The 57671-nt window shown below is 41.6% G+C and carries 46 protein-coding genes, 1 tRNA gene, 1 other RNA gene and 1 pseudogene (1 of these 49 running past the window's edge); 22 read left to right on the top strand and 27 right to left on the bottom strand.

Annotated elements, in window-relative coordinates; all coding sequences use genetic code 11:
* The 3 genes from R7190_RS04215 to R7190_RS04205 form a co-directional block, all read right to left on the bottom strand.
* Positions 1-1923 carry the 5' portion of a zinc/cadmium/mercury/lead-transporting ATPase gene (locus R7190_RS04215; protein ID WP_186584403.1) on the bottom strand. It extends 384 nt beyond the left edge of the window, so 1923 of the gene's 2307 nt are visible here — the first part of the coding sequence; it begins with the start codon at positions 1921-1923; its stop codon lies off the left edge, out of view.
* A 172-nt stretch (positions 1924-2095) separates the two neighbouring features.
* Positions 2096-2515, bottom strand: coding sequence for a CBS domain-containing protein (locus R7190_RS04210; RefSeq protein WP_005378483.1), 420 nt, complete (start codon positions 2513-2515; stop codon positions 2096-2098).
* 247 nt (positions 2516-2762) lie between these two features.
* Complete coding sequence (locus tag R7190_RS04205) at positions 2763-3497, bottom strand: RNA methyltransferase (RefSeq protein ID WP_005378485.1); 735 nt, start codon at positions 3495-3497, stop codon at positions 2763-2765.
* A gap of 385 nt (positions 3498-3882) precedes the next feature.
* On the opposite strand from R7190_RS04205, the pseudogene R7190_RS04200 reads away from it, so the two are divergent.
* Positions 3883-4117: pseudogene (locus R7190_RS04200) on the top strand (IS3 family transposase); the annotation flags it as partial.
* A gap of 41 nt (positions 4118-4158) precedes the next feature.
* On the top strand, positions 4159-4620 hold the full coding sequence (locus tag R7190_RS04195) for a hypothetical protein (protein ID WP_005378489.1): 462 nt from the start codon (positions 4159-4161) through the stop codon (positions 4618-4620).
* 334 nt (positions 4621-4954) lie between these two features.
* On the opposite strand, the gene R7190_RS04190 is transcribed toward R7190_RS04195, so the two are convergent.
* Positions 4955-8740: a hypothetical protein gene (locus tag R7190_RS04190; protein ID WP_206969667.1), complete on the bottom strand. Its 3786-nt coding sequence runs from the start codon at positions 8738-8740 to the stop codon at positions 4955-4957.
* Between the two features lie 354 nt (positions 8741-9094).
* Here R7190_RS04190 and R7190_RS04185 point away from each other — a divergent pair, with 354 nt between their 5' ends.
* Positions 9095-10006 (top strand): alpha/beta hydrolase, encoded by a 912-nt coding sequence (locus R7190_RS04185; protein WP_005380666.1) that lies wholly within the window; start codon positions 9095-9097, stop codon positions 10004-10006.
* Positions 10007-10254: 248 nt separating this feature from the next.
* Here the strand turns inward: R7190_RS04185 and R7190_RS04180 are convergent, their stop codons facing one another.
* The 6 genes from R7190_RS04180 to R7190_RS04155 all read right to left on the bottom strand — a co-directional run bounded on the left by R7190_RS04180 (position 10255) and on the right by R7190_RS04155 (position 16951).
* Positions 10255-10956: a hypothetical protein gene (locus tag R7190_RS04180; RefSeq protein ID WP_318137515.1), complete on the bottom strand. Its 702-nt coding sequence runs from the start codon at positions 10954-10956 to the stop codon at positions 10255-10257.
* A gap of 81 nt (positions 10957-11037) precedes the next feature.
* Positions 11038-11445, bottom strand: coding sequence for a hypothetical protein (locus R7190_RS04175; RefSeq protein ID WP_318137514.1), 408 nt, complete (start codon positions 11443-11445; stop codon positions 11038-11040).
* A 552-nt stretch (positions 11446-11997) separates the two neighbouring features.
* Positions 11998-12603, bottom strand: coding sequence for a type I-F CRISPR-associated endoribonuclease Cas6/Csy4 (gene cas6f / locus R7190_RS04170; protein ID WP_065646505.1), 606 nt, complete (start codon positions 12601-12603; stop codon positions 11998-12000).
* Positions 12604-12611: 8 nt separating this feature from the next.
* Entirely contained in the window at positions 12612-13643 is a 1032-nt protein-coding gene (csy3, locus tag R7190_RS04165) for a type I-F CRISPR-associated protein Csy3 (RefSeq protein WP_065646504.1), read from the bottom strand.
* A gap of 6 nt (positions 13644-13649) precedes the next feature.
* The gene (locus R7190_RS04160; protein ID WP_065646503.1) at positions 13650-15737 is read right to left on the bottom strand and encodes a type I-F CRISPR-associated protein Csy2; all 2088 of its coding nucleotides are present in this window, start codon (positions 15735-15737) and stop codon (positions 13650-13652) included.
* Positions 15738-15739: 2 nt separating this feature from the next.
* Positions 15740-16951 carry a TniQ family protein gene (locus R7190_RS04155; RefSeq protein ID WP_065646502.1) on the bottom strand — a complete coding sequence of 404 codons (1212 nt, stop codon included), beginning with the start codon at positions 16949-16951 and terminating at the stop codon, positions 15740-15742.
* A gap of 473 nt (positions 16952-17424) precedes the next feature.
* On the opposite strand from R7190_RS04155, the gene R7190_RS04150 reads away from it, so the two are divergent.
* From R7190_RS04150 to R7190_RS04125, 6 genes are all read left to right on the top strand, one after another.
* A complete protein-coding gene (locus tag R7190_RS04150; protein ID WP_158159605.1) occupies positions 17425-19134 on the top strand; it encodes an ATP-dependent nuclease in 1710 nt (569 codons plus the stop codon).
* Positions 19134-20552: a UvrD-helicase domain-containing protein gene (locus R7190_RS04145; RefSeq protein WP_158159604.1), complete on the top strand. Its 1419-nt coding sequence runs from the start codon at positions 19134-19136 to the stop codon at positions 20550-20552. The genes R7190_RS04150 and R7190_RS04145 overlap by 1 nt, the downstream gene beginning before the upstream one ends.
* Before the next feature lie 265 nt (positions 20553-20817).
* Positions 20818-22215 (top strand): ATP-binding protein, encoded by a 1398-nt coding sequence (locus R7190_RS04140; RefSeq protein ID WP_158159603.1) that lies wholly within the window; start codon positions 20818-20820, stop codon positions 22213-22215.
* On the top strand, positions 22208-22858 hold the full coding sequence (locus R7190_RS04135) for an HNH endonuclease (RefSeq protein ID WP_029844912.1): 651 nt from the start codon (positions 22208-22210) through the stop codon (positions 22856-22858). Before R7190_RS04140 ends, R7190_RS04135 begins: the two co-directional genes overlap by 8 nt.
* A 330-nt stretch (positions 22859-23188) precedes the next feature.
* Positions 23189-23326, top strand: a complete 138-nt coding sequence (locus R7190_RS04130; RefSeq protein ID WP_157664337.1) for a hypothetical protein — start codon at positions 23189-23191, stop codon at positions 23324-23326.
* Between the two features lie 16 nt (positions 23327-23342).
* Positions 23343-25097, top strand: a complete 1755-nt coding sequence (locus tag R7190_RS04125) for an ATP-binding protein (protein WP_206969664.1) — start codon at positions 23343-23345, stop codon at positions 25095-25097.
* Between the two features lie 205 nt (positions 25098-25302).
* Here R7190_RS04125 and R7190_RS04120 read toward each other — a convergent pair whose 3' ends face one another.
* From R7190_RS04120 to R7190_RS04110, 3 genes are all read right to left on the bottom strand, one after another.
* Positions 25303-25752 (bottom strand): GNAT family N-acetyltransferase, encoded by a 450-nt coding sequence (locus tag R7190_RS04120; RefSeq protein WP_047101822.1) that lies wholly within the window; start codon positions 25750-25752, stop codon positions 25303-25305.
* A gap of 169 nt (positions 25753-25921) precedes the next feature.
* A complete protein-coding gene (locus tag R7190_RS04115) occupies positions 25922-26464 on the bottom strand; it encodes a GNAT family N-acetyltransferase (RefSeq protein ID WP_065767030.1) in 543 nt (180 codons plus the stop codon).
* 10 nt (positions 26465-26474) lie between these two features.
* Positions 26475-27653: a methyltransferase domain-containing protein gene (locus R7190_RS04110; protein ID WP_158159601.1), complete on the bottom strand. Its 1179-nt coding sequence runs from the start codon at positions 27651-27653 to the stop codon at positions 26475-26477.
* A gap of 494 nt (positions 27654-28147) precedes the next feature.
* On the opposite strand from R7190_RS04110, the gene R7190_RS04105 reads away from it, so the two are divergent.
* The 7 genes from R7190_RS04105 to R7190_RS04075 all read left to right on the top strand — a co-directional run bounded on the left by R7190_RS04105 (position 28148) and on the right by R7190_RS04075 (position 34677).
* Positions 28148-29683 (top strand): EAL domain-containing protein, encoded by a 1536-nt coding sequence (locus R7190_RS04105; protein WP_065646511.1) that lies wholly within the window; start codon positions 28148-28150, stop codon positions 29681-29683.
* A 221-nt stretch (positions 29684-29904) separates the two neighbouring features.
* Positions 29905-30354: a GNAT family N-acetyltransferase gene (locus R7190_RS04100; protein WP_158159600.1), complete on the top strand. Its 450-nt coding sequence runs from the start codon at positions 29905-29907 to the stop codon at positions 30352-30354.
* A gap of 591 nt (positions 30355-30945) precedes the next feature.
* Positions 30946-31971: a hypothetical protein gene (locus R7190_RS04095; RefSeq protein ID WP_158159598.1), complete on the top strand. Its 1026-nt coding sequence runs from the start codon at positions 30946-30948 to the stop codon at positions 31969-31971.
* A gap of 313 nt (positions 31972-32284) precedes the next feature.
* Positions 32285-32641: a hypothetical protein gene (locus R7190_RS04090; RefSeq protein WP_158159597.1), complete on the top strand. Its 357-nt coding sequence runs from the start codon at positions 32285-32287 to the stop codon at positions 32639-32641.
* 157 nt (positions 32642-32798) lie between these two features.
* The gene (locus tag R7190_RS04085) at positions 32799-33368 is read left to right on the top strand and encodes a GNAT family N-acetyltransferase (protein WP_158159596.1); all 570 of its coding nucleotides are present in this window, start codon (positions 32799-32801) and stop codon (positions 33366-33368) included.
* Between the two features lie 42 nt (positions 33369-33410).
* A complete protein-coding gene (locus tag R7190_RS04080; RefSeq protein WP_158159595.1) occupies positions 33411-33962 on the top strand; it encodes a BrnT family toxin in 552 nt (183 codons plus the stop codon).
* A gap of 214 nt (positions 33963-34176) precedes the next feature.
* Entirely contained in the window at positions 34177-34677 is a 501-nt protein-coding gene (locus R7190_RS04075; RefSeq protein WP_158159594.1) for a hypothetical protein, read from the top strand.
* A 643-nt stretch (positions 34678-35320) separates the two neighbouring features.
* On the opposite strand, the gene R7190_RS04065 is transcribed toward R7190_RS04075, so the two are convergent.
* A complete protein-coding gene (locus tag R7190_RS04065) occupies positions 35321-36703 on the bottom strand; it encodes a DEAD/DEAH box helicase (protein WP_005378561.1) in 1383 nt (460 codons plus the stop codon).
* Positions 36697-37242 carry a hypothetical protein gene (locus R7190_RS04060; RefSeq protein ID WP_065646501.1) on the bottom strand — a complete coding sequence of 182 codons (546 nt, stop codon included), beginning with the start codon at positions 37240-37242 and terminating at the stop codon, positions 36697-36699. Before R7190_RS04060 ends, R7190_RS04065 begins: the two co-directional genes overlap by 7 nt.
* 101 nt (positions 37243-37343) lie before the next feature.
* On the opposite strand from R7190_RS04060, the gene R7190_RS04055 reads away from it, so the two are divergent.
* Complete coding sequence (locus tag R7190_RS04055) at positions 37344-37652, top strand: helix-turn-helix domain-containing protein (protein ID WP_065646500.1); 309 nt, start codon at positions 37344-37346, stop codon at positions 37650-37652.
* A gap of 2 nt (positions 37653-37654) precedes the next feature.
* On the opposite strand, the gene R7190_RS04050 is transcribed toward R7190_RS04055, so the two are convergent.
* The 6 genes from R7190_RS04050 to R7190_RS04025 form a co-directional block, all read right to left on the bottom strand.
* The gene (locus tag R7190_RS04050; protein WP_025577765.1) at positions 37655-38749 is read right to left on the bottom strand and encodes a TniB family NTP-binding protein; all 1095 of its coding nucleotides are present in this window, start codon (positions 38747-38749) and stop codon (positions 37655-37657) included.
* A complete protein-coding gene (locus tag R7190_RS04045; RefSeq protein WP_158159593.1) occupies positions 38718-40583 on the bottom strand; it encodes a Mu transposase C-terminal domain-containing protein in 1866 nt (621 codons plus the stop codon). The genes R7190_RS04050 and R7190_RS04045 overlap by 32 nt, the downstream gene beginning before the upstream one ends.
* Positions 40584-40585: 2 nt before the next feature.
* Positions 40586-41209 carry a TnsA endonuclease N-terminal domain-containing protein gene (locus tag R7190_RS04040; RefSeq protein ID WP_025577761.1) on the bottom strand — a complete coding sequence of 208 codons (624 nt, stop codon included), beginning with the start codon at positions 41207-41209 and terminating at the stop codon, positions 40586-40588.
* Positions 41210-41328: 119 nt separating this feature from the next.
* Positions 41329-41425, bottom strand: an RNA gene (ffs, locus tag R7190_RS04035) — signal recognition particle sRNA small type.
* Positions 41426-41562: 137 nt separating this feature from the next.
* Positions 41563-43566: a GGDEF domain-containing protein gene (locus R7190_RS04030; RefSeq protein WP_017634751.1), complete on the bottom strand. Its 2004-nt coding sequence runs from the start codon at positions 43564-43566 to the stop codon at positions 41563-41565.
* Positions 43567-43718: 152 nt separating this feature from the next.
* The gene (locus tag R7190_RS04025; RefSeq protein ID WP_005389942.1) at positions 43719-44462 is read right to left on the bottom strand and encodes a hypothetical protein; all 744 of its coding nucleotides are present in this window, start codon (positions 44460-44462) and stop codon (positions 43719-43721) included.
* 257 nt (positions 44463-44719) lie between these two features.
* On the opposite strand from R7190_RS04025, the gene R7190_RS04020 reads away from it, so the two are divergent.
* Positions 44720-45022 carry a DNA base-flipping protein gene (locus R7190_RS04020; protein WP_005378570.1) on the top strand — a complete coding sequence of 101 codons (303 nt, stop codon included), beginning with the start codon at positions 44720-44722 and terminating at the stop codon, positions 45020-45022.
* Positions 45023-45052: 30 nt separating this feature from the next.
* Here R7190_RS04020 and R7190_RS04015 read toward each other — a convergent pair whose 3' ends face one another.
* A complete protein-coding gene (locus R7190_RS04015; RefSeq protein ID WP_005378572.1) occupies positions 45053-45487 on the bottom strand; it encodes a YbaY family lipoprotein in 435 nt (144 codons plus the stop codon).
* 240 nt (positions 45488-45727) lie between these two features.
* On the opposite strand from R7190_RS04015, the gene tesB reads away from it, so the two are divergent.
* A complete protein-coding gene (gene tesB, locus R7190_RS04010) occupies positions 45728-46588 on the top strand; it encodes an acyl-CoA thioesterase II (protein WP_005378575.1) in 861 nt (286 codons plus the stop codon).
* A gap of 68 nt (positions 46589-46656) precedes the next feature.
* Here tesB and R7190_RS04005 read toward each other — a convergent pair whose 3' ends face one another.
* Positions 46657-49698, bottom strand: coding sequence for a cadherin repeat domain-containing protein (locus R7190_RS04005; RefSeq protein ID WP_186584404.1), 3042 nt, complete (start codon positions 49696-49698; stop codon positions 46657-46659).
* Between the two features lie 456 nt (positions 49699-50154).
* Positions 50155-50619 carry an Lrp/AsnC family transcriptional regulator gene (locus R7190_RS04000; RefSeq protein ID WP_186584405.1) on the bottom strand — a complete coding sequence of 155 codons (465 nt, stop codon included), beginning with the start codon at positions 50617-50619 and terminating at the stop codon, positions 50155-50157.
* Positions 50620-50760: 141 nt separating this feature from the next.
* Here R7190_RS04000 and R7190_RS03995 point away from each other — a divergent pair, with 141 nt between their 5' ends.
* Positions 50761-51855: a PLP-dependent cysteine synthase family protein gene (locus tag R7190_RS03995; RefSeq protein ID WP_005389952.1), complete on the top strand. Its 1095-nt coding sequence runs from the start codon at positions 50761-50763 to the stop codon at positions 51853-51855.
* 61 nt (positions 51856-51916) lie between these two features.
* Here the strand turns inward: R7190_RS03995 and R7190_RS03990 are convergent, their stop codons facing one another.
* Positions 51917-52234 carry a DUF1244 domain-containing protein gene (locus R7190_RS03990; protein WP_005378586.1) on the bottom strand — a complete coding sequence of 106 codons (318 nt, stop codon included), beginning with the start codon at positions 52232-52234 and terminating at the stop codon, positions 51917-51919.
* A 214-nt stretch (positions 52235-52448) separates the two neighbouring features.
* Between R7190_RS03990 and R7190_RS03985 the strand changes: the two genes are divergently transcribed.
* The gene (locus R7190_RS03985; protein WP_005378589.1) at positions 52449-53024 is read left to right on the top strand and encodes a porin family protein; all 576 of its coding nucleotides are present in this window, start codon (positions 52449-52451) and stop codon (positions 53022-53024) included.
* An 80-nt stretch (positions 53025-53104) separates the two neighbouring features.
* Here R7190_RS03985 and vmeF read toward each other — a convergent pair whose 3' ends face one another.
* Complete coding sequence (gene vmeF / locus R7190_RS03980; protein WP_042522140.1) at positions 53105-56218, bottom strand: multidrug efflux RND transporter permease subunit VmeF; 3114 nt, start codon at positions 56216-56218, stop codon at positions 53105-53107.
* Entirely contained in the window at positions 56218-57312 is a 1095-nt protein-coding gene (locus tag R7190_RS03975) for an efflux RND transporter periplasmic adaptor subunit (protein ID WP_042522142.1), read from the bottom strand. Before R7190_RS03975 ends, vmeF begins: the two co-directional genes overlap by 1 nt.
* A 292-nt stretch (positions 57313-57604) precedes the next feature.
* Here R7190_RS03975 and R7190_RS03970 point away from each other — a divergent pair.
* Positions 57605-57671, top strand: a tRNA-Tyr gene (locus R7190_RS03970).

The following is a 57671-nucleotide window of genomic DNA, read 5'->3' as shown; positions in this document are numbered from 1 at the left end:
CTTGTCTGCAGGTAACAAACTCGCTTTATAATCCAAGCCTATTCTATTTGCCATTGCTTCTGCACTTCTCGGGTTGTCACCCGTTAGCATCACCGACGTGACCCCAAGTTCCTTCAACATTGCGATGGCTTGCTGGGCATCTGAGCGCAATGTATCTTGCCATGCGATCACGCCAATGACCTCGTCATCGAAACGCACAATGACAACCGTTTTACCTTGTTGTTCCAACGTAACCACTTGCTCTTTGGCTTCTTGAGAAAGTGGAAAGTCTGCCTTTGAAGGCGTGACCACTTGGACCATTTTTCCATCGACGTAACCTGTGACACCAGAGCCTACTTGCGCGGTTTTATCCAACGCTTCAGGAATAGTAAGCCCCTGCTCTTGCACTTTGGTAACTAAAGAAACCGCTAGAGGATGACTTGAACCAACCTCGATTGACGCAGTTAGGCTAAGTAACTTGTCTTCATCCATATCAAAAGCAAAGACATCAGTCACTTCTGGTTTACCTTGCGTCAGTGTCCCAGTTTTATCAAATGCGACAGACTCAACCTTGCCAAGCAACTCAAGCGCCGCACCACCTTTGATCAATGCGCCCCGCTTAGCAGCTGCCGCCAAGCCAGAAGTGATCGCCGCAGGCGTTGAAATGACTAATGCACATGGACAAGCAATCAACAGCAGGGCGAGTCCTCGATAGATCCACGTTTCCCACGGTTGGGCAAATAGTAATGGCGGCGTAACGATAACCATCAGAGACACCAGCATCATTAGCGGCGTATACCAACGGCTAAATTTATCAAGAAAGCGTTCTAATGGTGCCTTACGAGATTCGGCTTCTTCAATCAAATGAAGAATTCGGTCTATCGCATTCTCGCCCTGACGGGAAGTCACCTGTAAGCGAACCACTTTATCGACAACCACAGCCCCGGCCATCACTTTGCCACCGGTTTGATGTTCAACGGGAACAGATTCTCCCGTTAACGCACTTTCGTCAAAACTCGCAAGCGCATCTTGCAAAACACCGTCGGCAGGCAAACGACCTCCAGGTGCGACTTCTATGATATCCCCTGGTTTAAGCTGAGCAGCTGGTACTTCTTTACGCTCTCCATCAATAATTAAAATTGAATTTTCTGGGACTAAGTCCATTAACGCCTGGACACCGCTTCGCGCGCGAGATGATGCATATGCTTCTAACTTTTCACCAATAAGGAAAAGCAATAACACCATTGCGGCTTCGGCGGTTTCACCTAAATATAAAGCGCCGAGCGCCGCTACACTCATTAACGTTTCAATCGCAAAAGGCGTACCGCTACGCGCCAACTTAAATGCTTTGAGCGCGATTGGGTATAAACCAAGTAAACACGTCAAAGTGAATAACCAAGCGCTTATTTGAGGGTCGATCTTAGAAATTACTGCCGCAGTAGCCATTGCACCAGCAATCGAGAGAATTTGGATGTTGTCTCTTATGACGCCAAGCCAGCCTTTCTTTGTAGTGCTTGGTTTTGGAGCATCAAGTGAAGAGAGCGGGAAACCCGTTTTTTGGGCTGTCTGCTCTATCGTAGCTATCAGCTCTAGACCATCAAAATCGACGACCAGTTTTTCTGTTGCAAACAAAACCTTGGCTTGGCTGACGCCTTGTAAAGACGTAATGGCTTTCTCAAGCTTTTGCGCACAAGATGGGCAATCCATACCTGACACAAGCCAAGCGTTCCGAACGGAGGAATTACTCTCCCTTGTGGGATCGTCTTCCTCGCCTGTGTCAACGCTGCAGCCTCCTCCACTACAGCAAGAGCTTTCAGAAACATCAACACTGGCCTGAGAGATATTGAGCGAAGATTTTACTGGCGCACAGCATGACTCGCTTGCACCAAGCGGCACCGCAGTTTTGATTTTGCTAGATTGGCAACCTTGATGTTTTGTACACATAATTTTTTCCTTATTGGTATCGGTGATTTACCTATTGCTAAGGATAAACCTTAGAGTAAGCTCCAAGGTCAAGATAAATTTGTACAGTTCGGCGATAGAAAATAAAAAAGACGCCGAAGCGTCTTTCCAAACCAGTTTAAAAGCAATATTCCGTAAAGTTTAAACAGAGAGGTTAAACGGGATGCTTAAAGCACTCATTTAATGTCATTCCTATGGCACGCAGCACGTCTCTTCTTGTGATAACACCAACCAACTTACCTTTGCCATCCACCACTGGATACATTTTCGGCTTTCCAACTTTCATCATGTCAGCCAGTTCAATTACTGACATTTCTGGAGAAACAGATAAGACATCATCATGCATACACTCTTGTACCGTATGTGTATCTTGGCAGTGATAACTTGCTTTCACCAACTTATCTAATAAGTCTTGCTCCGATAAAAACCCAACCACTTTTTCATTTTCATCAATGACAGGGCCACCTAGTGTGACACTTTGCATTACTTTGTTTAAAGCTGCCGAAAGTGACATATCTTTCGTGAAAGTCACCGCTTGCAACGTCATGTAATCTTTTACTTTTAATGAATGCATTCTTATCTCCTTAAGGGCATTTTATTGCGGCCTTTAGATAAGTGTCGCCTAATTTCCTGATTTTACTAAATGGAAAGGAGTAATTTTATTTATAGGCACAGCCTATTGAACTAAAACAAAATTAACTCACCGAACAACATTCACTGTATTTCGTTAAACGCAAGATTCAGCCAGGCTGATTTTTCTAGGCAATAAATACAACAAAGCCAGTCAAATTGACTGGCTTTGTTATTAAGTAATTGTTGCGTTAGCTATGTTGGCGGCGCATGTTGTCTAAAATAATGCCAGTCGCCATCGCGACATTCAGTGATTCGGCACCGCCAAACGCCGGAATCGTGATTTTATCTGTCACGAATTTTGCTGCGGCTTCGCGCACACCATGAGATTCGCTGCCCATCAACAAAATACCTTCAGCAGCGAAATCCGTTTTATGAACGCTCTCTCCTTCCAAAAACGCGCCATATACTGGCAATTTGGCGTGTTCCAAGTAACTTGGCAAATCCACCAAACTCACTTGTACGCGGCCAAAGCTGCCCATGGTCGCACTGATCGTTTTAGGATTATAAGGATCAGCACAATCTGTACTCGCAATAATGTGCTTGATGCCATACCAGTCTGCAACACGAATAATCGTACCTAGATTACCAGGGTCGGATACACCATCTAGCGCAATCATCAAGCCTTTCGCTTGAGGCTCTTTTACACTCGGAATTTCAACCACAGCAATGGCCGCATTATTGCTCACAAGCGTGCTCGCTTTGGTCAATTCATCAAGCGATGCTTCAACACAATCAAAACGATTTAGCGTACCAGCATTTTGTTCGAGAAATGCCGCTGTTGCAAAAACCTGCTTCACCTTCAATGAACTACTTGCTAGCTCTAGTACGTTCTTTTCACCCTGAACTAGGAATAAGCCATGCGCTTTACGCTGTTTCTTTTGACCTAAAGCACGAAGCAGTTTTAATTGGTTTTTTGAAATCATTAAAGTATCCCAGGTGAAAATGGTTATTCGGCGAGCGTACCCTAAACAATCTTCACGACAGTTCGGTATCAAGCGGATGAGATTATAAATTATACCTAAATAACCTCAAGAAGCTTGATCATCAGAAGACGTTGAACACCAAGCGTAGCCAAAATAAAAGGAGGCTCAAAAACGAAAAAAGCCCTGCGATAACGCAGGGCTTTCAAAGTGATGCCTGCAATATATGATCGCATATCACGAACATGATTTCAAATAGTTACAAAACAACTTGCAGCAAAAGTTCGCATAAAATTGCATCAAAAGTCTGCATATTTGACCAACGACTTAAAGGTAACGTTGTAAAATTACCACATTCCTATCAGTCCCTCGAGAAACATATGATCCTTGGGTCGACAATGTTTTTATTGAGCGATTATGGCGAAGTCTGAAACTTAAAAGCTTACAGCACGCCCCATAAAGTGGAACTTGAAATCGGGCACTACATCGTGTTTTATAATGAGGAGCTTAATCATCAGGAACTCAATAACCTCATCCCTGATAAAGTCTACTTTGGCAGACAGAGATTTGCTGCTGAGCAGGATCAATCGCCTAAGGTATTGGCTTATGTGTCCAACCATTAGGCTCCACTTTTCTAATCTGTTCATAAAAATAAATTTTGTGTATGCGTAAAGATAATTTATACACCTTTGATAGCTGGCCTGTAGGTACACCAGAACGCTTAATACATGGCTATTGGGAGTTGGGCATGATGAGGTTTCACACATTTGCTAGTGAATGCGGTAAAGAGCTTCAAGATACGTACAACCGCACTAACCATGGACTAGGTGCTAATGTTGTGTACATAGACCTAACGTCAATGGGAGATGGGTATCGATACAAGTCAGAAATCTTAGATATTATTCGAAGTCATCAGCAAACATGGGTGTGGTTCGTAGGCTGTAGGGCGCTATTGGAGGACTCATTGGCGGGTTGGTTACGCTCTGTTTTAACGACATACGACCTAGACCACGTTCGAGTTGCTTTTGTGCTTGATAGCCGTGAGCAGTTCAACCATATCTTTCAGGATTATTCAGCTCCGTTCTATCAATCGACCACAGCTCTAGATTTCTCAAAGAACAGCTAGGCTTACCCTTAGTAACTATTAAATGTTTACTCCACTCTTTAGCTAGTTCGTATAAACCCAGCCCTAAATTATCCAATCTAAGTGACTGCAACGTAGCTTTTGCGCTGATACCATCGCTAAATCTAACTTTTGTTGTTTGTTTTTCGGTCGGGTGACAGTTCAAACAAATAAGTAGTTGATAGACTTGGGGCAAAGACAAGTTAGCGCTAGCCGTCCTCGTCCTAGCACGTTTCTGGACAAAACCGAGCTAGAAACCCTGTTCTGGCGCGGTGGTTCAAATTAGGAAAAGTAGGAGAAAAACTTCAATCTATTTTACTTTTAGCTAGTTGTAATATTATGATTTCATCAACTCTACTCTCATATCGTAATCTTTAGCATCAAGCTCGTAATTTTCAGCTATTGAAAAGAGAATTTTTGCCGTTCTAGGGTAAATGAGCTGTATCCTTTCAGCATCAGTTTTGTACTGTTCAGCCAATCCTCGCTCTTGCACACCTCCAGCATAAGGATGCCTTGACGTCACGCCCCTTGCATTTCTTCTGCCAATTGCTAAAGCATTATCAATATCTGTACTCTTATATCGTTCTAGAACAAACCTAACTGATTCATGCGGCCATATACCATCTTCTCCTATAGGACAGCGAGACAAAATTTTTCCAATGATGCAATCACCAATTTCTTTACGACCACAATCACTCAAGTACCTTCTAGCTTCATAAACCCATTCGCTTAGTATATTCTCATCAATTTCATTGCCTTTTTGGCTAGGAAGTATTGATATTGAGTCTAACAATTTCCGCGCAATATCAGCACGTTGTAAAAGTAGTTCGTCTGAAATATCTTCAACTGAATCTTTTTTATTGTCATTTCTTTTATAAGCCCAAGTAACAAGCTGAGAGAAAAAAGTAGGTTCTTCAGAGACGCTTTTTATCAAAAACCTTGGAGAGAATTCATTAGACCTAAAGGCATTTAAATATGCCCACTCGATGTTACAAATCTCTTTCTCCATAACCCCCTCTGCGTCTTGTAGAATTTCAATACACTCTAAAATGGTGTGACTAACACTTTGGAATGGAACTCTATCTATATCTTTCGGTTTGGTAGCAATTCTTATCAAAATGTCTGACAAGAGTTTCACATCCAACTCACTTGAATCATTTTTTTCACGGAGTAGTTGTGAGACTACATATATTGCAGAAAGCGGGCGTTCATTTTCTAATAGTTTTCTTATTACGCGGTATATAGTATTAGTGTCTCTGTCTGATACAATCAGTTTATTAATATTAGACCAAAATAAATACTGGCCTTCTAGCGGCATTTCATCTACTAAATCTAGCACTTTTCCTATTAGCGGAAGGAACAATAAATAGTATGCCTTTTTAACAGAAGACCAACCTACACTTTTTACAATAATATCCTTTGCAGCCTCAAAGTCATCATAAGATAAAGCAGAAAAGAAACCATTAGAAAAATCACGCCTTGAGCCTTCTTCATCTATCCAGTCAATAGCTATTGATTTTAGCTTTTCACATATTGATGATTTAAATGCGCATTCACCTACCAAATAAGGAAGAGAACAATTATCAACAAGATCTTCCAAACTATCTTCACTAATTTTCTCTATGGCATAAATACGCTCTTTTAAAATTAATCTTTCTCTCTCACTGTAATCTAAATCTTTATTTTTACTCAGATTAATTGAATTTGGCGAATGCTCGTTAAAAAGAAACATGCTGGCATTTAGTACGTCAGTGAAGTTGATTTTGTGATAGACTTCCTCAAGTTTTTCCAGTAAGGGTTCTGACCAAGACCAATCAGAATCTGGAAACTCTCTATGATGACAAATGGTGTTTCTTAACTTACTGAGGATGTTAATTCTAGCTTTATCACTAACCTCATCAGGATTAATACTAAGAAATTCATTGATAATGGTTACCTGCTGTTCTTCAGTATAAGAATCAAAGCTCTCAACAAGATCTGGCATCCTGTTGTCTACATCTTTTTTGAATTCTTTTATCAACAAATCGACTATTGACTTCACGTATCCCAAATATTCTTCATCGTTAATAGAGCGTTCAGTATCTTTTGTCCAATCTCTATATTCCGGCTTACATACACCAGTTGAAGTATTAGTTTTATTTAATAGTAATGAAATCATTAAACGCCAAGCAATTTGAGGATATTGACGCACCAATACTTGCTCAAGAACTTGCAACCGTTCTTTATGTGTAGCAGATGTGTTGTTTACCCAGCCTAGATAAATATCAACAAGCGAATTAAAAGGACGGTTACTCCATTTTCCTCCGCTATCTATTTCCGATAATCGTGCTAAGCACATAGATACTCTAGCAAAGTTTTGCTTGTTCCATGCTAAAAGTTCTAAAGACCATAAAAGGTGAGAATGATAACAACCTCCGGAGAAAGCATCTCCTTCAGCTTCAAACAGGCCTAAAATAATTGGTGATTCACCTATTGAAGCTGTTTCAACTGCCCCGATGAATTCATCTGGCGCGGCCTCTGCTAGCAAGTTTGTACTGCGACCAAGTGAAAACCAAAATCTGGCATTATTGTTTTCTTCAAAAACTTTACGAATCCAGCAACAAATCAATGAGGAATATGAAGCAGCACTTAGTTGTTCTGAAAATTCATCTACATATGTCGATAACAATGCGAGAGAGTCACAGACGCCTTGCTTTAGAAGAGCAGAGTACTTCGGGATGGCTCCCCTGACAGACGCCATAAAACGTTCACTGGGAGGTAAATCGTAAGATGGATCAGTATCGGATAATACTAAAGGAATTATCTCTCCGAATTTATTTAGATACGGCTTAGCTATTTTCGAAGCTATGGTTAGCCAAAAATCCATCTTTGAAATAACCTGCCAAACATCACCAACTTGTCTCAGTGGAGCATCATCAACTTTTGATAAACGTATTATATCTTTTTGAAACTCATCGTACGGCATCCCAGAGAGAGCTTCAATTATTTCTCTGTCATATTTATTACTTTCATTCCACTCAGAGATAAATAATACTGTAAACAAAATTTCAGGTGAAAAAATATCAGGCCATTTAGGCGGGTTGTAATCAATTGGCTTCAATAATGAATGCCTGAGTAATGGTTCAATATAACCTTTGGTATCTTGGTATATTTTACTTACTATACGATCGTCAAACCCCAACTCTTTAAGAGCGCTTTCTCTAGTAATTCGTGATTGACGATTCAGGTTTATTGAAGCACCTTGTGTATCTTTATTATCAGTAGCAATAACTACTGTATGATTGTTAGCTAGAGCAACACCAATACCACTAGGCGTAAATTCATGAGGTATTAAAACTAAATTTTGTTCACTGGCAGTCATTAAGTCCCAAGACTCTTGGGACTTAATGACTAAACACCTAGAGTTTGCCTCATCATTATTAACCAAAGTAGCTAAGATAAATCCGTAGGCTTCAATTTTAGATACCGCTTTGATACGGTGGACTTCCGCATTACCTGCTGTCACTATATTAGTAAGCGATATGGCTTCATTCTCTCTTTTATGTAAGAGAAATTTTGAATTTAATTTAACTTCTGTTTTATTTGTGTACTCCCCCCATTCTTGCTCTAAATCACGAATTGTAGGAAATCGTTTACCAAGCATTTCTGAAAACCAACGATGGACAGCCGGGCACGCTTCAAGCCAGTTAGCCAATGACTCGGCGTTGATCCCCTTTACATCTTTCCATTTGTTTGTTGTTTCCTTTGTTCTTGCCCAGCTATCTCGTTTTGTCCATAACCGGGAAGTAGCAAATACAAAGGTTGTTTCATCTCGTTTAAGTGGTGCAGGTGCAGACGTCCGTTTTGTGTAGTCACCATCAGCCTTCTTTTTTACATCACTGTTAGTCCCAAACTCCCAACCAGACTTACCTGATGGGATGAATTCATTTCCTTCGTCAACGTCTAAGATTCCATCCCAGCCACCTACAGCGACACTATCTCCAGAGGGAAAATCAATTGAATTAGGTCTACATGAGGCAAGTATGAGCTTTTTAACTAACAGTGGGAGAACTTCTTCTGCTCGACGCTTATGTGTACCTGTCCAGTTTTTTATATCATTTGCCGTAACATACCAACCTGCCATCTCTTGTTCCCTTCTTTGATATTTTTCATTGCAAGTAAACAGTCTTTCGAGAGAACTGTTTCATCTTCTGGTGCTATTTTTCGAGAAGAACCATAAACAATGACATGCATATTGATACATTGGATTAATTGGGTCAAAAGTAATTATTGGAAATGTTACAAAAAACAAATCTAACTTGTTTTGGGGCAGAGTCGTGTTTGCCGAGATTGGCTTCAGAACGTCCTTGGACAACAACGCTGGTTGAGCTTTAGGTCACCACTCCATTCAGAATCTTAAAGGCAAAATGAACTTTACCGATTCGCGGTGCTCAAAAGGTGAATATTTTAACTTTTATATTAATTTTAAGGGATTGAAATGGGCCTGATTCGGATAATTCTAGTAATACCGCTACTTATTGTTGGCGTCGCCAAAGCGTCTTCTACTATCCATAGTATCGAGCGGCAAGATGGCTCATCGTTAATTTATTACCTCACCAAAACGGCGGAAAATCCGAGTAATACCTTGTTGGTTATCATGCAAGGCTCTGATTGCAATAGCGTCTCCCACAGCACGACGATTAATGACCTATTTTCTCAAACGGCGCCAGAGGCTGATTTACTCACGGTAGAGAAATACGGGCTAAACCAAGCGATCAGGTGGAATCCCGATGGCGATAGCCCTGATTGCCCGACAGCGTACATTCAAAAGGATTCACCGACACAGCGCACGGCAGACTACCGACAAGTGATCGAAAGACTCGAGAGTAATTATGAGCACATTATTGTACTTGGCGGGAGTGAAGGGGCCGTAGTTGCCGCCATGGTCGCGTCACAAGTTCCATCGGTTGATAGCTTAGTGTCTTTGAACGCTGGTGGGCGCTTCTTCGTTGATGATGTACTCTATAATATGGAGCAAACTATGCCATCGGAAGCCTTGATAGATGCAAAAAATGGTTTCTTGGGTTTTCAGCAAGCCGTGGTAAGCGCTGAAACAATGGACATCAATATGAGCTCCCATGGTTTTGCTTGGTGGAAAGAGATGCTGACGTTAGACCAAAGGACGATACTTGAACGGGTCAGTGCCGACATTCTCATTTTGCAGTCGGAGCGAGACATTAACGTTTCACCTGATCAGGCGAAACGACAAGCAGAGCAACTGATGCAGTCGCGTTCGAACGTGTCGTTTGTGTTACTCGCTGGTTTGGATCACGCTTTTCAAAACCAGCGAGGAGAAAGTGAGATACCAGCCGTTATCAAACAGATTCGAGCATGGTTAGAACGAACTTAGTTAGCACAGGAAGAAAAAGAAATGGGGTTAGGTCTTGCGTTTTGCCACACATTACTTTTGCATATCAAAACTAGCTGACTATCGGAAACGTAATCGAAGTGCAACAAGCTTTGGTGCGAGTTGAACTAGCCAGAGGTAGCTAGCTCGAAGCTGGACAAAAGCATCTTAGAAACCTTTTATAGTTTCATTAAATTTGCATAATCTAACGTATCGAGAACGGTCAAAAGTCTACGGGAATATCCATCATTTTATCCATCTGAATTGCATGTGTTCTTTTGTAACTCAGCAACCACGGACTTGTTAAATTTTATATATCTATGTATTTGATCAAAAATCAAGAAACCTACTAGTGATTCCTTCATACCAATTGCTGATTCGTCTATGGCTCCATGTGAAACTGAATTTCTGCTAGCAGGGTTAGTATCACTGTGTGGATCATAGTTGTGAAAAAACGTGTTAGTTAAGAAAGAACTGAATTGTTCGGGGAAATAGCGTGAGAATGAATATGACCGATTAGATATATTCTGGGCAATATGTTTGGAGAGACGTTTTTGATCCTGCCCTTTTTTTTCAGGATTAGACACTAGGAAATCATCCCTAAGAGCAGACTCTAGTCTTGGGTATAGCAAATGAACGGCTGTATCATAGTCTCCTTGATTATGAAACTTTAATGCTTTTTCAACTCTTCCCTTATGCTTTGCTAAAGAGGTATCGGTGTTAGAAAATATACTATCCAACCACTGTTGATGGTCTAAGCTGAACCCTTTATTTATATCTTCTAGAATATGTGAATAATCCCAATCACAAATAATGTGCTGTATTAATGATTTTTGTTGTTCATATGTTGTAAAGGCAAATGGGAACCAACCAGATGAGGTGACTTTTACCCAGTCATCTTCAGATACGTCATAGGTCTCATAGAATAATGCTCTACTATATCCATAACTCAAAAAATCCGTAACAGAGTAATCAATTTCTCTCTTGTTCTCATTCTCTAGAAGTGGCCCAAAATCATAGTAAAAGACTCGATCCTAGCCCTGATCGAGCAAGACCAAATAGGCGCAATCATTTGGGAACTCAATTCCTTCAAACGATAATTCTTGAACATGCAATATGTCATTTAAATGGACAGGGTCTCCTTTTTTTATTTCACCGACTCTGCCTACTGATATTTTGGCAAGTACATCGGGTTCGTTTATGTAGACCTTTGCTTCCAATTCATTGTTTATAATAGCGACAAATGTCTTAATCGTGTGAGGTTGATATGGAGTCGGCAACTTGCTTAGGATGGTATCAAGAGATTTAACTTTTCGTATAAATTCCCGACCTTCAGATTGGATTGTCAAACCTCTGTACTCAATCGCAGCTTTATCTCCTGACTTAACAGGTGCAATTGCATACCCTACAGGCCTCTCGCCCAACTTAATCTTATACATCATAGTCTCAATTCATTCTTAAGTAATTTGTCTATATACTACAACGTTTCTATAGACACTACATGCATAAGAAAAATTTGGTCAAATGATAGTTTTTTGAAGTGAGACATCGAGCAATCGCAACTCACTTTGGGGCAGAAACGTCCTAGCTGTAATTTTACTAGCACAAAATGTAATGAATAAAGTCGGTTATAAACAAACAAAAAACCACCAAGCCTAAACTTGATGGTTTTGCTTCTAACTGCTTGTTCAGCAGGTCGGTTGTTTTCTTCCTGACCTATTCTTAGCTGCCTATGCGGCAGGACACTATCGGCTTCAAAGATCTCATTCATAGAAAAAATTTTTAGCTGCCTATGCGGCAGGACACAAGTTAGAATTCGTCCAAATCCCACACAAACAATTTTTAGCTGCCTATGCGGCAGGACACTGTAGAATATAGTCTCTAACCATCTGATTCTGCGTGCTTAAAGTCACAATTCATCAAAATACCCTTTTTCTTCGTACTTTTGTAAGTGCTTGTTTTTATTTCTCTAAAAAACAGCTTTAGAAAAAGGGTCAAAAATGTAACTCAGGTACCGTGCCTTTTCTTTCTTGATTAGTGGCTAAACCATAGCTATTAAAGTTTGCTGCACCGCGCTCACAGACAAACTCCTTTTGCACAAACAAAATATAATCTTCTCCAGATGAACCGCTGGAGATTGGTATTCGATGGAAGCTATCGACGACACGCTCTTCATTAGTGACTGGTAATGATGTTCCAGCATCAAGTAGTTCGGCTCTCGCCATGCTACGTTTGATTCGACGTTTCTTGGAACCCAGAAAGCTTTTCCCAATCGTTTGGTTACGGGTAAACCTCACCTCTAAAGCATTGTCTGGAACCTCACATACACTGGAGACCTCAAATAAACCTTCATTTACCATCAAAGAATAATAGGGCTGAAAAGAGAGTCCTATCATCATCTCTTTATCGTCGGCAACAAAGGCTATGGTTTGACCAACCGTAACATCACTCCAGTCGGGGAAGCTCACGCCTATTTTATTCATGGCTTGTCGGTTATTGACCATAAACAGGTGCATTTGAGATATACAACGCCCTGCTAACAGCTCATAGTCGGCTTGAACAGGGGTATAACGTATACAGAAGTAGTAACGCTTCGTCATAGTCATCCTTACTTCGCTTTGGAACAATTGAAGAGCCCACCCTTGATCAAGACCGACATAATAAAGTGCACGTCATTTGGGATGCTCTGAGAAGCTGTCATTGTCTCAATCCAATTCTCTGTATTTCTGACTAACTGGTAAAAGTCATTTCCATAGGAAACATGTCGCCTTGCTATAACGTACTCTCGGTCAGCTCCATACTCATTCACTCTTAATGGCTTATCTGCTTCTTCATGCCACCAATCGTCAATCGATTGCAATGCTGCACCAATTTTCTGACCATGAAAAGCAGCAGTTTCTTTTCCGTTCAATAATTCTACGGTAGCTAACTGCTTAGTAGGAGCACCATCTTCTCGATCATCCAAGAACTCTTGGCTTGGGTAAACCTCATCCCCCCAACCAACTCCAATTTTAGCTTTGACATCCATGTAGAAATATTCGGTCGGGTCAGATAGGGCTCGCATCAGATAAGCTGTAAGTTTTTCTAGGCATTCTGCTGAAGCTTCATCCCAATGACCATACCAAGAAAGCCTTGTTGCGTTTTCTACAATCAAGGTTTGTGAATCACTGGTGGTCACTTCTATCGACAATCTTCGACACTCTCTGTTTCTCCAAAGCCAAGTACCAAGCAGAATGTTCTTCGCGTATCTAAGAGCAAGTTCCTGATACCCATTGAGCTCTTCATATGTTTTAGCAAGTAACGAAAGTTTAGAACGCACTTCATCATCACTACAGGTATCTGGAGTTAGAGAGTTGGCTCGAATTCGAAGGGGGAATGCACAGTAGATATCATCAACACCAGGTTTTACATAACACTCTTCGATGAACTGAGGATTGGAGTAAGCTAAATCTTGTGGAGCAACATTCTTTTCTACGAACTTGCCCCCTTTATATGCTTCTGCATAACCACCTTTTGGTGCGCGCAACCTAGTTCTATCAATTTCAAGGGGGCACATCTCACCACTTTTAGATAGATAGTAGAAATATGCTTTGCCAGCAGAGAGTGATCGAACGTAGTTCAGCTGAGTGCAAAGTTCCATAAACGATTAACCCCTATAGTTTTTTATAAGAATAGTTTCGCTACTGCATTCTATCGACCAAAAGGCATGATTGAAAAAGTGATCTCTTCCACTAAAACGTACTTCTATCGGGTTCACTTTCTTAGCTAACCCTATCGCATTTTCTGCATAGGCGTGACAATCGGTGATCGAGTTGCACCGTTTAGTCGGACGTTCTAACAAATGGTAGCCAATAGAAACTGGCAAATTATCAGCGTCTTTCGTTATTAAATGCTCTAGGTCATCAAAGTCACTCGGCTGGTTCTCACTTGGACATAACCATCGCCCGTAGGCTGGCAAACCTTTTATGACATGGAAAAGCTCGCTCCTGCTGGTAAACGTCCTTAGCCACTCAATCTGCGTCGAGAGCTGTGGTTGGTATAACGCCCCTCCGGCGAAAGCAACGGGAAGTGCCGTTTTAAGCGCGGCCTTAAAATCTGAAATTCGGCTTTCACTATGAACTCTAATAACTAAGTCTATCTCTAGGTCCGCCAATCGTTCACTACGAATGGTAGGTCGTTTCGCGTTTGAAACCGTTCTAGCTTTAGCGACCGAGTTAGGCTCGGTAAGCTTCGCGGTCGATTGAATGTTCTCGCTTCGAACATAAAAAGAGAAACTCGAAAATTCAAACAGGGAATTACTATTAACTAGCTTATTGAACTCTCTTTGATAACGGTGCATAAAGCCCCAAATAGCCGTCAAAGAAGGAGCACCGCACAAGTAAGGGCTGCTCATTGCGACAGCATCTTGCACTTTCATTGATGACAAATAGATATACTGCTCGCCCGTTACCTTATCTTCATTACCAATAGGTTTACTGAGCTGTTCGAGAATCCATACAATTTGGGCTTTAACGAGCTGCATAAGCTTAGGGTGATAGGCAAACTTGGCGGCATACTTATTATTCTGCAACGTAAGATGTAAGCGGCGATTAAACTCACTGGCTAAGGAGCCTAGGTCCGATTCTGGTAGCGCCAAAAAGGCTTGAGCTAAAGTGTCATCATGTTCCAATTGCTGTTGATTAGGGTCAGCATCAACGATATCTCTTAACTCAATTAAAGGAAGCATCCAAAGGGCTATCTGCTTTCGCAATATCTTACTTCTAACCTTGCGAGCGCTCTCCCTTTGCTTCTGTGTTTTTGATGGTTCTGATCCAATTAAGTGATTTAACACCTGACAAATTTTGGCGTTAGTTACCTGACAGTCATCAAAGTAGTGACCACTCTTTTTGCGACTTTCAGTTAACGTCCCACCTTTCGATGGTTTGACTTCTAGCGGGTAGTTAAGAGCTTTCATATGCCCACCTAAACTGCCACACAAGTTCCCGATACTTGCAGAATTAGGCAGTGACGAAGATACAAAACGAAGCTTACTTTCTCGACTTCTCGATCTTACTTCTAACTCGCTCTGAATGGCATGACTAACCACTGGGGTCACCGAAACATAATCATCCCCCCACGGAAACCGTAGTTGCTTGCTGAAAGGGCTGACACTATCGGGAAAATGATTATCAAGGAGCTGTTCTTCAATTGTATGTTTTAAGCGAGCAAGTGACTTAGCACCTAAACCAAACTCTTTGAGCAACTCAACCCAAACGGGGCTTTCTTGTTGTATAAGTGAAAGAATGCATACGGGCTGTGATTGCCAATTAAAAGGATTCAATAACCACAATGTGTGACGATATACCGCAGAGTCATGTGCCCATCCCAAGCGCTGCTCTAATACTCCGCTTGAAATGAATACCTCGGTTGTCGTAAGAGCCTGTGCAAGTATCCGCTGATCTTTAACTCGACAGTCTGGAAACTTGAGATTATGAGTGTGGAACCATTTAATTTCATCAAGGGACGCCTCTAGGTTCTCAGCCGCTTTTAAATGCCTTTTAGCTCGGGCAACATCCAACCAATCCAAGCACCTATCTAATTTATGGTTTGAGCTGAGATTGAGCAAGATCGTCAACGCTTCTTTTTCACCCCCTTCAACACAGACTTCTTCCGTATAGGGCATGAACATCTTCTTTAGCGTAACCTGCTTTACTGCTTCGTCTTCGATTGCCAATAAGTCACTTAATTTCGTCATAATTACCACTCAGGTAGATATACACTTAAACCATCACTTTCAGAGCTCATTCGAGTCAGCTTTGTTTCGATGACACTTCTTAGAGTAAACGCCGACTCGTGACTCGCTATCTTTGTATGCATTCGCGGCTTAATCGCGGCTTTGATCTCACCAAACTCATACAGCCGATATACCTCATCTGTTGTACAAGAAAGCAATGTAGAAGCTTCTAGAGGGCTGAGCAGTGCATCACCGATATTTCCTTTCACGCTTGATGGAACTGTTGCCATGAGCTGAGTAAAGTAAGCTAACACCTGTGTCAGTACGGTATTGTGACTCAACTGCCGACTAGGTAACTGACGACAACCTTTAAGCAGAGTATCGAAGGCTTCATTGAAAAACACCTTCTTCCAATCTTTTACTCGAACAAGTTCTGCCTTCTCTTTCAAGGCATCGAGGTCTTGCCACAGTGCCGTTGGCCAAGCGCAACAATATTCAATGAATGACTCAAAACTGAGGTCATCGATATCACCATAACGATTTATATACCAAAGTAAAAAGCCATAGCGCTCAGATAACGTCATTTCCCCTGTTAACAATCCCAAGGGTTTTGAATCATTTCCTGACAACCATCGAGCGACCAATACCTCAGCCTCTGGCGCATCTTCGACTGGCGAGTTTCGGAGTTCATACCCACATTCACATTGACTAATACTCTCGGTGCTTTGGTATTCAAGTCTCGACTTACACTCAGGACAGTGATGAACCAGTTTACAGCCATGGTGTTCACAAGCTTGGTGAGAGATAAGTTGCCACTGCTGGCGAATGTAGGGTGCTTCGTCAACACACAGAGGGCAAATAGGCGTGAAGCGTTTGCGAAGAAAAGTATAAGGGTAGTCAGAACCGAATCTGTGTACTGCTTTGTATTGAGAAGAGAATTGAGCTTTTGAATGTGATAAAGCTAAGCGCAGTACACCAAAGTTATTGAGTTTTAATTGGTTCTCAAGATGAATAAGAACCCGCACTCGCATTTGGCTTGTGGTTTGAGCGTGGTAGATATTGACTCGTTCGAGCTCTAAGGGGAAAGCACCAGCAATCGCCTCATGCTGATCCATGGTGTCGAACCAGATGTCTTCGGCGAAATGAGAAAATCGCTCGTAGCCTTGTTCATGCGATAAGCGCAACAAGAAGCTTTCGAGCGATTCATCAGGGTAAAGTTGAATGTCCGTTTCCACATGTCACCACTAAAACTTAGAATGTCTAAGTTTTAGTATCGAAGATATTTCATATATTGCAACCATAGAAGCCAATGTGTTTTGCAAAAAAACGCCTACGAACTCATCCAATATACGACAGAATCGCTTGGTGATCACAAACTGTGATGCGAACGATCTAAGAAGGTTCTGCCCCAAAACGTGCTGGACGAAGCGCTAGCAGCCATAAAATTAATTTGGGTAACAAGCAGTTACCCCATTCCATAGCTAGTACGAGCTTCACCTACCCTCAACCAGGGTGGAAATGGACTAATCGTGGCTGCTGCACTTCTACTCAGTTTTTGTTGCACCGCAATCAATCCTCATTTATTGAGCGCCAGCATTAAGTGCGTAGTGTCATAAAATATCAAATCAGTGCTGGTGATCTTATTCTCTAGCAGATGCCAGGCGTATACTGGTGTAAGTTTGTTAGTTTGATACGCAGAGAATTATTCATGTCAGTTATACGCCATATAGAAATACAAAACTTTAGAACAATCAAAAAACTATCATGGCACCCAAAGCCAGGATTAAATTGCCTAATTGGCCCCGGTGATTCAGGTAAATCTACACTATTAGATGCTATCGATCTTACGCTCGGTGCACGACGTTCTTATTCATTCAACGATGCTGATTTTTACCAACTTAATATCCAATCTCCACTATCGATAACAATCACCCTAGGTGACCTGCATGATGATCTGAAGAATATCGAAAGCTATGGATTCTTCTTAAGGGGGTACAATGCTACTACTCAAGAAATCCTTGATGAGCCTCAGCAAGGTACTGAACCTGTTCTAACCATAAAATTAACTGTAGATTCTGACTTAGACCCAGATTGGCGACTGTATTCGGAAAGGGCTGAAGCGGATGGATTAGAACGTAGATTACCATGGAGACATAGAGAGCTTTTATCTCCCGCTCGCTTAGGAACAACTGCGCACCAGAACCTTGCCTGGGGAAGCCGTTCAATCCTTAACAAGCTTTCTGAAGAGACATTGGATGTATCAAGCACTCTTGCGCAGTTAGGAAGGCAAACTCGTGAAGCCTTCGCACAACAGCAAGTTGAAGGGGTTGCTGGCGTTTTGCAACAAGTCCAGAATATATCCAATGGCTTAGGTGTTCCTGTTGGCGAACTGAAAGCATTATTAGATGTGAATGGAATCTCCTTATCTAATGGTGCTATAAGTCTTCACAACAGTGATAATACTCCTCTTAGACAATTAGGAACAGGTTCGTCCAGACTTCTAATTAGCGGCCTGCAGAAAGCGGCCAGTAACTCTAAAGTAATCATTGTTGATGAAGCTGAATACGGATTAGAGCCATATCGAATTACTCGTTTACTTAACGAGCTAGGCTCTAAAGATGCTGAGCCAACGCAGCAAGTATTCATCACAACTCACTCGCCTTACGTACTTCGTGAATTGCAGGCTCAACAACTTCACGTAATGCGCAGACCTACACCGGCTCAGGAAGCTTTTGACCCTGAACGTATTCAACATACGATATACAGTCTAAACGGAGAAGGTCTACAACAAGCAACGTTACGCGCTTGCGCCGAATCTTTCTTCAGCAAAAGTGTTATCGTATGTGAAGGAAAAACGGAAATTGGAATAGTAAGAGGAATAGACCTTCATTTCGGTCAGACGATTACATCCAAAGGCGTCCATTGCGCGGACGGCGGTGGTGATTCCATGTTTGCAAGGGCGCAAGTTTTTTCGTCACTAGGTTACCCTACAGCAATTTTTAAGGATTCAGATAAAGCTGAACAGCATCGAGAGCACAGAGAAAATGCTATAGCAGCTGGTATTTCTGTATTTGAATGGGATCATAATAGAGCAACAGAGGATGTTATCTTTACTGCTTGTCCAGCGGGCGTTATCCCAAAACTATTGAATATGGCCGCCGAAAGGAAGGGAGCCGACTCAATAAACGCTCATATTCAAGCCTATTCAAATCAGTCGGTAACTCTAGAAGATTGCCTTAGCCGATTTACAGATGACCAACGAGCAACCCTCGCAAGAGCTGCCAATAAAAAGAGCTGGTTTAAAGATATAGAACCCGCAGAAAATGTTGGTAGATATATTATTGGCCCTAATTACGGTTCTTTCACCGAAGAGTTAACTACACCTGTACATAATCTGTTTAGCTGGGCGAATAGTTAATGAATATTGAAGCTGTTCTCGATAGCGATTTAGGTTCAATTGTTGCGCCTGCAGGTTGTGGTAAGACACACCTGATTACGGAAGCTTTGTCGATTAGGGCGCAAAAACCAATATTGGTTCTAACACATACAACTGCTGGTGTATCCGCTCTTAAGAAGCGCTTACGCCGACTATCAGTTCCTACTTCTTATTATGTAGTGACAACTATTGATGGTTGGGCGCTTCGAATAGCTAATAGTTTTCCGGCATCTTGCCCAATAAGCGCATCCCCCGATAACCCTCGACAGTTTTATCCGGAACTCAGGCGATCGGTGCTTAGTTCTCTTAATTCAGGGGGACTTCACGAAATCATAAAGGCTTCATATTCAAGACTGCTAGTCGATGAATACCAAGATTGTGACAACAACCAACACAATATCATCGCCTCCCTTTCACAAGTGCTGCCAACGGTGGTTTTTGGTGACCCGATGCAATGCATATTCAGTTTTGCAGGCCCAATGCCTGACTGGCAGCAAGAAGTGCAGCAAAGGTTCCCATTGCTTGGTACCTTAGGTACACCATGGCGTTGGAACAATGCCGGAGCGCCTGACCTTGGTGAATGGATACTTGATGCCAGAGAAACACTACTACGAAGAGAGAGCTTAGATCTTACTGACTGCCCGAACCACGTGCTGTGGCGTCCACTAACAGGAAACGCTCAGACTGACCTTATTAATCAGCACAACGCTCAACAAAGGATAATCAATCAAAATCAGACTGATTCTTTTCTTGTCATTGGTAGTTCAATGAACGAAAGGTCTCGACATAGATACGCGCAAAGTAGTCGTACGACTCAAGTCGTTGAGCAAGTCCAATTAGCTCAGGTTATTACTGCAGCTAGCGAGTTTGATCGTTTAAACGGTATAAATCTGGTGGAAAGTATTCTTACTACAGCGAGTACAATGGCTACTAATGTTGAAATGGCACGAACACTAACCCGTCTTAAAAGTATTCTTGGTGGAAGAAACAGGCAACCACCAACCACCTTTGAACACGCTCTATCTAACGTTGCCAGTAGCAATGAACGCTCTGACATTTTGACGGCTCTCCAAGAAGTTGAGAGTAAAAATGGCACCAGGATATACCGTAGAAGCGCATATACTGCATTGAAAGACTTAGTATCATTGTCGGTTAGTTCACCGGATAAAACTATGTCAGAGTCTGCAATGATTATAAGGGAGCAAATAAGACAAAAAGGTGATACCCGAATCCCTAAACGAGCAATTGGCTCAACATTGCTACTTAAAGGACTGGAAGCCGATCATTGCTTAATTCTCGATGCTAATGAAAGAGGAATGGACAATAAACACCTGTACGTTGCACTTTCTCGTGGTGCAAAAACTGTCACCGTTTTCTCTCGAAATAATCAAATAAGCTAATTGCTACGCAAAATGTAGTGTTGTCACCTGCGAGAGAGTGATAGAGCTCATTCACTGAGCATTAAAGTATCAAACTAACATGGCAGTGATCGTATAGGCGATCCTGCCATTTCCAAATCAGAAATGCCCCAGACAACTCTGGTAATCGTCGTCATACAGCCCTTTCATCAACTGAATTCATCAAAAAGTGCATTAGTAACCATCTGATTTTTCTTAATATGATAGAATCGCTCATTAAATCCAGTGTATTACCAAAGGTAGATTGATGGCGTTTAGAGCTCGAATAATCGGCGATACTTCTCTATTTAAAGGTGAAAGCTCGGCGGAGAATGCTTTCACAATAGTTATTGGAGACAACGGTTGCGGAAAAACCCAGTTGTTACTTGATATCTGCAACTACTACCAAATGCTATTTGGTGAATTGTTGGGTTCAAAGTCTGCTGATATTCGCGTCATACGTCGAGATTACTTTAAACAGGACTTCAAATGGGGCGCGATCGAAAAAGCTTTTGAGCATCAAATTCCTCAAAAACTTATATGTGCATCAACTAGCCAGTTTGAAAAATTTGCCGAAAACTGGAAGTTAAAGAATGACTTTGTACAAGGTGGATACTATGCCTACATTGGTTCAAAGCCATTTGCTCCTGACCGACTACCTTCTACTCGCATAGCATCAACGGCTTTGAACCAGCTATTAGCGAGGGATACTTATGATGCTCGAAAAATACAATCCCTCCGCAAATTTCTTTTAAGTTTTGGATTTGATGATGTTCTGAAGATTAGCTTAGAACCTATATTTTCCTTCGATGAACTGAATAAAGCAAAAAGTGGTGATCCTGGTGTTGCTCCTGAAACTCAAATAGCGTTGCGAAAAGCAAATGAATATTATGAGATAGAGGATATCAGTGAGTTGATTCTTCTAATGGAATTTATCATTGATAAACCAGAGGTTTTGCTTTATTTCAGTGACTCTGGTGTTCTTCTCGATTCTGTATGTAAAGAAAAGCCCATCCCATACAATTCAAGAGAACTTGCAGATTTGCTCATGTCTGGGCTAGTAAGTGTTGCCAACATTGAAACAGTTAACGGGCAATGTTTTCTCGAACCAGGGTTATCAGAGAGTGCAAAACTACGACCTCTAGCTTCTAGAAGTTCTGGCGAACAATGTCTGTTCTTGTTGTTTCTAGGCATCATTTCATCTATTGATGATAATTCTTTAATATTAATAGATGAGCCAGAAATTAGTTTACACCCTTCTTGGCAGCAAAGATTTGTTGAAATTTTAAATGAGTCCCTTAGTGAATATTCTGGGTGCCACTTCATAATTGCAACTCATTCACCGCTTATAGTTTCAGATATTGCGGTTAAAAATTGTGAAATATTGGACATGACTGAACAAGTACTTACAAGTGCTTCAAAGCATAGCTTACGTTCATCCGACTATCATCTTGCCACTCTCTTTCACAACCCTGGCCATAGCAATGAGTATCTAATAAAAACAGCTATTTATGTATTCTCAAAGGTAAAGTCAGAAAAAAAGTTCGATAATCAAGATCTAGAAAAACTAAAAATGCTTAACGATCAATTATCTATGCTGCACGAGGATGACCCCGTTATAGAGTTGGTAGAAATGCTCAATGAGGTTTATTGTAAATATGGCTGACATTGAAAAAGAGGTAGTATTTTCCAAGGAACAGAAACAACTAATCAAGGAAATAGTTGGGGATGAAAACTTTTCCCACCATGATTGGACCAAGGAAGAGCAAAAAGAATCATTACAAGCTTTAAGATCACATATTCGTAAGCATTACAGAATCGAGCAGAAGGCAAAATGTGCTTATTGTAGAAAAGACGTCAGTGTTCAATCTGCTTCAAATTGCCATGTCGAGCACATTGCGCCCAAAGAAATGTATAAGAAGTATATGTTTTATCCTAAAAATTTATGCGTTGCTTGTGCAGATTGTAATTCCATCAAATGGAATCGTGACACCATAAAGCCACTTAGCAACGGAGAGCGGAAAAGGTATCCATCTTCGTCAGGGGCTTTCTTGTTAGTCCATCCTCACTTCGATGATTATGCAGAGCATATCGATATTTTTCGTGACCGTTGGTATGTGGACAAAACTAAAAAAGGGCACTTCACTATTGGGTTGTGTAAATTGAATCAACGTTCTATCGACTTTGGCTACCTTGAGCCTGATGAAATGATGGTTTTAGCTGAAGATCTTCGCGATGCGAAAGCGAAAGGCGCCAGTCACCTAGTAGATTTAATAAAGGAACGTATGCGTGAGCTACTTGATGATTAAAGGCGCTATAGATTAACAAAGTTGACGGACTTCTACTCATGAATTGATGGGTAACTCAGCAGTTTCCCTAACAAGGTTCTGTCCAAAATCGTCACGGTAAGTACTTTATAACTATACGATATTTTATTTCGTTGTTAGTGATGCAACTTGCACTACTCAACTAATCGTTTAATAAAAGCCATCAGATAGTAACTTATTATAGCTACTTTAAGTTATGGTAACACGAGTCTTTTGTTTTAATTTTTCAGATGGTTGAGAGGTCAGAGGGTTAGCTTTGCGGCCAGTTGCATACTAGACTGTATGTATACATGACGTGATGAGGTCGAATAATTGTCTAAGTTAAAAATGTTTGCGTGGGGGGCACTGGCATTCTTGTTGGTCACAGCCGCATTCTTTTTCTATTGCATTGAAAAACAAAGCGTTATCCCTGTCATTCATGAGTTTCATCTGGAGGAGTCTAGTGAATAATAGGTATCCACCAAGTATGAATATACTTGAGTTTTTCATTGGCGTTGGATTAGCTATTACCTTGATTGCTTTTTTCTCTTTTAAGGCTCAAAGCAACCTTCTAGAAGCCGTAGAGAGTTCTCATGTAGCCCACTCCGCGAGTCTCGTTCATATCAGAAACTATATCCATTTATTGGACAGCGAAGATCACGCACAAATAAGTAAGATATTGACCCAGATAGAAAAGTTAACCGTTGCATTAAATGATCTATCTGAAGCATCCAATGATATTACCGTAAGGTTTCCTCATTTTTTTTGGCTAGGGGATTCACTTTCTCATATGGTTGAAGACTATACCAAAACAGCTAGAGGACAGTTAGCCTTACTTGAGAAGACAATTGAAGCGAAACAACAGACAGAAAACAAGTTATCCCTACAGAAATTAGAGCGAATTGTTTTTTCAGATTCAATGGACGAAGTGGCCGAACACACTCATGAACGTCTGATGAGTAGTATTTTTCTAACGAGTAAAGCCGCAGTGTACTCATTAATACTCACTACCGCTTTAACGTTTTCGGTCATTGTTTTATATCTTAGCCACTACATAACTGAACTAAAAAAGACCAAACTGGCTCTCCAAGCTGCGGTAAAAAAAGCTGAAGAGTCCAATCACGCTAAATCTATGTTTTTAGCAACCATGAGTCATGAAATTCGCACTCCGATGAATGGCGTTATCGGCATGACTCAACTGCTCATATCAGATAATAAAGATCCTAAAATTCGGGAACACTTGACTACTTTACTAGAGTCAGGTGAGCACCTTATGGTGATTATTAATGAAATTCTAGACTTTTCGAAGTTAGAACAAGGAAAGTTAGACCTTAGCGAAGAAGAGTTTGATATCAATCAATTGTTAATACCTATAATGAATGCGTTCAAACCACAAGCTAATGATAAAAGTATCCAACTTGTTTTTGACACTAAAGAGCTTCCCAATAACTTAGTTCTAAAAGGAGATATCGTTCGCATCCGTCAAATTGTTTTTAACTTAGTGGGTAATGCGATCAAGTTTACTTCGGACGGTATGGTGAAAGCTGTATTAAAGTATGACATTAAGACAGAAAAACTCTCCTTCCAAGTTTCTGATACAGGGATAGGTATTCCAACAGCACGTTTAGAAAGTATCTTTAATCCTTTTGAACAAGCAGAGATAAGGACAATGCATGACTTTGGTGGCACAGGATTAGGTCTATCAATAGTCAAAAAATTATGCTTAGCAATGGGAGGTAATGTAACCGTTACTAGTGAGTTGGGCATTGGAAGCTGCTTCACAGCTACAGTTATAGCTCCTGTTGGAATGCGAAGTAACATACAAAAAGCTCCCCAACTACAAGAGAGTTTTGAGGGAGAAACTGTGCTAATTGTTGAGGACAATCGAGTGAACCAACTCGTTGCTAAACGCATGTGCCAAAAACTTGGTTTTACAGTTTGTATTGCTTCTAATGGTGAGGAGGCGCTAAAAAAAGTGCAAAAAGCACCTTTTAATGTCGTCTTAATGGATCACCAGATGCCCAAAATGGGAGGGATAGAAGCCACTTGCATAATACGAAATGAACATGATTTTAAGGGAACAATTCTTGGCTGCACCGCTGATGTCACCGACGAGACAGCGGCTGGTTATATGAGGGCTGGTGCAAATGGGGTGATAACAAAACCTATTAGGCTAGAGTCTTTAGCTGAAGCGATTACACAAAGTCGAGAAAGTAAGAGCTCTTATGTGATTGAGAGCTGAGCCAAGAAATTTTATCTATTGTTATGTTCGTTAAAAAGACTAAAAAGAAACTGATAATTCATATGTTTCCAGTAGCTGTAGTGAGTCACTTTATTGTACTGGTACGTTGAGCCCATAGCGACTCCCCCAAGGATTGCTTTGCTAGTTGTGACATATAGCTGCCAATAGCATATGTATTTGGAACTACTTAACTAAAAACTCATTCTCAATCACTTAAAACCATTACCTCATAATCGGACTTAGAAAAATGAGCATTTTGATAAGCCCTAACAGCCTTGCTGTTGTCTTTATGGACATATAGGCGCAGCTCTAAGCCTTTTTGTTCTTTCATTTCATGTTTTACCGCATCCAAAAGCAATGACATACGACCCTTGCCTCGCTGGGATTTGGATAAGAACATGCTTTGAATCCACCAGTAATAACCAGCGTTCCAGTCGCTCCACTCGCGAACCGCAGAGACACTCCCTACGGGAGTGTTGTTCTCATCAACTAAAACCCAATAGGTAGCAATTGAAGGGTCACGAAGCGCGACCAGAATGCCCTTTTCAAGTGTTTCTGGGATCTTAATACTCCCCTCAGCCTCTCTTGCTTCTTCAGCAGTGAAGTTAACAAGGTAGGGTAAGTCATCTAAAACGGCTTTTCTTACTTTCATCATAGCCCTCAAATTTATCAGTGGTTTCTAAAGGTTATCAAAGAATAATTGCTTAGAACATACACGGTATGTCCGTTGTGACTAGGTGAGCATGGTAAGAGCGCCGCTTAGAAAATAGCGTTTAAGCATAGCCATCTAAATTCAGAAACGAAGGGATTTTCACGCCAATTAACTACCAATAATATGGATTGTCGATAGCGGGTAAGCATGTTGGTTTTCCCTCGATGTTAGGGAGCGCTTTACTGACTAAAGATTGTGCAATCCAACCTTCAGGGTAGGACAAGTCTAGCGGAGCTTGAATTATGTCCTGACTGATTGGAGCGAATCCTGTTTTTGAGTAAAAGTTGATATCCCCGTAAGTAATGGCAACGGTGACGCCTTTTTCTTTCAGTGTCGCTAACCCAAATTTGATCAATCCTTGACCTACACCTTGCCCATGACAATCTGTTGCAACGGCCACGGGGGCTAAAAGGAATATGTTTTCACCATTTGGAAACGATAGGCGAGAGAAAATGATGCTACCGACAATGCGTTCACTTTCATCTTGAGCAATAAACACATAAAGATCCTCATCTTTGGTTGGTAAAGTGAGAAAGTCTTCCACGAGTTTCGCAATTAATGCACCTTCTTCTTTACCCTCTGAATCCGAAAATGTGTTATTGAACAGTGTAATGATTTCTTGAGCTTGTTCTTGTTTGTACAAAGCGTATTTCATATATCTATCTCTAGTTTGCAATTTTTAAAATAAAGTACTGATAGGTAAAATCTTTTGCAGCACTGCGCTCGTAAATCGAAATCTCTTTGTTAATGTCCAATAACACTTGGGACGCAGGCATAACAGCTTGTAATTCCTCAACTCGGCTTTGCAGCGGTTGCCAGTAGTTTTGCCATGCATCGACGCCTAATGAGAAGTGTTCGATCATTTCGTAGCCATGCTTTTTGAACAGAGCGAGCCGTTTAGGTATCGATTGAATGTCTGGGTAGTCTGCCAGCCAAAACTGTTTTGTCTCTTCGTCGGGAGAGTCAGTGAGCCAAACCAAATCACTCACCATCAAGACGCCATTGTCTTTCAACAGAGGCTTCCATTGTTTTAGTGCGTTCTCCATTCCCATAATGTAGACACAGCCTTCCGCCCAAATGGCATCAAAACTCTTTGCCTGAAATGGCAGTTCCGTCATGGAGGCACAAACAGGAGAAATCCGCTCATGTAACTGTGCATTTTGGATTTTTTTATTGAGCTGTTCGATGGCAATAGGCTCATTATCCACGGCGGTAATGTGCGCGGTACTGTTATCGGCTAGCAGTAATGTTGAGGTGCCAGTGCCGCAACCAATGTCTAAAATATCGGTCATTGTCTGAGGCGACATTAATGAAATCGCTTTTAAAGAGTCCTTGTGACTCCCTGGCCCCCATCTTTCTAATGTTGCAAAGACCGTCATAAAGTCTTTCATGTAACTCTCGTGTTCGTTCATATCTTTTGATAGCCACTTTAATCGGAGCGCTTCTTTTTCACTGTAACCCTGCGTACTTAACCAGTTTAAGTAAGCGCTAGGCGCACTTTGACTCAGGGAATGGTGTAACTCTCTTTGTGGACGTTCCCCAAGTAATGCCAGTAGCAACTCACGAGCGTGGATTTTTTTATCAATTTCATGGTTGAGTTGCGTCAGCCGATTTTCCAATAAGCTTCTACTTAACTTCGCGACTAAGCACTGTTCGCACTCTTTCAATGAGAGTCCTGCGCTTTGAAGTTGCTGAATCAAATACAGTCGCTGCAAATCGTTTTCGCTGTAATAGCGATATCCATTATCAAGGCGCTGGCCGTTAATAAGCCCTAACTTCTCGTAATAGAGTAAGGTGGTGCGAGATATACCCGCCTTTGCTGCCAATTCCGAAATCAAGTACATGTGAGATGAGCCTCAAGTGTTCTTAGTATTTGGATAGTATGAACTGTAGAGTTGTAGACAGGTCAAGTAGGCTCGTTCGAATTTCTCACCAACAGTGGCAGAAATTAGATGATGTTGAGTCTTACTTAAGGCTTTGAGTCAGTTGCTAGCAGTCAATGCTCAATACCAGACCTTACTTATTGATGACTAAATTAGCAAAGTTATTAGCCATAAACATTGCGACCCGAAAGCATCCCAACATGTTTGCCGTTAGCGTGTTTTATTAGATCCTTTCAAAACTAGGATCCATGGTGCCGTACGACTCTATTTTTAGGGTATAAAATCTTATTTAAGTGCGAAGAAACTTTTGATTTAAAGCGGAAGAGGTAGGCGTATTTACGGTGTGTGAGAAAGCTAGGAACAATAGAACAATTCAGATATATTGAAACAATATTAAAAGAGTTGCTACAACACGTAACTAGATTAACGTGGGCAGTAAGGGATTAGGTAGCCAAATGATAGACTTAAGTAGAGTCAGACCACTGTTCGTTACCCTAGCAAGTATCATCCTTAGTCTAATAGTTTTGCAGCTTTCGTATAAAACTTTTTTGAGTTCGTTGCAAGAACAAGCGCTAGATAGGGCTGATAGTATCGTCCATAAAATTGACTCCATTTTCTTTTACGCTGAAGAAGCAAATGAGAGAACCTTAAGCTTAGCACTGAGAGGGAATAACTGTGATGAGGCATCTTATGAGTTAAGAAAGATTGCGGCATCAATACCTTATGTTAGAACAACAAATATATCAGTTGACGGTTATATAAACTGCACTTCCCTTTGGGGAGATAGGGTATTTGAGGATGATGACGAGAGGTATGTCTTGGATAAGTTACTGTTAATGCCTGGAAGTCAGGTAGCACAAAACCACCCACTTATCGTCCTGCGTACCAATAAGGATGACATGGCGGCATTAAGTGGAATTGACGCGCTTCATCTTAGACAAACTCTCTTTAGCTCAACACTGGATTCTCACCTTGCCTATTTCTCTTTGGGTAAGATATGGCTAGATCAAAACGGTGCTCTTTTAAATCGTGACCCAACGAAACAGCTTGTTGGGGTGGAGAGTTCTAAATCTGACTTTTTTCCCTATAGCATCTCTGTTGGCTTTTCATACTCTTCACTACAGGAAGCGTTTTGGCACGAAAAAAAATTCTACATTCTATTAATTCTGTTAATACAACTTTCATTCCTGGTTTACTATTGGTGGCATACAACTCGTCCCCAAAGTCTTGATGAAGAGTTAAAGAGAGCCATCAAAAAAAAGGAGTTCGTTCCTTATGCTCAGGCCGTTGTTAATGCTAAAACACGAGAAATAGAGGGCGTGGAAATTTTAATGCGTTGGTTGCACCCTATTCAAGGTGTGGTACGTCCAGACTTATTTATTCCCCAAGCTGAAGAATCAGGTCTAATAGTCCCAATGACTGAGTTACTGTTAAAGGAAACGGCAAAGCAACTGTGTGACTACAGTAGTCATCTAACGAAGCCATTTCACGTCGGCGTCAATATATCACCCCAGCATTGTCGTGGAATGGGTTTGGCGAATGAGTGTAAAGAGTTTATTCAAACTGTAAATCAAGAAAATATCATGCTTGTTTTGGAGTTAACTGAACGAGAAGTATTGGATTTTTCTGAATCAACCGAGGTGTTGTTTAGCGACCTAAAAAAATTAGGATGTAAAATCGCGATAGACGATTTTGGTACTGGGCATTCGAGTCTTGCTAACCTTCAAAAATTTCAAGTCAACTACATAAAAATAGACCAAATGTTTGTTCAAGGAGTGGGCAGTAACCCTACCTCCAGGCACTTAGTTGAAAGTACGATAGAGTTAGCGAATCGACTCTCTCTCGAGATTGTTGCTGAAGGTGTTGAAACGGAAGAACAGCAAGAATATTTGGCTAACTATCATGTCAAATACTTACAGGGTTTTCTTTTTTCAAAACCCATACCATTAGAAGAGTTTTTGCAAGAGTATGGTGAAAAAGAAGGGGCTTAAACAGATACTAGGTATGATGGTCGAACGTCGAGATTAATTGGTACCGCTCACAGGATTTGAACTTGCTTGTCTATATATTAAAAAAACGTTCGCTTTATCGATGGAGTGAAAGCAATGGAAACTCATCGAAGCGAAAAAACATAAATTATATATACTACATTTGACAATAGACCTATTAGGAATATGGTTTTTGGCATCCCATATGCCTTTGAGGTTTTGTTATGATTGTTGTGAGAAAAGCGGACGCCTTTGACGTTGTAGAAATTGTACCACTTTACCTAAAGTATCTTGAATTTTACCAAGTCGATATTTCAGGTAAAGATCCAGCGTCTTTTATCGGTTCCCGTATTGAGAATGAAGAATCTGTCGTGTATTACGCAGCCGATGAAAGTGGGCATGTGCTTGGTTTTGCTCAGCTATATCCACTTTTTTGTTCGCTAGAAATGCGTAAGATTTGGGTTCTATACGATTTGTATGTAGATTCATCTCAGAGAAAGCGAGGGATTGGCGAACGCTTGTTGGAACAAGCAGATCAACTAGCCAAGGAAACCGATTCAGCCTTTGTTGTGTTAAGTACAGGTATAGAAAACAAAACAGCTCAATCTGTGTATGAAAAGCATGGGTACGTGAGAGATGTCGAATTCTATAACTATGTACATATAGTCAAGTAAATAAAGAAACAGCCGAGTGAATCTCGGCTGTTTTCTGACTAATGCCCTGCTCTAAATTAGGTGGACACTTTTCAGTCTAAAAAATTGGGGAGTGTTATGACATCAACCAATAAAAGAGCTCAGCGCGATTGTTCCCTCGGCAGAACGCTTTTGCCCCGTAACGATTTAGAGTTGAAAGGTTAAGGCAATATTTTGAGTCTAGATTGACCTATTTTATCTAATGACTAACATTAACTTGATCTAGGAAAGCATACGATGGATAACGGAATGACACCTACAGGTTCTGAGCGACATATATTTTTATTTGAGGGCGGCGATAAGCTCACGACTATTGGCGCAACTTTCTTCGTTTCTTATCTTTACTATCTACATGTGGATTCAACCCACAAAAACTGGGCTTCAATTAAAACACAGCGATCACGCATAAGCACTATAAATAGTTCAAAGCAGTATCATTGCGCCTGAATATCGAATATTCAATATATGAGCGATTCGAACCTAAATCGCAATAGTCTTGGTTTGAAAGGACCTACTATCAAAAAAATGGCATTGGCAGTACAAGAAAAGCTTTGAAGTGGCTGAGGTGAGAGAGTGACACTAAGAGAAAAAAAACAAGAGTATATCTCGAAAATTACAGACAGCCTGAATGCTGAACGACACTTTTTAAACATTAAGAAAGTCATTCAAGGTACAGGTTTTGCGATCGACTGTTTAATTGAAAACGAAGCCAATTATAATGATAAACCAGTCATTTTTGTGAGTTATGGCGATGAAAATGAGTGCGCTGCAAAACTACTTAAAGACTTTTGTATAGAACATTATCCAAGAACACCACCAGAAAGATTTAATTGTGAGTTATTGAGATTACCAAACACTTCGGCTGAGGAAGCTCTACTAAAGTTAGTAGAGATGTGCCGTTGCAGCCCAAGTCAATTTTATTGGGCAGACAGTCTTCACTGGTTCAAAAAATTACCATCTGGAACCATGCATGTTATCGACTTCAATCCCCCCCAAGTTTTAAGAGGATTGAATCAACAAGATCAAGAAAGCATTACTGTTAATAATAAATCTTATAATCAGGGCAATCTCAATGAAGAACACTTTGGATTAATAAACCTACACTCCTCAATATCAAATAGTATTGAGGGTTCTCTGGCAGATTTGTTTTATGCAGAAGCCCAAAGTTTAATCATTCGTCCTATACCAGCCCCTATTGGTTGTAAGTATGACAACCCAATCACTTTGAACTCACCAACTTGGCAAAAAGAAGCATGCGTGGCATTGCGGCGTTACCAATCCAAGGAATGTAAGGACGGATTTAATTGGGATACGTCGTATGACGGTTGGGAGAATGTTGCTGTCTACCCAATAGTCGAAGACATTCGAATGATCGACAGCCAGGAAGTTAGGGAGTGTTTAATAGGGCAAGTAACGATGGTGGCTCCCAAAGACGATGATGCTTATTTATCTACAGCATGGATCCATCCGTTTCACAGAAGGCAAGGTAAGTTGACAAACCTGTGGCAACAGTTAAGGACTACTTACGGTAAATTCGAGGTAGAACAGCCTAATACCAACATGCAAGCATTCGTAGTTAAGAATACACAAGAGCTATAGAATTTGGCTGTCAGCTTGGAGGTGGAACACTACGCATTTCATTGGTATTTCTGATGCGAGGCGAGGAAAATTGTACTTGGGGCAAGAGCTAACACAGACGATACAGCTTGTCTAATTACCATATTTTTTCTAATGAAAACTTTCACTTCAAGAGCCTTAACGTTAACAAGGTTCTGTCCAGGGAATGTTTTTAGTGAAGAGTTCTGTATGTGTTTAACATGTGCGGGTTAGTCGCAAGAAAGCGGTAAAAATGCATATAAAACATGGTCATAAAAATTTTTATGGCTAAATTTGATAAATTTAAGGTGTACTGATGGTTTTTACTAATGATGGGCAACCATTTTCTAATGGACAGGCAATTTGTCGTGCTTTAGAAAAATTCCTAACGGCAAATAAAGCAAGTTTTGAACGTTCTCTTATCCCAGATCTTTCTCATATTGATAGTCGTGCCGAGAATATCAATGGAATCGATATCGGGGAGGTTACGTATCAAGATAATGGTGAATATCAGTTGGATTACTCTTATGATTGGTTTGTATATCGTGGCTGCTCAAATATGGATGAATGCGGTGAATGTGAAGATTATGTAGTGTTTTCAATGGATGAAAATGGCTACATCGAGTTCGATACATCGCATCTTGAAGAGCGTGACACAATCGAAGAGTTTTAGTGCTAACAATTTAAGAGTGATTCACCACGTTTGGCACTTTTGGTTCTGGTTTAGCTCGGTGTTTATGGCGTCAAAATTTAGTGCTGTGGTAGCGTAGCTCACACCTTAATTGGGAGTTATATTTTTCAGATCGTATTTAACATATAGGGATATAGTTATGGAAATTAGACCGGAGTTTTTCTTAGATGAAATATTCAAAATTGAAGCTGAAGGAATGCTCAGTGATATCATGCTATCAACAGTAATGGTTTCGTTGGCATTTGATTTTGACGAACAAAAGCAAAAAGTAGCGCTAGGTTATATTTCCGATGTTTTGAGGGAGTGTTACAACGCGGGTCATTTAAAAGTTGCGGTGCAGCACGAAGGTGAAACTTTGTACGGGTTTGCTTTGTTGTTTATTCACCCTCAGCATCCAGCGACTTATCTACACAAAATATTTGTACATGAACCGTATAGAAACAATGGGTTAGGTACAAATATTTTAAAGAGTCTAACAGATTCAGTGAGTAGTGTTAATTTGGTATGCCCTGATAGTAAAGTTGATTTTTACGAGAAAAATGGCTTTCGTTATGTTCAACCTTTTCAAATGCCCGAAAATGACCAGTTTCAATTGTCTAAAGGTTTGTATTCAGGTTTGTCGGTAATGACTTCTTCTGAAGACACTATGGAAGCACCAATATTTTTCCTCAATGACAACGATCTTAGAACTATCGCTGGGTTGAAATAAAAATATAATGCGGCGTTAGAATGCTATGAAACTCTCTACTCAATGGATGAAAATGAACTTATGGAAAATACGTGTTCGAATTGTACATTTCTCATTGACGTTTCAGGACTCATATCCGAGTCTGATTTACCGGATGGTATTTCATTGAGGTGTGGGAAAGAAGAACGATACTTAGATGGCTGGCCTCCTCCAGTTAATAGTCCGGCCAACGAAAGTTGCGACAAATTTGTTAGTTTTGATCCGCACCGTTCTCGCTGGGATTGGGACGAAAACAAAGACCAAACAAACGCAGAAAAGCATGGAATATCGTTTAAAGATGCTGTAACCGCTTTAGAGGCGGATAGTAGATCTATTCGGATAGCATCAAAGAGTTGGGAATCCCTAGAATCATTAGATTATGAGAAGCTAGGAATCCAACAAACAATGGCAAACACTGACCCTGTTCGAGATACATATATTTTTGAAAGCAACGGGAAAGTATGGGTGTTAGTTTCTACTCTACGAGGAGAGTTCGGATTAATAAAACAAAGGGTTATATCAGTCCGAAGAGCGCGAGAAAATGAAACGAATATTTATAAACAGGGTTTAGCTTGATGTTGTGTTAGTGATTGAGTGAAAACCGCATTCTACAAGCATTTAAGAGTGACTCCCAACGCTTGGCATTTTTCATTCCATCGTTGGGTTTTGTGTTTAAGGTGCAATGGTTTAGGTTTGGTGGTGGCGTTGCTCACATCACCTTAATGCGGCCCTAGCTCTCATCGGAGGTACAAGTTTGAACTCAGAGTTGAATTCATTGTGGAGCCAAGCTGTGAAAAGTGTAGGTTTAACTGGCTTAGTTGGAAGTAAAGGGTGCCGGTTAGCTTCAAACTATGGTGAAGCAAAGCCTTGGGTCTTAGGTTCTAGTCATCCGGCCGGAACAACCGTTATGCGCTCAAACATTCAGCTGTATCATGGTTGGGACTGTCCTGTAACGCTCCGCATTGCAAAAACTATAGTTACAGATTCACCTCAAATGACATTACGTGAACTACAAACAAAAATGTTAAAGTTAGCCATAACAGGTGAAGCTACTTTTCCCTATATTTGGTGGATCTACACAAGGAAACCATCTAGTAATGTTCGCGCTATTCATGAGGATCAAAATGGTCTCTTGTTTGTAAAAATAAAGGGCAAATGGATGCAAGTGTATAAATGCCAAAAACTAGGCTCATTAGTCGGCTCCCAAGGTGAACATTATGAAGACTTCCCGAGTAATGCATACTTTGTTCTTTGGGATAACGAAGAGCAGGCACGTAGCCATGCGAGCTAACACAGTTCAATAGGGATTCAGCACGCGTGGCATCTTTGGTATGCGGTGGTTTCGGTGTTGATGTGTCATGCAGCAGCTTAGGTATTGCGTGCTTCACCCCTTAACTGAGCGTTACTTTCCCATACGTCAACTAATCCGTTACATCCTAATTTAGTAATATAACTGACAAGGTTCTGTCCAGCAACGAGCTAGCTCATGTGATGGCTAGTTTGTGTTAAAACTTTATTGTCCTCTGACATTCGTACTGTTATTTGTTCTCTAGGGAACAAATAACTGGAGCAAGAGTAACTCAAATCGCTTCGCCCCAAACAAACGTGCAAGAGAACACTTTATTGCAACTGAAGGTCAAAAAATTTGATGCAAAAACAATACTTACTGATGAGGGCATTGTCGTATTGAAAGGCTCTCAAGCGCTAACAACTGCACAGGCTAGTTTATTTAAAGACTATACAAAGTTGGGTACTAACCTAGAATAGTAAAGTGTGCTAGCACCATCTGGAGATCATTTGGTTACGGCTGAAGATATTCTGTTTACGAGTGCCTCGCAAGCCGCAGCCGTCCTATTTGGCTATCTTTGCAGTAGTCCTGATTACTAGAAAAACTCTTCAGGTAAAACATTGAAACAGATTGAAGCAGAATTAGTTTAAGTGAACGCTGCGATGACTCTCTGTTTAAATTGGCCTAACCTCAGCTCATCCAATGCTAAAGTAGGCTCAACATTATTTGGGTTAATGATATCTGAAGCTTTTCCCCAACTAAGTAAGCTTGGTTGAGAGCGATTAGATTGAGCGCTTTCCGAAACGGTGCTTATTGGTAAGCATTGTGAATCTACAGCACTCGGCACATTATTCTCTTGTTTAATGTACATGCAGCTATCAGGAATATCCTGCTCAATTCTTTCAGCAAACCCAATCAAACTTTCTTCAGCAAAGGTATACAACCATGCTTCTTGGTTGGGTGAATCATTAACTCTCAATATTCTCCCAAGGACCTGTCTAAAATAGAGTTCCGTTTTAACCGAACTCATATGACAACAAACCTGTAGCCGAGGAATATCCGTACCTTCACTTATCATCCCAACACTGACTATCCACTGAACATTCGAGTTTCGAAAAGATTCAATTTCATTTAGTGGGCTTACGTGGTGATAAGTCACAATGGTGGCTGATTGATTAAACTGCTTGACCAAGCGTTTTTGAATATCTTTCGCGTGCTTGATAGAAGCAGCGACCACCAACCCGCCTGCGTTTGGCGAAAGTTCCCTGATCTGCGCTAGCTTTTTACAGGCACTATTCAAGATGTAATCCATTGCTTCTTCATTGTGAATGACGCTTTGATAAGAAACATCGGATTCTTTAAGGCATTCCAAAATGGAAGCAAAATTCTGATTACTATTACCAATCTGGATACTCAAATGCTCGTTGTCTATCAAGGCAATTTTAGGTTGGCGACATACCCCATCAACAACTGCCTGTTGCAAGCCGTATTGATAATCGCAAACAAGCATGCCTTCTGGATCAGAATACTCTGCCATAACTATCGGTAAACGGTCAGAGCGCCAGGGAGTGCCCGATAGAGCCAGAGTATAACGAGCAAAGCTTTGGATCTTTGACACAATCTCTAGCCCCCATGAATTTGACCGCCCCTCATCATCAAACGAGCAATGGTGGATCTCATCAAATACGACTAATACCCGATATTTACTAACGGTGTTCCAGAAGTTTTCATCTAAAAAACGGATGGATTGATAGGTGTAAGAGCCCCCAAGAGAACCCAAGCCTCCATTAAAGGAACATTCCAATGTCCATGAAAAGGTATTTTTCATCCCTTCGGCAACCGAAAGCGACGGTGAGAAACAGAGAACTAAGTCAATCATACCTTCTTGAAAAAGACGCTTAGCAACCTCTGCAGCCATAACAGTTTTACCCGCACCAGGAGTGGCTTGACAGAAAAAATGTGGGCGTCGATTTGATGAAAACTTATTAATAGCCTGATCTACGCACTCAGCTTGCCATGCTCTCAACATTTTTGTGCATTACCTTGCACCACTTGCATCCAGTTCGTTAACGCATTAATTCTGCCTAATAGCTTGGCTGAGCGTTCTCTTGCCAAATTAAATAGTGGTTGTATCTCTTGCTTGTTGTTTGGAAAGCGCATCAGTAATGATTGATACTCTTCTATTTCTCCCAGAGTTATCGCTAACTCACCTTCATGCCGCTTCTTCTCTTGCGCCAATGTATTTAGGGAAGAATCGAGAATTTGACCAGTCACTGATTCCTCAGTGACCTTTCTTTTTCTGGGCATTCTAGGCTCAATAGTGAGCGCTTTGAAGTCATTGGTTTGGTGGTAGCGCTTGTCCCTGCGAGTCCCAGTTACAGAAAGCCATCCTTTCTCCTCAAATGATAAAAGTTGCTTATAAACATACTTTCGAGCATCGTCACTGCTCGGAAAGGTTGAAGTACCGTTTAACAAAGCATCCCTAGCTTCTATAACAGAAAAATTATCCATCCCTTTTTCAATCAATAGGTTAAACATATCAAGGTTAATTCTGGTTACTTTCTTCATGTGACTCTTTCATTCAATAAAAACTTAGGATTGCTAAGTATACAAAAATCAGTAAAACTTAGACAATCTAAGTTATCTAAAGGTTGAAAAGAAATGAGTAAGTGCAGAAAGACAACCCAATCCCAGCGAGGCTCAAAGCTGCGCGTAAAAAAGCCAAAATCACCCAAAAAGATTTAGGGGTGAAAATTGGTATGGAACCAAGTTCTGCTAGTGGTCGAATGAACCATTACGAGAAAGGTAGGCACGTACCAGATATTGGTACACTTGAGCGTATGGCTGAAGAGTTAGATGTGCCACTAAACTATTTTTTCTGTAGAAACGAATTGAGCGCTGAATTGGCATGCGCAATTGATAAGATGAGTGATGAAGAGAAGGCAGCGTTGCTGAAGAGTTTGAAGAGCGAGGGGTAATATTAGGCTTTAAGTCCATTTTTGGTCAATAACATGCTCAACGGAATTGCATCCGTAAAACGTGGAGCAAGTATTTTATCTTCTGAAGCGATGGCATTTAGGTTGTAAGACGATCCAGAGTCAATTTGATGAAGACGAAGCTCCTCTACAGGACAATTGAAGGGATTATCCAAATAGGGAAACTTAAACGAAAACGTGCGTGACAATATCGCTTTGTCTATCGTATCGACATTCTCATTGAAACTCATAAGTAGTGCATCTTTCAAGAAGTGCTTTAACGCTCGACACTCCCCTTTACACATAACAAACAAAGGATATAACACCTCATTTTTTGTAAGCACTGGCGCTTCATCAAAACCCATTCTCGCACTCAAACCTGCGACAAATTTCGCAAAGTGCTTTTTTTGCTCCAAGTCAAAGCCATAAGTTGCCACTTCACTCGAATGGTTGGTAGCTTTCAGCAGCTTAAAATAATGAATCTTTCGTCTCCAACTCAATCGCGAATTCCATTGTGGCTCTGTCGCTATGACATCAGCATATGGCATACCAACCAGCACAAACGAGACTTTTGCTTCTTCACTTATATATTTGAATGTATTCGCAATAGTTTGCCTTTCTTCTGCTGTAGAAAACTCCACAAGCTCTTGAATTTCATTGACGATAATCAGCTCAACAGATTTACGTTTAAGTTGCTTTACAACAGCCTCTCCAAGAGCAATTTCATTACGTCGTCGAGTACCTCTTTCGCCCGACTTTCCATCTAAATCGACTAAAAACTGTGTGAGCGTATTCTGCTCATTTATACGGCTCGGTACTCTGGTACTGAGAACTGGTTGTTTTCCCCAAGTTGAACCCGATTGATAGCGCGAGACATAGTTGTTGATCATAGCCGTCTTTCCACTTCCAGCTTCACCGGTTATTAGAAAAGATTCCGGTTCACCGCCAAGAGAGTGGTTGAAACGAAGTTGATCCAAAATAGAGTAGATTTCAGTTATTTCAGGGTACTCGATAAAGCAAGTTTCAAAGGACTTTAGTTGCTCAAACTGACTAGATGTTAAGTTCAAATTAATACCCCTCAATATCTTCGAAATCATCATTAGATAATTGCCCTGAGACATCGAACAACACCGTATTTTCTTGTTTAACTTGAGTCGTATTGATTGAGCTTGGTCCGTCTGAGCCCACATCATTAAACTTTGCTAATTTCGAAGTATTGCCCGTTTTAGGCAAGCTAGACTTACTACTTTTTGCACTGTGGAACCTATCGGTTTCTTCCTGAATACGTTTTTTCATATATAGAAATGTGTCCGCAAGTGCCTCATCGTCAGCAAGCTGCTTAGTGTTAAGCCTACGTACTTTTTGTATTCGCTCATGCTCAAAAAGGGACAGCCCTTTTGTATATCCGCTGTTGTCTACCGCTGGAACTTTTACGTACCTCTTTTCAGATTCTAGGTAAACATGAATAGAACTGATATCAGAAGGGTCTGTTTTGGTCTTAACAAACAGCTTTTTGCCATTGTTGGATGCCCAATATTTACGGTATTCAATAAGTTCTGAGGACTGATAGCGTAGGTTATGAAGCCTGATCCCTGCCACTCCAATGGTTCTGTGTCTAAGCAAACCTAGCTCAACTCTAAGCTGCTCCTTCTCAGCACCATCGTAGTAGGAAGGAGTCCATTCCGATTGGTTCCACTTGTGGTATGGAATATCACGCTCTCTTGAATCTGGAGCCATGTGGTAATAATCGACAATCCACTTATGGAGTAATTCAAGAAACACAGAAACTCTAACCACCGCATCCTTCTTTGGGTTGTAATCTTGTAGTTGAGTAGGATTGGTGAATGTTTTTCCAGGTAGTGCGTTCACTAACCCCTTGTTCATCTGATCAAACAACTTTTCGATCCCTGACTTTCGCCAAGGTTTAGCAGCTTGGCTGTATTGAATGTCAGACACTAGAGGCCGTAACGAGTCTTCTAAGCTTTGACTCCAAAACTCAGCGCCATTATCGACAACTAAACAGTCTATTTTACCGTGACAAGGCCATTCATTATCAATAGATGGATACTTTTGTTTTACCCAGCTCTTATCTAGTACCGAGTTCAATAGCGCCTTTCTGACAGAGTCAAAACTAGGTTCTCTAAAGTTGATGCTGCAACCTACGATACATTTACTGAAACGGTCATACAGCATCGTGAGATAAGGCCGCCCCAAAGGAATGTCTAGCTCATCATCAATTAGAATAACTGGAACTGGGGTATGATCAATTTCGACATATTCCATTGGTTTGGCCGCAACGACTTGCTGACCAACCGAGCGAAATTCTCGGTCTGCGTATCGTTTGCCAAACCTTGCGATCGCTACCTCATATGGAGGTAAGTCGTGTATTCGATTATAAAAAGAACGCTCTGAAATTAGTTTAATTTTCCCCTCGACAATCCCGCGATTTATTTGAATCACTCGACTCTTATAGTATCGGTATGCTTCTGCAACGCTAAGTCGTTCACGTGTCAGGTATACGTTCTGAATTGCCTCGTCAATCAAGGATTTCGAATCCATTTCTTTTTGGCGGTTGCCCTTAAACGTATGCTTCGGAATAAGTGCACATGGGTCTTTACCCGCTTCAAAGTAATATTTTTTCCAAGTTGCTAAAGTTCGCCAACTCGGGGGAGTGAGCTGTAATTCTGGTTCAATGAGACTTAAGATAGGGGTCAAGTTTTTCTCGGTCCATCCACCTTTTAAACGCTTCTCCACGAAATCGATGATTTTGATACGACGGATAACTTCTTGCTGTACCTTCGGAGATTGAGAATCAATAGTTGAAGAGATTTCAATAGGTTCTTGAATTAGCTCTATTGGAAGCGGCTGAGACTCTCCCTCTGAAGCTTCAAACTCATCAAAGAACCCAAATATGTTATTAGAGTCCGATGACATGGTTAACACCAAACGTAGGTTTCGAGACCAAAGCCAATGCCGTTTAGGTCTGTTTTAACTTGCCCCGAAGAGATCCAAGGTAGAGTAGAGATAAGTGTGTCCTTCTCCGATAAACCGAAATACAAAGACACCTCTTGTAACTTCACCATTTGTTTACGTTGAATAAACGCCAACACTAACTTTTGAAACTCAGTCACGGTTCGCAATCCAGAGTAACGGTGTAGTAGCTTAAAGTTATTTAAAGTTGGACCCATTCTAATTTGCTTCTCAGTAACTAAAACTAAGCGTCTGTTAAAGTCATTCAATGCAACTCTTTGTTTCTCTTTAAATCGGTCCCTGAAGTCAGGTTTGAGAATCTGGCTAGAGTGTTTTACTTCGAAGAAAATTGAATGGTCATCGTGATCTGTCGCCAAAAAGTCGGGGGTATATCGGCATTTTCGATTATTGAATTGATAGTTGAAGCCAAAAGGTTGGGAGGTAAAGCTTTTGATGTCTGCGTTATATTCGAGGTGAAAACAGAAATCAAACTCTAAAATGGACAGAGTGCGAACAACTGCATCATTCTTCAAGCTCATGAACTTACAGATGTTGTGTACGTGAGATGACTTCTTGGTTTGGTCGAACATAGCAAAATCACTTTTGTTGTAAACCCACAACAAAAAAATAGACTATGAAGACTTATGGTGCAAATATGAAGAAAGCCTGCAATTTATGCGAACATATATTGCAGGCTTCACAAAGGGTGGGACCCCAGCCACATCCCGGCACACAAGTCACACGCTGCGGCTGCTTCCTTCCGGACCTGACCGAGTTCACGAGCTATTGTTGCGAGAGGACCAGAGCCCCATAATTCTTTTCGAGAGGTCTTGCCTCAATCGATGGGGCGATTATTCAGTATCAGCTCTCATAATGCAAGAGCAAAAACCTTGAATTTCATCATTTCATTACCGTTTGAACAAAACTCGATCAATTCATTCCTTTATGATGAAACCGTGCAGTCACGATAAGAGGAGTCGTGCCGTGAGGACTGCTTACTCATGTACATGTCTTCATCAGCCAAATGCATCGCTTGCTCTAAGCTCATGTGCCGTTCCCTTTTTGCAGAGAAACCAATAGAGATACTTATAGACTCCAAATCACTACATAATTTGCCTTTCACATCGATTCTACTGAGCTCTCTCATTGCTCTAGTTAACTCGGCTTGCGTAGGATAACCCAGTAATATGAACTCATCCCCTCCAATTCGATAACATCTTCCCGACCAGACATAATGAATTTTTAGCGCCAGTAGTTGTAAAACTTCGTCCCCAGCGCGATGACCATAAGTGTCATTGATTCGTTTGAAATGATTAATGTCTAAGTAAAGTATGGATAGATCTTTGTTTACTCCTTTTCGATACTTTACTTGCAACGCACGACGATTCCTTAACCCTGTTAAGTTGTCAGTGTTCGATTGACGGTAAAGATAAAGCGAAACACAAATAGCAAACAATAATACAAAGATAAACACAGCTTGTGTTTGCGTCGCTAATCGAATCTCATATTCAAGTGCGGTACGCCAATCTGGGCGTACATCGTACTGAGCAATGATCTTATCAACTTCTAACATCGCTATCGCTCGACTGAAGAAAGGCGCAAGCATGGCTCCTTTTTCATTCGCGACCAATCCAACAGAGAGTTGTGACTCATAAAACTCGCCAATAGCGGTATCCTGCTCTATCGGAACCAATTCACTGAGACGTAAAAAATGATTGAGCATCGCCGTATCCATCGGAATGTAATCGACTTCTTCATTTAGTAGCCCCTGAATGAGCTCTTGTTGGGTACGATAACGTTTGAGTTCTTTTAGCGGTAACAGTTGCGTCATCATTTGATCGAAAAAGTCATCCTTAACTACGCCAATCCGCTCAGATATCAACTGTGAAACATGAGAGTATGTGCTCGGTTTGTAACCTAAACGCTTGACCATCACCGATGCTGGCGCGTAATGGGGCTTTGGAAAGTAGCTAAATGCGCGCCGCTCACGGCTGACCGTTAACGGCGCCAAAATTTCGAAATTACCTTGGATAAACTCATGGTACATAGAACCCCAGCTTTCACCAGGCTCACTAATGATCAAGCAGTTTAAAGCCAAGATCTCACAGCTTCTCAGGACTACATCAGCCGTCATCCCTTCGACACTACCATCTGCGTTGTATACAACATATGGAAAGATAGATTCGAGCTTAATCCGTATTGGTTCATTAAAATCAAGGGGTAATAAACGAATAGAATCACGCAACGCTGCTCGCCTTAATTCAAATTGATACTGGGAAATTTCTTCGCGAAGCTGCTTTTGCACCGCTTCCCCGTGAATAAACGTAGCGAACGTGTCCAACTCTTCAAGATGATGATCTTTTTTACTGATGATGGATACGGGCTTTATCGAAATCTGATCATTGAGCATCTTGGCGTCAAACCCCTCCATCAGCATCGGCTTGAGCTGGTTAATGGCATCGACAACGCCATCCACAGCACCTGAACGTAGCAGTGTTACTGCTTGTTCGTGACCTTGATAAGAGATCTGTTCTAGCTCAGGGTAGTGTTGTTTAAGTAATTGGGCATAAACTGTATCTTTGGGGACGCCAACACGCGAAATGTCACTCAACGTCGAATCTTTTAAACCAAAGAGGTAGGTATATTCGATATTTGTTGGGCGGGAATAACTAAAACGTTGAGCACGTTCTTGTGTGTAAGTGATATTCGCAGCAAAGTCCGCTTCCCCATTCGCTACTGAATTTAGAATGGCATCAAAGCTGGAGTAGTTCACGTATTGAACGGTAAAGCCAAACTCCTTTGAAGCAGCATTGAAAAGAACACGAGTGACGACATCATCCGCTTCAGTCGCGACTTTATAATGAGCAATTAAAGGGGCTTCGGCTTTTACATTCAAACTCAAGAGGCAACATGCAAAAAGCAACAGTGTTCGAGCAAAAGTTGTCATGACAAACTTATCTTAAATCAACCACTTATATTGTGGTTATTATTATTGGAAGTGTAGTAAATATGAAATGAAGAACATATACTAATCTCCATTTTGTTCCACAACCAATTCGATACTCTGCCGCACATGTCACTTTTTACCTGACTAAAAACTCATAATTCAGCCTGTTCATCGCTACTACGTAAAATATAGTCAGTCATCCAAGCCGTCCCTAACAAACAGATCCAAACCACGAAAACAGGGTTTGGCACATCCGTGGTCGGGCTGACGACTAAAGCGGCAAAACCCACAGTCGGCAATGTCCAACATAATAATTTGCTCCAACGAATGGTATGTTGAAGCTTCGCAAGTGCTTCCATTGACGCTAACATTCCCGTCAAACTTAACGCCATAAGAACGGCGTACGGTAGGCCTGCAATCCACAATGGGAGCAACAAAAACAACGGCCACCAGCTGTGTTTATTGGATGGCGTCCAATGCGCAGCCGACCACCACATCGCCATAACCGCAATGGTTTGAACCACTGTAACCCAAGCAGAACCATCCAGCTTACCGCCTTGCTGTGTGACCATAAGACCAACTTGCAGTGTAAGTACAATAAGACCAGCGGTGAGCAACACACCTAAAGAGCTTCTACGAGAAAATACCACCATTAAAAGTGGGAAAAGGATCAAAACACCAACCGACAAAGCAATTGGCTGCATTGAGAGTGTCGCACCAAAAGCCATCATCGCGCCCAGCAATACTAAGCCAGCGAACCCACCTTGTGGCAGAACCCACAGCGCGGGGATCATAAGTGCAAGAACGGGAATGTCACCCTCGCTCAAACTCATCGCCCGAACACAGACAACAGCGAGTAAGGTCGTAACGAAAAATTGAAGTGTCGATAAAATCATAGCGCCTCCTGGCTTCCCCACCTACTTGGTAACTCAACGGCAAAAACTGGGATTGAAAGTCGTTGAGAGGGTCTAGATTCAAGCTTAGCTTGCGTTTGCTTCATGCTGTTTAAGGCTCATCAACCAACGACACTAAAGAACAGAAAATGTAATTCTTCAAAGTGAGTCGCTGGCAACACAAGGGTTAAGAACCGTTAGCAATATACAAGTCCAATGGTTTACCATTCCTTAGTAACCCAAAATAGACACTTTTGAGTATGGACCAATTTTTAGCGCAAATCTTTGCTGTAATTCACCAAATTCCAAAAGGAAAAGTCTCCACCTATGGGGAAATTGCCAAAATGGCCGGTTATCCGGGCTATGCGAGACATGTTGGTAAAGCACTGGGCAACTTACCAGAAGGCAGTAAACTCCCCTGGTTTAGAGTGGTAAATAGCCAAGGAAAAATATCTTTAAAAGGCAGAGACTTAGAGCGACAAAAAAAGAAATTAGAAGCAGAAGGGATTGAAGTATCGGAAGTTGGCAAAACTTCACTTAAAAAATACAAATGGCAGCCTTAAGCTGCCATTTTTTGTTCTCAGTACGTCGTATTAACGTGTTCCAACTAGACGAATATCTAATTGGTGAGTTTGTGCTTCATCTGTAATAACACCGTTATGTGTGTCGCTGATAAAACGCAGCTTTCCATCTACCTCAATGCGAGCACGAACGCTGTAACGATGGTTTGGTTTGATTTCATTGCTGTCGTAACTCAACTCAAAAGAAAGAGGAACTTGCTTACCTTCTGTTTCGAATGTCTGTTTCGCCAACACTTTTGCTGGCGCATCCGCCAAGGACACATCTTCTAACGCAATAGTAACCACTGCGTTTGGTGGCAAGGCAATCCGCTCGCGATAAGCCACTGTACCTGTAATCGTCTTCATTGACGCTTCTGTAGATTCCATTTCTGTATTTTGAGAAGTTTGGCAACCCACTAACGCAGCCCCAAAGAGTAGAGAAGTAACAAGTAGTAGTGTTTTTTTCATATATTCCTCGAAAAGAGCATTAAACCGAGGCAATTATAGGTGTGGAATATAAAACTGTCTGCTTCCTGTCACTTTATTTGACAATAGTTTGACTGAGTTAGAATTTATCAAACAATTGATTTTGTTTCATAATTGGAACAATACTATTTCTAAGTTACTCAATAGTTCTTAACTATGCCACTTCACAAGAGTGAGGCTGTTGAGGTAACTTGGAATGAAAGACAACGGTGAGGAGACACAATGAGTAAACCACTACGAGAATTGCTCAGCCTACTACAACTCGAAAAATTAGAAGAAGGCTTGTTTCGTGGCCAAAGTGAAAACCTAGGTTTGCCTCAAGTTTATGGCGGTCAAGTAATTGGGCAAGCGCTTTCTGCTGCGCGCTACACCGTTGAAGAAACACGCACGGTACACTCCTTCCATAGCTATTTTTTGTACCCTGGCGATCCAGAAAAACCTATTATTTATGATGTAGAAAATCTGAGAGATGGCCGTAGCTTTAGCACTAGACGCGTAAAAGCAATTCAAAATGGACGCCCTATTTTTTACCTAACCGCATCCTACCATGGCGATCAACCTGGGTTTGATCATCAAAAAGAAATGCCAGATATCCCTGGTCCAGAAAACTTTGCCTCAGAGAGTGAGCTCGCAAGCCATATTGCAGAATTTCTACCCAAACGCTTACGCAAAACATTTTGCGGGGAAAAGCCAATCGAAACTCGCCCCGTTACGGTTATCAACCCTTTGAAGCCCAAAAAAGCAGAACCCAAACAGTACCTTTGGATTCGTGCTAATGGTGAAATGCCAGAGAATCAGCTAATTCACCAGTACCTTCTGGCCTACGCATCCGATTGGGGATTCCTTGTGACAGCAATGCATCCACATGAAGTCTCATTAATGACGCCTAACTTTCAAGTGGCCACCATTGACCACTCTATCTGGTTCCATCGTCCGTTTAAGATGGATGAATGGCTTCTATATGCGATAGAGAGCCCAACGGCGAGCAATACTCGTGGGTTGGTCCGTGGCGAAATATACAACCAGCAAGGTCACTTAGTGGCGACCGCCGTGCAAGAAGGGGTGATGCGCTACACGAAATAGCTCGTGTTCGCCAGACGAAAAAAGGAGTGCTGTTCCGCACTCCTTTTTTAAGGGGTATCAAACGATGATTAATTTGGTTGATACTTCATGTTAATAACCGACCATTCGTAAAGTGATTTCGGGTAACCATATTCGCCTTTCCCGTAAATGACATTTGGGTCGGCATAGAATCCACCTTTATTCGTTGCTAAAAATTCACGAACCCCACGACGGTAAGTAATCACAGGTGCTACTAACTCATACTCTACCTTTTCCATCTTCGAGTCATCAATTATTAAGAACCGAGTCATACGAATCGTGCTGCCGTTGGTGCAGTACCCTGGGTCATCATAGTCAATTGCTTCAAAAGGCTTGAGATCATCTTCGAACAGCTCTGATGTACATCCATCAAATCGAGCTAAGTGTACCCACGCTCCTTTTATTAGAGTTTGGTCATCGTTACCCACCGGCTTGAATGCAAGTAGTGCAATCTTACCTTTGCCGTATAATTTCAATTCTTCGTCCGTTGGCTCTCGCACTGAACGAACGTTCATCAAACCAAACTCACTTTCTTCTAAGTTAGAAAACTCACGTGCATTTAGCGTGCTAAACAATACTGTTTGTTCAGTTTCAAGCAATGTATATTGATCCGCAACACCTTCATCTGCAAAGCTTAGATACAGCTGGACTTTCTTACTTTCCAACGCTTTGTAATCTCGAGATTCTCCTTCCGAAACGTCGAGAGAAATCCAACGTCTTTTTACTGGTGGGAGGTCAAGTAACGTCAGCTCTTCCTTATCAACATCTAATGAAGCGACTCCTTTAATTGTTGAGCTGGATATTTGATAGCTGCGGTTTCCTATTGGTGTACCAAAGTCTAGCTTAACCTTTTTAAATGGTTCAAATTCCACCTTCATTGTAGAAGCACTTAAACCAGGGTGATTCGCTTTGTTAATAGTGCCATTTACGACGATTGTTTTAGCTTTGTAGTTGCGCCCAGTAAGAGTAACCTCTAATTGGTACGTGCCTGCATGCAGGATTTTCAAACGCCCTGTATCAGGAGAAACTAGCTCGACCACAGGGTCTTTTTGGTTAATAAGACGGTAACTTGCCTTCGCAGTCCCACCACTCATCACTGGTGAGATAACACTACCAGCGGAGAATTCTACCGTTGGGTAAGTAACCGATACAGGGTTTGTGCCTTGTTTAATCGTGACCGAGAAACTACTTTCACCCGGATCCACTTTGTCGTCCCCCGCATCCGAAACAATAATTTTTGTGCTACCCGCGTTAAGAATTTGCATGGCACCCGTTTGGCTGTTTAAGGAAACCACATCTGTTGCAGCGTTGTCTGCAAATCGGTACGTAACTTCTCCAACCGTACCAGAGATTTTCGGCGCAACAAATGTTTGGCCAACCTTCCAAATCTCTTCCACATCGGATTGAACTTCAATTCGGCTCGGCGCACTCAAAATTGTCACATAGACTTTTTGATCAGGACCAACAGTATAATTCGCGCTCTCTTTTCTGCGCACAGTTAGCGTCGCTTTACCCGCTTTATACACATGGAGACGTCCTTCACTAAAACCACCGACAACATCTGGTGCGGTGTTATCTACAATCTCAATTTGCTCGTCAGCACTCAAACCAAAATCACGGTGAAGATCAAAACTGTATTTGTTGCTGTACACAACGTCATAATCGTGCGTTGCCATCGGTTGGCCTTCAGCCTTTGCAACTTTAATGACGACATTAAATTGAATAGGTTGGTAGAACTCCCCACCATCGTCTTCAAACTTAAGGCCGTACTCACCCGCAGTCACTACCTCCAACTTGCCGTCAGTCATTCGTAAGCCATTAGGTAAGCTGCTAACTAGATTTACGTTACCTTTTTGCCCTTTAAACGCCAGAGGGATTGAAAGATTTGGTTGATAGGTAAGCGGCATTTCAATGTCTTTTATAACGGGATGAGGCGCGCGATTAACTTCAAGATCAAAACGAGTTTTGCTTGCAGGATAATTACGCATATCATGCTCGTAAATTTCCACTTCAGCAGCACCAACACCTTTGATCAGTAATGCTTCACCATTTTCTGTTTTAGCAACAACGTCTTCACCACGAATGATTCTCAGCTCATAGTCACCGTAGGCGTTCGTCACCTTAGGGAAAATTCGTCCACCTTCCTCATAAGTTGTGACGATATCCGCTGCGCTGATTTCTTGACGCTTGCCTTGTTTTACATCCACAAAAAATTGCGCTGTTTGCTGTTTATCCAGAAACGCGTCGCTGTAAGTTGCTGTCGCTTCAACCGTTAATTGCCCAACATTATGAACAAGAAGCAAACCCGTTTCAGGGTCTAGCAACTCGGCCACCTTGCTGTCTGGTACGCTATTTATAATTTTGTAAGAAATACGTTGCGTTTGAGCTTTATCTAAACGCACTGGTTCTAACGTCAACCCTTCTCGATACTCGTCTTCAAGCAAAGCGAACTGTAATTGCCCCGGAGCTACTGCATGCAGTTTAACCGTAGCGCGAACTTGTTTCGGCAAGTAAAAGTCGTTACCTGAATCAGTAATCAGCACCGATGCCTGACCAACTGAACCTAATGAATATACCGAACCGTTCTCATCAACACGAATCAAGTTATGACCACTTTCTACCTCATAACTCAGTTCGCCTTTTTGGCCACGGACGATCAACGCTTTTCCTTCTGACTCAATCGCATTGAAATTCAGATCACTCACTGAAAGTTCAGTATTGATGCCTCGCTCTACAGTGACAGAAAATCTTGCTTCAGAAGATTCATAAGCAGAGCTACTATCTGTAGCAAGAATCGTCGCCGTTCCTGGGCGCAGAATTTGTAGTATTCCTGAGTCATTAATTTTCACGACATTTGGCGGATTAGAGTCAATGACTTGGTAAGATACCGACCCATGTACATTGCTCAGTTTTGCTTCAGTAACCGTTCCCACTCCTTCAAACTTCAACACCGTGTCTTCCACTTTTAATTGCGGACGGTTCTGCTTTGTTACCGTAGTTGGTGTCTTCGTATTGTTCGGCTTAGAGTCTCCCCCACCGCCACAGCCAGCGAGTAAAGCTGCGAGAAAAAGCAAATAGTAATTTCTGTTCATTTTTAGTAATACTTTGTTACATACAAGATGGGGCGATAATAATACGATGTTTTATTAATCACTATTCCCATTTTTGAGTACTTTATTACTTAAGTAATTGCTACTGTATTAATCCTAAAAACAAATACTCAAAAATAGCGACCAAATTACATGAAAACACAAAAAGCAAACGTTTAAATCAAACTCTTCCATTAATTTAGTAAAAATTAATATTCAATAAAATAAAACATGAAAAAGAAAGAGAAAAAATTGCGTTATTTTTTCTTTCATTATGATGTATAGGATTAATGGACTGTAAAAACAAATGGTTAATGAAAAATAGAAGAGAGAATAAATATCGTTTATATTTATAAAAATCTGGTAGGAAATAGTTTTAAAAGCATAATAAAACTACCTTTTAACATTTAAAATACTAAAAGGTAGAATTAACATTAGATAGAATTCTTATAGGGCGAGTTATTTTAGGATTGGTAACTCTGTTGTGTATTTAATGGACTCCATAGCAAATGTTGAAGTCACATTAGATAGCCCTTTTACGCTATTAACTAACCGCTTATAGAATTCGTCAAAACACTTCATATCTTTGACTAGTACTTTCATCATGTAGTCATACTCGCCAGCCATACGATAAAACTCCATTACCTCAGGAAAGTCACTCACAGTTGTAACAAAATGGTGATACCAACCTTCGGAATGATCAATCGTTTTTAACTGAACAAATGCAATGAAAGATAGCTCGAGCTTTTCTGCACTTAACAACGCCACGCGTTTTTCGATGTAGCCCTCTTCTTCCAACCTTTTCAAGCGCTTCCAGCATGGTGTTGTAGTAAGATTGACTCGCTCAGCCACGTCATTTAATGACAAGGTGCTGTCGGTTTGTAGTAAAGCAAGCAGCTGCTTATCTATTCGCTCTAAACTCATTTCTATAAAACCCATAAAATGTAGAAAATTTTTCTACAAAAACCTTTATTAAGAGTAACAATAGCAAAGTTTTTCTCGAAAATTATAGATAAATTATCCCTATCTAATACTTATCTATCGATTTCCCCAAGGAGAGACGCCATGTGTACTGACCACAATTGGATCAACAATGCAGTGCGTAAAATTGAAGCAGACTTCCAACGTTCTGCTGATACTCATTTATTTAAACTTGAACTGCCTTCTCTTGATGGTATCGATATCTACCTAAAAGATGAGAGCACGCATCCAACAGGCTCTCTGAAACACCGATTGGCGCGCTCATTATTTCTTTACGCTATTTGTAATGGATGGATTGGTCCTGAAACCACTGTAATCGAGGCGTCCTCAGGCAGCACTGCCGTTTCGGAAGCGTATTTTGCGCGTTTACTTGGCTTACCGTTCATTGCCGTCATGCCGAAAACCACTGCACGTAAAAAGATCGAACAAATTGAATTTTACGGTGGTAAAGCGCACCTTGTTGAACGATCAGATCAGATTTATGACGAGTCTCGACGCTTGGCTCAAGAGTTAAATGGTCACTACATGGATCAGTTTACTTATGCTGAACGTGCGACTGACTGGCGCGGTAACAACAACATCGCGAACTCTATCTTTAGCCAAATGGAGTTAGAAGATCACCCGATTCCTAGCTGGGTAGTGATGAGTCCTGGAACAGGTGGCACATCAGCAACCATTGGCCGTTTTATTCGTTACCAAAAATACGACACTAAGCTTTGCGTGGTAGACCCTGAAAACTCAGTGTTTTACGATGCTTTCCAGTCAGGAAATCACTCATTGAAAGGCGATACTGGCAGCAAAATTGAAGGTATCGGGCGACCACGTGTCGAACCAAGCTTTATTGCTGGTGTCATTGATGAAATGCGCAAAATTCCAGACGCAGCCAGTGTGGCAACCGCCCATTGGGTATCTCAGCTGATTGGGCGTAAAGTCGGCGCATCAACAGGCACCAATCTTTACGGTGTGCTGCAATTGGCTTGTGAGATGAAACAACGCGGTGAGAAGGGTTCTATCGTGACGCTTCTATGTGATTCTGGAGAGCGTTACCTAGATACGTATTATGACTTAACATGGGTAAAAGAGAACATCGGCGATATTCAACCTTACTTAGCTCAACTCGAAGTCATTCAAGCAAAAGGTTGCGTTGAGCCAGCTTGTTGCGGCTCAACTAACGCTTAACGTGCAAACTGGACTTTAAAAAACAGCCCAACTTCATGCGGGCTGTTTTTATCGCTGGGTTTTACTTTTTCTGGCGCGCTTCAAACGCAGCCAATTGTTCTGGCGTTGCCGCTGGTTGATGATTTTGTTTCCATTCATCGTAAGTCATGCCGTAAACACGTTCGCGAGCGTCATCAATATCTAAATCCAAACCGAGATTTTCAGCCTCAGATTTATACCATTTGCTAAAGCAGTTGCGACAGAAGCCCGCAAGGATCATCAGGTCGATGTTTTGTACGTCTTTGTTGGCATCTAAATGCGCCAATAAACGGCGAAATGTCGCCGCGTCTAACTTATCTTGTTCTTCTTGAGTCAAGTTTTTGTATTTGAATTCAGCCACTTTCCTTTCCTTCTCTCTTATTTAACTAGCTTTCGTCACCATATCTAGTTAGTCGGTAGTCATGAGTAAGAAGTATGCTTTAGCGCAACAATTCCCATTCTAAAATCACTACCTTTGATAAAAGCTGATATGATAATTACCATCCATCCTATTGATTAAATTAACATTTAAACAAATCATTACAACGGTCTTTTACCAAGGTTATCGTCTAGTTATGAAAAACGCCATTCTATTATTGTCTGCCTTGACCATTAGCGTGCCAACTTTAGCTGCTCAAGAACAAGCTCATCAATCTTATTTTTATCTGGGTACTGGTAACGTTGGTTTTGATACACCGTACTTCGGCTCGGATAGAGACAATGAGTGGTCAACACCACATATCACAGTGGGCTGGGGTTACCATGTAAACCAATACCTCGCGTTTGAAGGGGTTCTGCGCTATTCACAAAATGAACTTAAGAACGATGCTCTAAAAACTGACTTAGATCTTCACTATTACCAAGCAGGTATGTCTGCTGTTGTAACAAGTGATAACTTAGGCGATACGCCGCTGTCACTGTTTGGTCGCGTAACTGCGCTTGGCACTCAAGCTGAAATGTATGTTCCAAACGAACAAAAAGTCACAGATGATTCAGGCGCGCTATTCAACATCGGTGCTGGTGTCCATTGGGATATGAGCAAAGATATCTGGTTACGCGCAGAGTACATTTATAATGTCGCGGATATGGGTTTTGAAGATTTTTACGACAGCTACGAAGGTGTACAAATCAGCCTAGGGAAACGCTTCTAATCGAACGCTTCCGAGCTAACTTTAAACCGATAAAGAGAAGCCGAGGTTATTACCTCGGCTTTTATGTTTTAACGTTTGATTTAAGGGTGCGCTATACGGCCCTTCGTATCATGGCTAATTGCTTTGTTTAACTCTGCTTCTACATGACCTGGTGCTTGTGTTTTCGCCGAAATCAATCGGTACATTGCCGGGATAACAAACAAGGTCACCAATGTCGCAAACCCCATCCCGAAAAAGATTACCGTACCCACGGCAATACGGCTCTCATAACCCGCCCCTGTCGATACTATCAACGGAATTGCGCCAGCAAGTGTGGTAAACGCAGTCATCAAGATTGGACGTAGACGTCGCGCAGCTGCATCAATGATCGCTTTTTCAAACCCAACGCCACGATCACGTAGCTGATTGGCAAATTCTACGATCAAAATACCGTTTTTCGTCACCATACCAATCAACATGATCATGCCAATCTGGCTATAAATGTTCATACCTTGGCCCATAATAACCAAACCAAGGAAGCCACCAAATACACCCATCGGCACCGTAAACATGACCACTAACGGGTTTACGAAGCTTTCAAACTGAGCCGCCAACACGAGATACGCCACTAGTAGTGCCAATGCAAACACAACAGCAACACTCGCTTGGTTCTCTTTAAAGTCTTTCGACTCCCCCGAATAACTCACCGAAATGTCACCCGGTAAGTTGTCGATGGCTTCCTGGTCTAGGTAACTCAGCGCATCTCCTAATGTATAACCTTCCGACAGGTTGGCAGTAATAGTGATGGACTTCTGTTTGTTGTAGTGAGAAAGACGAATAGAGGCCGCCACTTCTTCAATTTTTGTGACCGCATCTAACGTCACTAGCTGACCGCTATTCGTGCGCAGATAAATCTGACTTAAATCTGCAGCATTATTAAAGCTATTTTCATCACCGCGAAGATACACATCGTACTCTTCGCCACGCTCAACATAAGTCGTTTCGCTTTTACCACCGAGCATGATTTCTAGGGTGTCAGAAATGTCTTTAACACTGACTCCTAGCTCTGCGGCACGCTGTCGGTCAACTGTAACCAATAACTCAGGCGTTTTTTCCGAGTAATCTATCTCTGCTCCTTCCATCATTGGTGATTCTTCTGCTTTGTTCTTTAGCATTTCAGCCCAAACAACGAGCTCATCGTAATCAGAGCCGCCTAATACGAACTGAACTGGCTCACTCGAACCACCTTGGAAACCTGGCATAAATGGGAACACTCGAACATCTGGGATACCCGCCAATTCTTTCCGTACTTTGTTAAGGGCTTGCTGAGCCGTGATATCACGTTCGTTCCAATCTTCTAGAATCATGATCACAAAGCCTGTCTGGTCTCCTGCCTGGCCACCAAACGCTGGCGTTTGGATACTGAATGACTTCAGATAACCTTGCCCTAGTAATGGCATCAATCGGTCTTCGACAATATCCATATTGGCTGACATACGATTGTACGACGTAGCATCTGCACCGCGCACAAACGCGAATATCACACCGCGATCTTCTTGTGGGGTCAGCTGAGCCGGTACCTGATTCATCAAGAAATAGCTACCGCCCAAACAAGCTAGAATCACCAGCGGAGCAGCCCAACGTACTTTCAATGCACCTTTCAATAATGCGCGATAGCCACTCTCAAGCTTGCTAAACAAGCGATCAACCGCTTCATTGAATCGATTTGGTTTTACATTCGCTTTCAAAATCTGACTACCTAATACAGGAGTCAGCGTCAGGGCAATCAAAGAGGAGAATATGACCGACATAGCCAGCAATACAGAAAACTCTGTAAATAGTAGACCTACCATGCCATCCATAAAGGAGATCGGTAAGAACACCATCACCAGCACTAATGTTGTTGCTATAACAGCAAAACCAACCTCTCTTGTGCCTTTATATGCGGCGAGTAATGGCGATTCACCGCGTTCAATATGGTGGAAGATATTCTCTACAACCACAATTGCGTCATCCACCACCAAACCAATCGATAATATCAACGCCATCAAGGTGATCAAGTTGATAGAAAACCCAAAGTAGTACGCGGCAATGAACGAAGAAATCAGAGAAACAGGTACCGTAACCGCAGGAATTAAGGTTGCACGAGCTTGGCCGATGAAAATGTACAACACCAAAATCACCAAGCCGCCCGTGATAAATAGCGTGCTGTACACCTCTTCGATTGAACGCTCGATAAATACTGTCGCGTCGTAATCTATCGCAAGACGTGTACCTTCTGGTAAGAACTTCTGGATGTTATCGACTTCAGACCTAACCAGCTTCGCAACCTCTAACGGGTTTGCGTCTGACTGCGGTACCACACCAAGACTGATGTTTACTACACCATCACTTTTGAAGGTTGAGTTTTCGTTTTCTGCACCAATGAAGACATCTGCTACATCTTTTAAATAGATAGGTGTATTGTCGCTTGCGCGTTTAATGACAAGATATTGAAAATCTTCAGGCGTGTTATAAGTACGAGCCGTACGCACGGACATTACCGTTGAGTCGTTGCGAACTTCACCACCTGGGCTTTCTAGGTTCTCACTTCGCAAAGCTGATGTAATGTCCGAAGCTGTAACTGAACGTCCAGCCATTAGTTCTGGCTTAAGCTTCACGTACATTACCTTGTACAAACCACCGGAGAGATCAATGGAGCTAACCCCAGAGATCAGGCTAAAGCGGTCCATCAATACACGTTCGGCATAATCGGTTAATTGAGTACGGTCCATCTCTGCAGAACTGAGATTGATATAGAGCGACGCCTCTCCCGAGCCATTGTTCTTATAAACAATAGGGTCATCCGCTTCATCAGGTAGCGAGCGCTGAGCACGAGCCACAGCATCACGCACGTCGCTCACACCTGTGTTGAGATCGTAACCTAATTCAAACGTGATCGTGATACGCGACATGCTGTTACGAGTAGTGGAGCTAATTTCATCAACTCCACTGATCCCAGAAAGCTGGTCTTCCAAAACGGAGGTAATTTGGCTTTCAATAATAGTCGCCGATGCACCCTCATAACGCGTACTGATAGAAACGACTGGGCTTTCTATATCAGGCATTTCACGAACGGCTAATTTGGTGAATGACACAAAGCCAAACACACACAACAGCATGCTCAGAACCAACGCCGCGACAGGGCGTTTAACTGAAACGTCGGACAGTAACATTAGTTTTCTTCCTCATCCGATTCACTGTCATTGCGTGTCACATCCGTGGTGTTCGCTTTTAGTGGCGCGACAATTTCTTTCACTTCGACACCATCACGCATGTTAACAATGCCTTGAACCACAATCTTGTCACCAATATCAACACCAGATTCGATCACCACCTCGTTACCAACACGAGCACCTAGCGACACTTCTTGACGAGTAGCTTTGTTGTTTTCATCAATTACATATACAAAACGTTTAGTTCCGGAGTATTCAAGCGCTTGAACAGGAATGATTGGCGCCTTAATAGCAGGAAATGCTAGTGAAGCGTTCATCAACATGCCCGGCTTCAATTGATTTTCTGGGTTATCAAACTCAATACGCACGCGAAGATTCAGTGTTTCGGCGCTGATACGCGTATCAATACCTGTGACTTGACCAGTAAAGATCTGGCTACCCCATGCACTGGTTTTAGCGATGACTTCCATACCAATAGAAAGCATCGATAAATAGCGCTCCGGTACTTGTAAATCCAGTTCCATGACGGAAAGATCATCCAACGTCAAAAGTTCAGTACCCGCACTGACCATTTTGCCGCGGCTAAAATCGATAAAACCAACAGTGCCAGAAAATGGAGCAGTAATATGGAGATCAGCTAAATTGGCTTGAGCAGCATCTAGCCTCGCTTGTGCTATTTCAACACTGGCTTTTTGTGCATCGATTTCAGTTTGAGTAATCGCATTCCGCTTAACCAAACGTTGGAACTCTTTTAACTTACGCTGTTCATCTTTTAGATACGCCTTTGCCTCAATCAAAGCGGCTTGAGCCTTATCGTCATCTAACTTAATTAATAACTGGTCTTGCTGAACATTTTGATTCGCTTTAACAGCGATTTGATTCACTTTGCCGGCGACTTCCGATGCGACAACCACAGACTCCGCTGCCTTTAATTTGCCGATAAGAGTTAAGGATTGATTGATCTCGTGCGTTTCTACTTGTTCAGTCACAACGGTAACCGCTGAGCCTCCTCGCATCGCAGCGCAAACCGATGGAGAACTCAGTAATATAGAAAGCGTTAAAACAGATAACGATAACGTGGCTTTCATGCTCATGATATTGACTTCTAAACGAATAAACTTATGTCATTAAACTGCTTACAGTTTATCAGTAGATACGGTGTTTAACGTCAAGTAGTGTAAATTCAAGTAAAAAGCGCGCTTCTCTTCTGTTCAAAGGACAAACAAAACGCTGACTTTCTACCATCTTTGCCCAAAAAGACAGCATTCAACGTAAAAACGTAAGAAAAACGCTTTACAGCCTGAGCGAGTTTGCTATGATTCGCTCCGCACTTGGGAGATGAGTTGGGAAAACATCTTACTAAGTATAAAAATCCTCTGGAGGGGTTCCCGAGTGGCCAAAGGGAGCAGACTGTAAATCTGCCGGCACTGCCTTCGATGGTTCGAATCCGTCC

The sequence above is a fragment of the Vibrio sp. 1078-1 genome, assembly GCF_033340475.1.
The sequence above is the reverse complement of the archived record's forward strand: the minus strand, read 5'-3'. Positions and strand labels throughout refer to the sequence as shown.

Excerpts from the sequence above, each read along its gene's own strand:
- R7190_RS04210 (WP_005378483.1), bottom strand. The coding sequence starts at position 2,515 with ATGCATTCATTAAAAGTAAAAGATTACATGACGTTGCAAGCGGTGACT.
- R7190_RS04205 (WP_005378485.1), bottom strand. The coding sequence starts at position 3,497 with ATGATTTCAAAAAACCAATTAAAACTGCTTCGTGCTTTAGGTCAAAAG.
- R7190_RS04195 (WP_005378489.1), top strand. The coding sequence starts at position 4,159 with ATGCGTAAAGATAATTTATACACCTTTGATAGCTGGCCTGTAGGTACA.
- R7190_RS04190 (WP_206969667.1), bottom strand. The coding sequence starts at position 8,740 with ATGGCAGGTTGGTATGTTACGGCAAATGATATAAAAAACTGGACAGGT.
- R7190_RS04185 (WP_005380666.1), top strand. The coding sequence starts at position 9,095 with ATGGGCCTGATTCGGATAATTCTAGTAATACCGCTACTTATTGTTGGC.
- R7190_RS04175 (WP_318137514.1), bottom strand. The coding sequence starts at position 11,445 with ATGATGTATAAGATTAAGTTGGGCGAGAGGCCTGTAGGGTATGCAATT.
- cas6f (WP_065646505.1), bottom strand. The coding sequence starts at position 12,603 with ATGACGAAGCGTTACTACTTCTGTATACGTTATACCCCTGTTCAAGCC.
- csy3 (WP_065646504.1), bottom strand. The coding sequence starts at position 13,643 with ATGGAACTTTGCACTCAGCTGAACTACGTTCGATCACTCTCTGCTGGC.
- R7190_RS04160 (WP_065646503.1), bottom strand. The coding sequence starts at position 15,737 with ATGACGAAATTAAGTGACTTATTGGCAATCGAAGACGAAGCAGTAAAG.
- R7190_RS04150 (WP_158159605.1), top strand. The coding sequence starts at position 17,425 with ATGTCAGTTATACGCCATATAGAAATACAAAACTTTAGAACAATCAAA.
- R7190_RS04145 (WP_158159604.1), top strand. The coding sequence starts at position 19,134 with ATGAATATTGAAGCTGTTCTCGATAGCGATTTAGGTTCAATTGTTGCG.
- R7190_RS04140 (WP_158159603.1), top strand. The coding sequence starts at position 20,818 with ATGGCGTTTAGAGCTCGAATAATCGGCGATACTTCTCTATTTAAAGGT.
- R7190_RS04135 (WP_029844912.1), top strand. The coding sequence starts at position 22,208 with ATGGCTGACATTGAAAAAGAGGTAGTATTTTCCAAGGAACAGAAACAA.
- R7190_RS04125 (WP_206969664.1), top strand. The coding sequence starts at position 23,343 with ATGAATATACTTGAGTTTTTCATTGGCGTTGGATTAGCTATTACCTTG.
- R7190_RS04120 (WP_047101822.1), bottom strand. The coding sequence starts at position 25,752 with ATGATGAAAGTAAGAAAAGCCGTTTTAGATGACTTACCCTACCTTGTT.
- R7190_RS04115 (WP_065767030.1), bottom strand. The coding sequence starts at position 26,464 with ATGAAATACGCTTTGTACAAACAAGAACAAGCTCAAGAAATCATTACA.
- R7190_RS04110 (WP_158159601.1), bottom strand. The coding sequence starts at position 27,653 with ATGTACTTGATTTCGGAATTGGCAGCAAAGGCGGGTATATCTCGCACC.
- R7190_RS04105 (WP_065646511.1), top strand. The coding sequence starts at position 28,148 with ATGATAGACTTAAGTAGAGTCAGACCACTGTTCGTTACCCTAGCAAGT.
- R7190_RS04100 (WP_158159600.1), top strand. The coding sequence starts at position 29,905 with ATGATTGTTGTGAGAAAAGCGGACGCCTTTGACGTTGTAGAAATTGTA.
- R7190_RS04090 (WP_158159597.1), top strand. The coding sequence starts at position 32,285 with ATGGTTTTTACTAATGATGGGCAACCATTTTCTAATGGACAGGCAATT.
- R7190_RS04085 (WP_158159596.1), top strand. The coding sequence starts at position 32,799 with ATGGAAATTAGACCGGAGTTTTTCTTAGATGAAATATTCAAAATTGAA.
- R7190_RS04080 (WP_158159595.1), top strand. The coding sequence starts at position 33,411 with ATGGATGAAAATGAACTTATGGAAAATACGTGTTCGAATTGTACATTT.
- R7190_RS04065 (WP_005378561.1), bottom strand. The coding sequence starts at position 36,703 with ATGTTGAGAGCATGGCAAGCTGAGTGCGTAGATCAGGCTATTAATAAG.
- R7190_RS04060 (WP_065646501.1), bottom strand. The coding sequence starts at position 37,242 with ATGAAGAAAGTAACCAGAATTAACCTTGATATGTTTAACCTATTGATT.
- R7190_RS04050 (WP_025577765.1), bottom strand. The coding sequence starts at position 38,749 with ATGATGATTTCGAAGATATTGAGGGGTATTAATTTGAACTTAACATCT.
- R7190_RS04045 (WP_158159593.1), bottom strand. The coding sequence starts at position 40,583 with ATGTCATCGGACTCTAATAACATATTTGGGTTCTTTGATGAGTTTGAA.
- R7190_RS04040 (WP_025577761.1), bottom strand. The coding sequence starts at position 41,209 with ATGTTCGACCAAACCAAGAAGTCATCTCACGTACACAACATCTGTAAG.
- R7190_RS04030 (WP_017634751.1), bottom strand. The coding sequence starts at position 43,566 with ATGACAACTTTTGCTCGAACACTGTTGCTTTTTGCATGTTGCCTCTTG.
- R7190_RS04025 (WP_005389942.1), bottom strand. The coding sequence starts at position 44,462 with ATGATTTTATCGACACTTCAATTTTTCGTTACGACCTTACTCGCTGTT.
- R7190_RS04020 (WP_005378570.1), top strand. The coding sequence starts at position 44,720 with ATGGACCAATTTTTAGCGCAAATCTTTGCTGTAATTCACCAAATTCCA.
- R7190_RS04015 (WP_005378572.1), bottom strand. The coding sequence starts at position 45,487 with ATGAAAAAAACACTACTACTTGTTACTTCTCTACTCTTTGGGGCTGCG.
- tesB (WP_005378575.1), top strand. The coding sequence starts at position 45,728 with ATGAGTAAACCACTACGAGAATTGCTCAGCCTACTACAACTCGAAAAA.
- R7190_RS04005 (WP_186584404.1), bottom strand. The coding sequence starts at position 49,698 with ATGAACAGAAATTACTATTTGCTTTTTCTCGCAGCTTTACTCGCTGGC.
- R7190_RS04000 (WP_186584405.1), bottom strand. The coding sequence starts at position 50,619 with ATGAGTTTAGAGCGAATAGATAAGCAGCTGCTTGCTTTACTACAAACC.
- R7190_RS03995 (WP_005389952.1), top strand. The coding sequence starts at position 50,761 with ATGTGTACTGACCACAATTGGATCAACAATGCAGTGCGTAAAATTGAA.
- R7190_RS03985 (WP_005378589.1), top strand. The coding sequence starts at position 52,449 with ATGAAAAACGCCATTCTATTATTGTCTGCCTTGACCATTAGCGTGCCA.
- vmeF (WP_042522140.1), bottom strand. The coding sequence starts at position 56,218 with ATGTTACTGTCCGACGTTTCAGTTAAACGCCCTGTCGCGGCGTTGGTT.
- R7190_RS03975 (WP_042522142.1), bottom strand. The coding sequence starts at position 57,312 with ATGAGCATGAAAGCCACGTTATCGTTATCTGTTTTAACGCTTTCTATA.